This window comes from Variovorax sp. Varisp36, assembly GCF_047304235.1.
GTDB lineage: Bacteria > Pseudomonadota > Gammaproteobacteria > Burkholderiales > Burkholderiaceae_C > Variovorax.
The window spans coordinates 54,615-96,766 of the sequence record NZ_JBGLYU010000019.1 but is presented as its reverse complement, the minus strand read 5'-3'; the positions used below and the strand labels follow the sequence as shown (position 1 = coordinate 96,766).

The 42,152-nt window shown below is 66.5% G+C and carries 41 protein-coding genes and 1 tRNA gene (1 of these 42 only partly in view); 21 read left to right on the top strand and 21 right to left on the bottom strand.

Going from position 1 to position 42,152, the window contains the following annotated elements; translation table 11 throughout:
• Positions 1–100 precede the first annotated feature (100 nt).
• From ACCD11_RS13915 to ACCD11_RS13895, 5 genes are all read right to left on the bottom strand, one after another.
• On the bottom strand, positions 101–1,111 hold the full coding sequence (locus ACCD11_RS13915; RefSeq protein ID WP_413314305.1) for an ABC transporter substrate-binding protein: 1,011 nt from the start codon (positions 1,109–1,111) through the stop codon (positions 101–103).
• 43 nt (positions 1,112–1,154) lie between these two features.
• Complete coding sequence (locus ACCD11_RS13910; RefSeq protein ID WP_007830244.1) at positions 1,155–2,174, bottom strand: LacI family DNA-binding transcriptional regulator; 1,020 nt, start codon at positions 2,172–2,174, stop codon at positions 1,155–1,157.
• Positions 2,175–2,318: 144 nt separating this feature from the next.
• The gene (gene lspA, locus ACCD11_RS13905) at positions 2,319–2,834 is read right to left on the bottom strand and encodes a signal peptidase II (protein WP_007830246.1); all 516 of its coding nucleotides are present in this window, start codon (positions 2,832–2,834) and stop codon (positions 2,319–2,321) included.
• A complete protein-coding gene (gene ileS / locus ACCD11_RS13900) occupies positions 2,834–5,683 on the bottom strand; it encodes an isoleucine--tRNA ligase (RefSeq protein WP_413314304.1) in 2,850 nt (949 codons plus the stop codon). Before ileS ends, lspA begins: the two co-directional genes overlap by 1 nt.
• 132 nt (positions 5,684–5,815) lie before the next feature.
• A complete protein-coding gene (locus ACCD11_RS13895) occupies positions 5,816–6,853 on the bottom strand; it encodes a bifunctional riboflavin kinase/FAD synthetase (protein ID WP_007830250.1) in 1,038 nt (345 codons plus the stop codon).
• A gap of 165 nt (positions 6,854–7,018) precedes the next feature.
• On the opposite strand from ACCD11_RS13895, the gene ACCD11_RS13890 reads away from it, so the two are divergent.
• The 3 genes from ACCD11_RS13890 (at position 7,019) to ACCD11_RS13880 (ending at position 9,649) form a co-directional block, all read left to right on the top strand.
• Positions 7,019–7,579, top strand: a complete 561-nt coding sequence (locus tag ACCD11_RS13890) for an HNH endonuclease (protein WP_007830252.1) — start codon at positions 7,019–7,021, stop codon at positions 7,577–7,579.
• A gap of 131 nt (positions 7,580–7,710) precedes the next feature.
• The gene (locus tag ACCD11_RS13885; RefSeq protein WP_413314303.1) at positions 7,711–8,889 is read left to right on the top strand and encodes a DUF3182 family protein; all 1,179 of its coding nucleotides are present in this window, start codon (positions 7,711–7,713) and stop codon (positions 8,887–8,889) included.
• Positions 8,873–9,649, top strand: a complete 777-nt coding sequence (locus tag ACCD11_RS13880; RefSeq protein WP_007830256.1) for an alpha/beta hydrolase family protein — start codon at positions 8,873–8,875, stop codon at positions 9,647–9,649. Before ACCD11_RS13885 ends, ACCD11_RS13880 begins: the two co-directional genes overlap by 17 nt.
• 34 nt (positions 9,650–9,683) lie before the next feature.
• Here ACCD11_RS13880 and ACCD11_RS13875 read toward each other — a convergent pair whose 3' ends face one another.
• The 5 genes from ACCD11_RS13875 to ACCD11_RS13855 all read right to left on the bottom strand — a co-directional run bounded on the left by ACCD11_RS13875 (position 9,684) and on the right by ACCD11_RS13855 (position 14,924).
• Positions 9,684–10,115, bottom strand: a complete 432-nt coding sequence (locus tag ACCD11_RS13875) for a hypothetical protein (protein ID WP_413314301.1) — start codon at positions 10,113–10,115, stop codon at positions 9,684–9,686.
• Positions 10,116–10,267: 152 nt separating this feature from the next.
• Positions 10,268–11,056: an enoyl-CoA hydratase gene (locus tag ACCD11_RS13870; protein WP_007830261.1), complete on the bottom strand. Its 789-nt coding sequence runs from the start codon at positions 11,054–11,056 to the stop codon at positions 10,268–10,270.
• 13 nt (positions 11,057–11,069) lie between these two features.
• Positions 11,070–12,431 carry an alpha/beta fold hydrolase gene (locus ACCD11_RS13865; protein WP_413314300.1) on the bottom strand — a complete coding sequence of 454 codons (1,362 nt, stop codon included), beginning with the start codon at positions 12,429–12,431 and terminating at the stop codon, positions 11,070–11,072.
• A 183-nt stretch (positions 12,432–12,614) separates the two neighbouring features.
• On the bottom strand, positions 12,615–13,730 hold the full coding sequence (locus ACCD11_RS13860) for an acyl-CoA dehydrogenase family protein (RefSeq protein ID WP_007830269.1): 1,116 nt from the start codon (positions 13,728–13,730) through the stop codon (positions 12,615–12,617).
• Positions 13,731–13,742: 12 nt separating this feature from the next.
• Positions 13,743–14,924 (bottom strand): acyl-CoA dehydrogenase family protein, encoded by a 1,182-nt coding sequence (locus ACCD11_RS13855; protein WP_007830272.1) that lies wholly within the window; start codon positions 14,922–14,924, stop codon positions 13,743–13,745.
• A gap of 131 nt (positions 14,925–15,055) precedes the next feature.
• On the opposite strand from ACCD11_RS13855, the gene purN reads away from it, so the two are divergent.
• Both purN and ACCD11_RS13845 read left to right on the top strand, forming a co-directional pair.
• Complete coding sequence (gene purN / locus ACCD11_RS13850; RefSeq protein WP_007830274.1) at positions 15,056–15,652, top strand: phosphoribosylglycinamide formyltransferase; 597 nt, start codon at positions 15,056–15,058, stop codon at positions 15,650–15,652.
• A 37-nt stretch (positions 15,653–15,689) separates the two neighbouring features.
• Entirely contained in the window at positions 15,690–16,007 is a 318-nt protein-coding gene (locus tag ACCD11_RS13845; RefSeq protein ID WP_007830276.1) for an I78 family peptidase inhibitor, read from the top strand.
• A 69-nt stretch (positions 16,008–16,076) separates the two neighbouring features.
• Here ACCD11_RS13845 and ACCD11_RS13840 read toward each other — a convergent pair whose 3' ends face one another.
• Positions 16,077–16,310, bottom strand: coding sequence for a DUF1653 domain-containing protein (locus ACCD11_RS13840; RefSeq protein WP_413314299.1), 234 nt, complete (start codon positions 16,308–16,310; stop codon positions 16,077–16,079).
• 49 nt (positions 16,311–16,359) lie between these two features.
• On the opposite strand from ACCD11_RS13840, the gene ACCD11_RS13835 reads away from it, so the two are divergent.
• The 3 genes from ACCD11_RS13835 (at position 16,360) to ACCD11_RS13825 (ending at position 20,873) form a co-directional block, all read left to right on the top strand.
• Positions 16,360–18,213 carry a M48 family metallopeptidase gene (locus ACCD11_RS13835; RefSeq protein WP_007830280.1) on the top strand — a complete coding sequence of 618 codons (1,854 nt, stop codon included), beginning with the start codon at positions 16,360–16,362 and terminating at the stop codon, positions 18,211–18,213.
• Positions 18,214–18,254: 41 nt separating this feature from the next.
• Positions 18,255–19,526 carry an RsmB/NOP family class I SAM-dependent RNA methyltransferase gene (locus ACCD11_RS13830; RefSeq protein ID WP_007830283.1) on the top strand — a complete coding sequence of 424 codons (1,272 nt, stop codon included), beginning with the start codon at positions 18,255–18,257 and terminating at the stop codon, positions 19,524–19,526.
• Between the two features lie 132 nt (positions 19,527–19,658).
• The gene (locus ACCD11_RS13825) at positions 19,659–20,873 is read left to right on the top strand and encodes a fatty acid desaturase (RefSeq protein WP_007830285.1); all 1,215 of its coding nucleotides are present in this window, start codon (positions 19,659–19,661) and stop codon (positions 20,871–20,873) included.
• A 176-nt stretch (positions 20,874–21,049) separates the two neighbouring features.
• Here ACCD11_RS13825 and rpmG read toward each other — a convergent pair whose 3' ends face one another.
• The 3 genes from rpmG to trxB form a co-directional block, all read right to left on the bottom strand.
• On the bottom strand, positions 21,050–21,223 hold the full coding sequence (gene rpmG / locus ACCD11_RS13820) for a 50S ribosomal protein L33 (protein ID WP_007830291.1): 174 nt from the start codon (positions 21,221–21,223) through the stop codon (positions 21,050–21,052).
• Between the two features lie 11 nt (positions 21,224–21,234).
• Positions 21,235–21,468, bottom strand: coding sequence for a 50S ribosomal protein L28 (gene rpmB / locus ACCD11_RS13815; protein WP_007830293.1), 234 nt, complete (start codon positions 21,466–21,468; stop codon positions 21,235–21,237).
• A gap of 183 nt (positions 21,469–21,651) precedes the next feature.
• Positions 21,652–22,611, bottom strand: coding sequence for a thioredoxin-disulfide reductase (trxB, locus tag ACCD11_RS13810; RefSeq protein WP_007830294.1), 960 nt, complete (start codon positions 22,609–22,611; stop codon positions 21,652–21,654).
• Positions 22,612–22,791: 180 nt separating this feature from the next.
• Between trxB and ACCD11_RS13805 the strand changes: the two genes are divergently transcribed.
• The 8 genes from ACCD11_RS13805 (at position 22,792) to ACCD11_RS13770 (ending at position 32,080) form a co-directional block, all read left to right on the top strand.
• Positions 22,792–23,466 (top strand): Crp/Fnr family transcriptional regulator, encoded by a 675-nt coding sequence (locus ACCD11_RS13805; protein ID WP_007830295.1) that lies wholly within the window; start codon positions 22,792–22,794, stop codon positions 23,464–23,466.
• 100 nt (positions 23,467–23,566) lie between these two features.
• Positions 23,567–25,999: a DNA translocase FtsK gene (locus tag ACCD11_RS13800; RefSeq protein ID WP_413314297.1), complete on the top strand. Its 2,433-nt coding sequence runs from the start codon at positions 23,567–23,569 to the stop codon at positions 25,997–25,999.
• Positions 26,000–26,161: 162 nt separating this feature from the next.
• A complete protein-coding gene (gene lolA, locus ACCD11_RS13795) occupies positions 26,162–26,794 on the top strand; it encodes an outer membrane lipoprotein chaperone LolA (protein ID WP_007830299.1) in 633 nt (210 codons plus the stop codon).
• Between the two features lie 10 nt (positions 26,795–26,804).
• A complete protein-coding gene (locus ACCD11_RS13790) occupies positions 26,805–28,097 on the top strand; it encodes a replication-associated recombination protein A (protein WP_007830301.1) in 1,293 nt (430 codons plus the stop codon).
• A 262-nt stretch (positions 28,098–28,359) separates the two neighbouring features.
• The gene (locus ACCD11_RS13785) at positions 28,360–29,289 is read left to right on the top strand and encodes a branched-chain amino acid ABC transporter permease (protein WP_007830303.1); all 930 of its coding nucleotides are present in this window, start codon (positions 28,360–28,362) and stop codon (positions 29,287–29,289) included.
• A 10-nt stretch (positions 29,290–29,299) separates the two neighbouring features.
• The gene (locus ACCD11_RS13780; RefSeq protein WP_413314296.1) at positions 29,300–30,508 is read left to right on the top strand and encodes a branched-chain amino acid ABC transporter permease; all 1,209 of its coding nucleotides are present in this window, start codon (positions 29,300–29,302) and stop codon (positions 30,506–30,508) included.
• Between the two features lie 20 nt (positions 30,509–30,528).
• Positions 30,529–31,302: an ABC transporter ATP-binding protein gene (locus ACCD11_RS13775; RefSeq protein ID WP_007830307.1), complete on the top strand. Its 774-nt coding sequence runs from the start codon at positions 30,529–30,531 to the stop codon at positions 31,300–31,302.
• Positions 31,303–31,318: 16 nt separating this feature from the next.
• Positions 31,319–32,080 carry an ABC transporter ATP-binding protein gene (locus tag ACCD11_RS13770; RefSeq protein WP_042672979.1) on the top strand — a complete coding sequence of 254 codons (762 nt, stop codon included), beginning with the start codon at positions 31,319–31,321 and terminating at the stop codon, positions 32,078–32,080.
• A gap of 9 nt (positions 32,081–32,089) precedes the next feature.
• Here the strand turns inward: ACCD11_RS13770 and ACCD11_RS13765 are convergent, their stop codons facing one another.
• Entirely contained in the window at positions 32,090–32,548 is a 459-nt protein-coding gene (locus ACCD11_RS13765; protein WP_007830311.1) for a (2Fe-2S)-binding protein, read from the bottom strand.
• An 11-nt stretch (positions 32,549–32,559) separates the two neighbouring features.
• Positions 32,560–34,755 carry a molybdopterin cofactor-binding domain-containing protein gene (locus ACCD11_RS13760; protein ID WP_413314295.1) on the bottom strand — a complete coding sequence of 732 codons (2,196 nt, stop codon included), beginning with the start codon at positions 34,753–34,755 and terminating at the stop codon, positions 32,560–32,562.
• 155 nt (positions 34,756–34,910) lie between these two features.
• Between ACCD11_RS13760 and ACCD11_RS13755 the strand changes: the two genes are divergently transcribed.
• Entirely contained in the window at positions 34,911–35,687 is a 777-nt protein-coding gene (locus tag ACCD11_RS13755; protein ID WP_413314294.1) for a Crp/Fnr family transcriptional regulator, read from the top strand.
• Here ACCD11_RS13755 and ACCD11_RS13750 read toward each other — a convergent pair.
• Together ACCD11_RS13750 and ACCD11_RS13745 are read right to left on the bottom strand one after the other, a co-directional pair.
• Positions 35,659–36,636 (bottom strand): Bug family tripartite tricarboxylate transporter substrate binding protein, encoded by a 978-nt coding sequence (locus ACCD11_RS13750; RefSeq protein WP_413314292.1) that lies wholly within the window; start codon positions 36,634–36,636, stop codon positions 35,659–35,661. The two genes, ACCD11_RS13755 and ACCD11_RS13750, sit on opposite strands and share 29 nt — an antisense overlap.
• A 17-nt stretch (positions 36,637–36,653) precedes the next feature.
• On the bottom strand, positions 36,654–37,718 hold the full coding sequence (locus ACCD11_RS13745; protein ID WP_042672955.1) for a CDP-6-deoxy-delta-3,4-glucoseen reductase: 1,065 nt from the start codon (positions 37,716–37,718) through the stop codon (positions 36,654–36,656).
• 76 nt (positions 37,719–37,794) lie between these two features.
• Between ACCD11_RS13745 and ACCD11_RS13740 the strand changes: the two genes are divergently transcribed.
• Positions 37,795–38,736, top strand: a complete 942-nt coding sequence (locus ACCD11_RS13740; protein ID WP_413314289.1) for an NAD-dependent epimerase/dehydratase family protein — start codon at positions 37,795–37,797, stop codon at positions 38,734–38,736.
• Positions 38,737–38,861: 125 nt separating this feature from the next.
• Here ACCD11_RS13740 and ACCD11_RS13735 read toward each other — a convergent pair.
• Positions 38,862–38,946: transfer RNA gene (locus tag ACCD11_RS13735), tRNA-Leu, on the bottom strand.
• 42 nt (positions 38,947–38,988) lie between these two features.
• Here ACCD11_RS13735 and cysM point away from each other — a divergent pair.
• From cysM to ACCD11_RS13720, 3 genes are all read left to right on the top strand, one after another.
• Complete coding sequence (gene cysM, locus ACCD11_RS13730; RefSeq protein WP_007830323.1) at positions 38,989–39,891, top strand: cysteine synthase CysM; 903 nt, start codon at positions 38,989–38,991, stop codon at positions 39,889–39,891.
• A 68-nt stretch (positions 39,892–39,959) separates the two neighbouring features.
• Positions 39,960–40,535: an NUDIX domain-containing protein gene (locus ACCD11_RS13725; protein WP_007830325.1), complete on the top strand. Its 576-nt coding sequence runs from the start codon at positions 39,960–39,962 to the stop codon at positions 40,533–40,535.
• Complete coding sequence (locus ACCD11_RS13720) at positions 40,525–40,752, top strand: sulfurtransferase TusA family protein (protein ID WP_056586429.1); 228 nt, start codon at positions 40,525–40,527, stop codon at positions 40,750–40,752. The genes ACCD11_RS13725 and ACCD11_RS13720 overlap by 11 nt, the downstream gene beginning before the upstream one ends.
• A gap of 70 nt (positions 40,753–40,822) precedes the next feature.
• Here ACCD11_RS13720 and galU read toward each other — a convergent pair whose 3' ends face one another.
• Positions 40,823–41,713: a UTP--glucose-1-phosphate uridylyltransferase GalU gene (gene galU / locus ACCD11_RS13715; RefSeq protein WP_007830327.1), complete on the bottom strand. Its 891-nt coding sequence runs from the start codon at positions 41,711–41,713 to the stop codon at positions 40,823–40,825.
• A 102-nt stretch (positions 41,714–41,815) separates the two neighbouring features.
• Positions 41,816–42,152: the 3' portion of a valine--tRNA ligase gene (locus ACCD11_RS13710; RefSeq protein WP_413314288.1), read on the bottom strand. The gene runs 2,543 nt beyond the window's last position; 337 of the gene's 2,880 nt are visible here — the last part of the coding sequence; its start codon lies beyond the right edge, outside the window; it ends in the stop codon at positions 41,816–41,818.

Below are 42,152 nucleotides of genomic sequence, written 5' to 3'. Positions count from 1 at the left end.
GCCTTGCGCAGCGAAATAAAGGAGGAGGCCGCAGGCCGGGGGACATTCGCGGAGCAAGGTACCCCGTCGGCGTGATCGAGCCCCGAACGAGCGCCGAGGCTTAGCGCACTTCCTTCAAATACTCATCAGAGAAGGCCTTCTGCGCGGCAGCCATCCGCCCGTAGTCCACGCTCTTGGCGCGGGCGTATTCGCTCGCCGGCAGGAACTGCGTTTCGATGTCCTTGGGCATGGCGCTCGCGCGCACCGGCCGCAGATAGGCCTTGGCCCAGATCGCCTGGCCTTCGTCGGACAGCGTGAAGTCGAGCACCTTCTTCGCATCGGCCGCGTGCGGGGCCTTGGCGACCAGGCTCATCACGTAGGGCACGGCCAGCGTGCCTTCGCTCGGGATCACGAAGGCGACGTTGGCCTTGTCCTTGTACTTGGCGCGGTAGGCGTTGAAGTCGTAGTCGAGCAGGATCGCGATCTCGCCCGACAGCACGCGCGCGTACGAGGTCTGCTTCGGCACGATGGGCTCGTTCTTCTGCAGCGCCTTGAAGTAGTCGATGGCCGGCTTGAAGTTGTCGAGCGTGCCGCCGCGTGCTTCGTTCACCGCCACCGCGCCGACATAGCCCACGAAGGCCGAGGCCGGGTCGAGGTAGCCGATCAGGCCCTTGTACTCGGGCTTGAGCAGGTCGGCCCACGACTTCGGGATCGGCTTGCCCTTGAGCGCGTCGACGTTGACCATGAAGCCGAGCGTGCCCGAGTGAATGGTGAACCAGTTGCCGGCCGGGTCCTTCAGGCCATCGGGAATGTCTTTCCAGGCGGCGGGCTTGTAGGGCTCGACCACGCCGTCTTTCGCGGCCTGCACCGCGAAGGTCACGCCGAGGTAGGTGACGTCGGCCACGGGGCTGGCCTTCTCTGCGACCAGCTGCGCGAGCGACTGGCCCGAGTTCTTGTTGTCGGCCGGCACGGTGATGCCGGTCTTGGCCTTGATGGCCTTCAGCTGCGTGCCCCAGTCGGCCCATTCGGTCGGGCAGTTGTAGCAAATGGCGGTCTGGGCCATGGCGCTGCCGGCGGCGAGCGCGGCGGCCAGGATGCCGAGGCGAGCCAGGCGGTTGAAGCGAAGTGACATGGTGGGACTCCTTGGATGGATGTGGTCGGAGAACGAGGGAAGGTCAGGGAATCGCGGCGTTGTTGTCCTCGCGCGCCGAAGCGCACGACTCGCCGTCTCGGAAGGCATGGGCAAGCAGCAGGCTCGCGTCGGGCTGCAGCGTCGCGCCCCCGGCGATGGCCGGGATCAGCAGCTCGACGCTGTGGCGGCCGATGTCGCTGTTGGGCTGCGCGATGGTGGTGAGCGCAGGTGTGAGGTCTTCGCCGAGCGCGATGCCGTCGAAGCCGACCACGCTGAGGTCGTCGGGCACCGCCAGGCCGCTCAAGTGCGCGGCGCGGATGCTGCGGATGGCCAGCAGGTCGTTCGAGCAGATCAGCGCGGTGGGGCGGCGGCGCGCCTGCAGCTGGTGCGAGAGCGCATCGACCGCGGTTTCGACGAAAGGCACTTCGATCAGCGCGGGCGCGGCGAGCCCGGCCTCCGCCATGCCCCTGAGGTAGCCGCGATAGCGCTGCTGCGCACGGTCCGACGCGGCGAGCGTGCCGCTGACCATCGCGATGCGGCGATGGCCCAGCAGCACGAGGCGCGCGACGGCATCGGCCACGGCGCCTTCGCTGTCGACCGACACGCAGGGGTGGTCCGCGTGGCGGTTGTAGGCCAGCACATAAGGCACCTCCGCCGCCTGGAGCCGGGGCAGCGCGGCCGATGTCGAAGGATTCGACACCACGAGGATCAGCCCGTCGACATTGCCGGCCAGCAGCAGTTGCACCGCGCGTTCTTCTTCATCGAGCCGGTAGCCGGTGGTGACGGGAATGATCGCGTAGCCGCCCGCGATGGCCGCGCGCGCGATGCCCTGCAGGCACTCGGCGAAGGTCGGGTTGAGCAGTGTGGGGAGCACCACGCCGAGCACACGGCTGCGCTGGGTGCGCAGCGTGCGCGCGCTGGCGTTCGGCACATAGTTGAGCTCCCGCGCCACGCGCTCCACGAGTTCGCGGGTGACGGGCGTCACCTTGCCGGGAAAGTTGAAGGCCCGCGACACGGTGGCCACGGAGACCCCGGCTTTGGCTGCAACGGCTTGGATGCTCATTGTGCGGTGTTCATGTAATCGATTACATTGGACCGCTGCAGTATGACTTTGTTATGACATCGCGAGAAAGCGGGGAGAAACCCTCGGACTTTCGCGAGAGGGCAGACCCAAATAAGAAGGGGCCCGTAGGCCCCTGAGAAAAAGTTACTTGCCCCGGCGAACCCGCCGGATCTCGTCCAGGATCAGGCAGATGGCGCCCAGCGTGATGGCGCTGTCCGCGGCATTGAAAGCAGGAAAGTACCAGTTGCCGGCGTGGAAGCTCAGGAAGTCCACGACATAGCCGTGCATCATCCGATCGACCACGTTGCCGATGGCGCCGCCCAGGATGCAGGCCATCGAAAACGAGAACAGCTTCTGCCCGGCGTGGGACTTCAGCATCCATACGATGAACACCGCGGCGCCCACGCCGATCACTGTGAACAGCCAGCGCTGCCACCCCGAGTGATCCGCCAGGAACGAGAAGGCCGCCCCGGTGTTGTGCGCACGCACGACGTTGAAGAAGCCCGTCACGTACGTTGCGTCACCGAGCTTGTAGTAGCCCAGGATCAGCGTCTTGGTGAACTGGTCGATGATCACGATGATCACCGCCAGCCCGAGCCAGGGCCAGATGCTGCTGCCGCCGCGTGAACGCGATGCCGACATGGAACGTGCCGCCGCCATCAGGCAACGCTCCGCGATTCGCCGGCGCCGAACAGGTTGCTCGTGCAACGGCCGCAGATCGTGGGATGCGCCGGGTCGTGGCCCACGTCGCCGCGGTAGTGCCAGCAGCGCTCGCACTTCTGCGCGGCGCTCGGCGTGACCACCGTCGACAGCGCGTCGCCGGCCGCCAGTTCGATGGCCGAGGCGATGAAGACGAACTTCAGGTCCTCGCCCAGGGTGCCCAGCAGCGCGAAGTCGTCGGCCGGTGCCGTCAGCTGCAGGTTGGCCTGCAGCGACGAGCCGACCTTGCCTTCGGCGCGCACGGCTTCGATGTCCTTGTTCACCGCGTCGCGGATCTCGCGGATGCGCGTCCACTTGGCGAGCAGGGCTTCGTCAGATGCGGGGAACTGGCTGTAGGTCTGCGCGAAGATCGATTCGCCCGGCTTGCCCGTGCCCACGATCTTCCAGGCCTCTTCGGCCGTGAAGCTCAGGAACGGCGCCATCCAGCGCAGCATGGCTTGCGAGATGTGCCACAGCGCGGTTTGTGCGCTGCGGCGCGCCAGCGAACCCGGGGCCGTCGTGTAGAGGCGGTCCTTCAGGATGTCGAGGTAGAAGCCGCCCAGGTCTTCCGAACAGTAGATCTGCAGCTTGGCCACCACCGGGTGGAACTCGTACACCTTGTAGTGCGCGAGGATCTCGGCCTGGAACTGCGAAGCGCGCGCGAGCGCATAGCGGTCGATCTCGAACAGCTGGTCGAGCGGCACCGCATCCTTCTGGATGTCGAAGTCGCTCGTGTTCGCGAGCAGGAAGCGCAGCGTGTTGCGGATGCGGCGGTACGCATCGACCACGCGCGCCAGGATCTTGTCGTCGCCCGCGATGTCGCCCGAGTAGTCGCTCGCGGCCACCCACAGGCGGATGATTTCCGAGCCCAGCTTGTTGCTGATCTCTTGTGGGTCGATGCCGTTCTTGAGCGACTTGCTCATCTTGATGCCCTTGGCATCGACGGTGAAACCGTGCGTCAGCAGGCCCTTGTACGGCGCACGGTCTTCCAGCATGCAGGCGATCAGCAGCGACGAATGGAACCAGCCGCGGTGCTGGTCGTGGCCTTCGAGGTACAGGTCGGCCTCGGGGCCGGTGTCGTGGTGCACCGTGGGGTGCGTGCCGCGCAGCACGTGATAGAAGGTCGAGCCCGAGTCGAACCACACCTCCAGGATGTCGGTGCTCTTGGTGTAGTGCGGCGCGTCTTCGACGCCGAGGATCTCTTCGACCGTCACGCGGCTCCAGGCCTCGATGCCGCCCTTCTCGACGATGTCGGCGGCCTGGTCGAGGATTTCCATGGTGCGCGGATGCAGCTCGCCCGAATCCTTATGCAGGAAGAACGGGATCGGCACGCCCCAGCTGCGCTGTCGGCTGATGCACCAGTCGGGCCGCCCGGCGATCATGTCGTGCAGGCGGGCCTTGCCGTTCTCCGGGTAGAAGCTGGTCTGTTCGATGGCGTCGAGCGCGGTCTGGCGCAGCGTCTTGGGTGCCTTGTCCTTGGTGAACACGCCTTCGCCCTCGTCCATGCGCACGAACCACTGCGCTGCGGCGCGGTAGATCACAGGCGTCTTGTGGCGCCAGCAGTGCGGATAGCTGTGGGTGATGGTCTCGGTGGTCAGCAGGCGGTTGGCATCGCGCAGCGCCGCGATGATGACCGGCACGGCTTTCCAGATGTTCTGCCCGCCGAAGAGCGGGAAGTCGGGGGCGTAGCTGCCGTTGCCCTGGACCGGGTTCAGGATGTCGTCGTACGCCACGCCATGGGCGATGCAGGAGTTGAAGTCATCCACGCCGTAGGCGGGCGAGGAGTGGACCAGGCCGGTGCCGTCGGTGGCGGTGGCGTAGTCGGCCAGGTACACCGGCGACAGGCGTTGGTAGCCGGCGTCCACGTCGTACAGCGGATGCTCGAATTCGAGCCCGCCGAGCGCCTCGCCCTTGACCGTGGCCAGCACCTTGCCGTCGAGCGCATAGCGCGTCATGCACATCTCGACCAGCGAGTTGGCCAGGATCAGCAAGCCGCGCTCGGTGTCGACCAGCGAGTACTCCAGCTCGGGGTTCAGGTTGATCGCCTGGTTGGCCGGGATGGTCCACGCGGTGGTGGTCCAGATCACGGCGAAGATGTCGCCGAGGATGGTGTGGTCGGTGCCGAAGGCCTTGAGCACCTTCTCGCGCTCGTGCGCCTTGAAGGCCACGTCGAGGGTCTGGCTCTTCTTGTCGGCGTACTCGATCTCGAATTCGGCGAGCGAGGAGCCGCAGTCGAAGCACCAGTACACGGGCTTCAGGCCGCGGTACACGAAGCCGCGCTCGATCACGCGCTTGAACGCGCGCAGCTCGCCGGCTTCGTTGGCGAAGTCCATCGTCTTGTAGGGATGATCCCATTCGCCCAGCACGCCCAGGCGCTGGAAGTCGGCCATCTGCTGCGCGATCTGTTCCGTGGCGTAGGCGCGGCTCTTGGCCTGCATCTCGTCGCGGCTGAGGTTGCGGCCGAACTGCTTTTCGATGGCGTTCTCGATCGGCAGGCCGTGGCAGTCCCAGCCGGGCACATAGAGTGCGTCGTAGCCTTCGAGCTGGCGCGCCTTGGTGATCATGTCCTTCAGGATCTTGTTCACCGCATGGCCCATATGGATCTGGCCGTTGGCGTAGGGCGGGCCGTCATGCAGGATGAACTTGGGCGCGCCGTGGCGGGCGTCGCGCAGGCGGTGGTAGCGGCCCTCGTCATTCCATTCCTTCACCCAACCCGGTTCGCGCTTGGGCAGGTCGCCGCGCATCGGGAAGGGGGTGTCGGGCAGGTTCAGCGTGGAACGGTAGTCGGTGGAGGTGGCAGCGTCAGACATGTTGGGGTGCGAAACAGGGGGGCTTCGACAGGCTCGGCCCGAACTGCCCGGAAAAAAAGGAGCGCGTCGGTGCGGAAGGTAAAGCCGTTCACCCTGAGCTTGTCGAAGGGCGGCAGCACGGTGCGTGCAGGGCTAAATTCGATCGCGCGTGGTCTGGCGGTGGGTTTCGGCGTGGGTCGATGCAAAGAACGCACGTGCGTCGCGCCCATCCTTCGCGATGCCCGCAGTGAGGGCCTCGAGGCTGGTGTAGCGCAATTCGTCGTGCAGTTTGTGCAGGAGTTCCACGCGGACGATTTTACCGTAGGCCCCTTCGGCGCCCAGATGCGAGGGCCACTCAAGGCAATGCGTCTCCAGCAGAACCCGACCGGCGTTGACGTCGTTGGCGTCGAGCGAGGGCCGCACGCCGAGGTTGGCCACGCCCGGCAGCGGTTGCTCGGCCAGGCCGTGGACCAGCACCGCGAAGATGCCGCTGGCAGCCGGCTTCCAGTGCTTGAAGCGCAGGTTGAGGGTGCGAAAGCCATCGTCCTTGCCCGGCGAGGAGGCGCCCAGCGCGCGGCCCAGCTTGCGGCCATGGACCACGTGGCCCGAGATGGTGTACGGGCGGCCCAGCAGGGTGTGGGCGTCGGCCATGCGGCCTTCGGCCAGCGCATCGCGCACGGCGGAGCTGGACACCCGCAGGCCATGCACCTCGTAGCTGTTCATGCGCGCGACGTCGAAACCGCGGGCCTCGCCGGCCGCGTCGAGCATGGCGTAGTCGCCGGCCCGCTTGGCACCGAAGCGGAAGTCGTCGCCGACCAGCACGTAGCGCGCGCCCAGGCCGTCGATCAGCACGTTCTGGATGAACGCCTCGGGCGATTGGGACGCCAGCCGGCCGTCGAACGGCAGCACGATGGTCTGGGCCACGCCGCAGGCCGCCAGCTCGGTCAGCTTGTCGCGCAGCGTGCCAATACGCGCCGGCGCCAGGTCGGGTTTCCTGGTGACGGCGGCGAAATAGTCGCGCGGGTGCGGCTCGAAGGTGAGCACGCAGCTCGGCAGCCCGCGGTGGCGGGCCTCGGTCTGCAGCAGCGCCAGCATGGCCTGGTGGCCACGGTGGACGCCGTCGAAATTCCCGATCGTGAGGGCGCAGGCCGGAGCTACGCCCGGGTGCCGGAAGCCGCGAAAAACCTGCATCGGTGAGTATCTTTTTGATAGCGCCTTTCGCCCGTCGAATGGGCGAATCAGGCCGATTTGTCACAAAGCCGGTATATTGTGACGCAGTGCGTGGTCTGGCGTGAGTCGCCGATGCACCCCGAGTCTCTGGTCTCTGCGTGGTTTTCTCGTTTCGAGGAGTCGTGTGTGAAGGTCTTGAAGCTGTCGGCCCAAGGGCTGCCCCAGTCATGGATTTCGCTGGAACAGGCGGTGATCCACTACGCGGCGGACGAAGTTCGCTGGGAAGTGGGCGCGCAGGTGGCGGTGTTCCGCGGCGGCCACAACGCGATCACGGGCGAGCAGTCGCAGATCGCGATCAACAGCATCATCGGCACCAAGGGCGTGCCGCGCATCAATCCCTTCACGCAGCGGCCCGGGCTCACCAACAGCAAGCTGTTCTCGCGCGACCGCAACGTTTGTGCTTACTGTGGCGGGCATTTCCATGAAGACGAACTCACGCGCGAGCACATCATCCCGTTTGCCCAGAGAGGCATCGACACCTGGATGAACGTGGTCACGGCCTGCAAGCCGTGCAACCACCGCAAGAGCAGCCGCACGCCCGAGCAGGCGAACATGCCGCTGCTCTACGCGCCCTACGTGCCCAGCCTCTGGGAAGACTTCATTCTGCGCAACCGCCGCATCCTGGCCGACCAGATGGAATTCCTGATGGCGCACCTGCCACAGAGTTCGCGGCTCCACGACGGCTAGGCCGAGGCGCTTCGCGCCAGACTGCTCCCACGCGCATCCGCTGCGCCCTCCGACCGGGCGCAGCATCGTTTTGCCGATCATGGCGGAACTTCTTCCTCCGTCGAGGAGGGGTGCACATGCGAGGAGGCGCGATGAGCATCGCCGTGAAACCGCTCCCCGGCTCCGGCCCGGAGGTCTCGGATTCGTCCCGTCTGCCGCCAGGCCTTCGCAGCGTCGTGACCTGGGACGTGGACCCGCACGGCTACTGCACCGAGCACGAGCATGCCACGCGCGCCCACTTCGCACGGCGGCTGGCGGCCCTCAAGGGCTGCACTTTCGCGGGCGTCTACGATCCTCAGCAAGCCTACGGCGGCGTGCCCTACTTCGTGCCGAGCGACACCCTGACCGATCCGGCGCTCGTGCGCGCGACGGGCATCACCGGCGTGGACGACCTTTTCGGCGGGGTGGTGCCATACCCCTTCGTCGCCACCAAGGCGCTCACCCATCCGTTGATCGGTGCCGATGCTTCGCGGCCGGCGGGCTGGTCCCTGCGCTTCGCGACCGAGGCCGCGGAGGCGGTACTCCCCGGCTATTCGTGCTTCTCACGCGAAGAGGCGCGCAAGGCGGGGCGCATGCTGCTCGACGGCGGCCTCGCACGGGTCAAGCCGGTGATCGCGACCGGTGGACGTGGGCAGGTCGTCGTGGGAAGCGTCGATGCGCTCGACCGCTGTCTCGATGCCATGGACGAGACCGAGATCACGACCCGAGGCCTCGTGCTCGAGGAGAACCTCGACCGGCCGAGGACGTACAGCGTCGGACAGGTGAGCGTGGAGCACCTTGTCGCCAGCTATTGCGGCGAGCAGCGTTCGACCCGGGACAACGCCGGGCAGGAGGTCTACGGTGGTTCCGACCTCATGCTCGTGCGCGGCGATTTCGACAGGCTGCTCGCCGTCGTGAATCCGGCGCCGCCGCTTCGCCGTGCGATCGAGCAGGCGCGGCACTACCACCGGGCCGTGTCCGGCTGCTACCCGGGCTTCTTCGCCTCGCGGGTGAACTATGACGTGGCGCAGGGCATGGGCAGCCGAGGCGACTGGCGTTCGGGGGTGCTGGAGCAGTCGTGGCGCGTGGGTGGCGCCACGGGCGCGGAGATCGCGGCGCTCGAAGCGTTCCACGCGCATCCGAAGTGCGACCGCGTGCGCGCGTCCTCCTTCGAGGTCTACGGAGCGGCCGCGCCGCCCGCGGATGCCATCGTGGCCTACCACGGCATCGACAGCGAGATCGGGCGGCTTTCGAAATTCACACTGCTGAAGCGACATGCCGACACGCCATAGCCTCATCGACATTGCCGTGGACGGCCAGCACATCCAGGGCACGCTGTTTGCCGCGTCGACCATGGTGCCCGGTGTGCTCCTGGTCCACGGCTGGGATGGAAGCCAGGAGCAATACCTGAAGCGGGCCAATGAAATCGCGGCGCTGGGCTGCGTGTGCCTGACTTTCGATCTGCGAGGGCATGCGCGCCACGCGGCGCAGCGCCTGGAGGTGACCCGCGAAGACAATCTGCGCGATGTGTTGGCTGCGTACGACGTGCTGGTCGGCCATCCGACCGTCGACCCCGGCGCCATCGCCATCGTCGGCAGCAGCTATGGCGGGTATCTCGCTTCGCTGGTAAGTGCCCTGCGGCCGGTGCGCTGGCTCGCGCTGCGTGCGCCGGCGCTCTACCGCGACCGCGAGTGGGACACGCCCAAGGGAAAGCTGAGCCGGTCCGACCTCGTGGCCTACCGCCGCTCGCTCGTGGGACCCGGCGACAACCGGGCACTGGCTGCATGCGCGGCCTTTGCCGGCGACGTCCTCATCGTCGAGTCGGAGGACGACCAGATCGTCCCCCACCCCGTGGTGGAGAACTACCTGGCTGCCTTCAAGCGGGTGAAATCGGTGACCTACCGCGTGCTTTCCGGCGCGGATCACGCGCTGTCCAAACAGGAGTCGCGGCAGGCCTACGGCTCGTTGCTGGTCTCGTGGATCACCGAAATGACGCTCGGAGCCCGGGCGACGGCGACCATCACGAAGCCGGTTGCCAGCAGTTCGGCCTGAGCAGGCGCGCGCCGCCAAGCCGAAAGCCGGCCAGCTACTTTTTCATCGCCTTGACTTCGGCCATGCCCTTGGCCTCGTCGGCCTTGGCCTGCTTCACGCATGCGGACTTCGCATCGCCCTTCTGGTCGTCGCATTTTTCCTTCGCGATGCTGTAGGCCGCTTCCACCTTGGCCTCGGCCACCTTGCGTGCATTGCTGTCGCTGGGCTTCAGCTTCTGGTCGAGTTCAGCCTTGGCGATCTTTTCCTTGCCCTTGGCCTCTTCGATGCAGACGTCCTTGGCGTTGTCCTTCATGGCATCGCATGCCGCCCGGTCGGCCTTGTAGTCGGCGGCGATCTTGTCGCGGCCAGCCTTGAGTTCGGCGATGGCGGGGTCGACGGAGGCCGGCGGTGGCGTGTTCACTTGAGCTTGCGCGGGCAGCATCGCAAGGAATGCGATTGCCGCGCAGATCTGCATGAGCTTTTCCATGATCAATCTCCTTGACGTCGGCATCGGATCTCCAGCAAAAGGCATGGGGGATCCGACACCGAAAATCCATCTTAGGAATCGAGGTCATGGAGGCGGTAGGACGCCTTTCGGTGCGGCCGTAAGCGCATGCCGACGGGCAGTGGACTTTCTTCTCAGCGCTTCCAGTCTGGCGGGCGTTTGTCGATGAAAGCTTGCACGCCTTCGAGTGCGCTCTCGTCCATCATGTTGCAGGCCATGGTCTGGCTGGCATCGGCCAGCGCGGCCTCGATGCCGGTTTCGATCTGTCGGTAGAACAGGGCCTTGCCCAGCGCTAGCGCCTTGCGGGGCTTGGCGACGATGCTGGCCACCAGTGTCTCGACGGCCGCGTCGAGCTCCTCGGGCGGCGCCACGCGGTTGACCAACCCCTTCTCGCGCGCTTCCCGCGCGTCGATGAAATCGCCCGTCACCAGCATCTCGAAGGCTTCCTTGCGGCCGAGGTTGCGCGAAAGCGTGACGCTCGGCGTGGCGCAGAACAGCCCCACGTTCACGCCGCTGACTGCGAAGCGCGCCTCGCTCGACGCCACCGCCAGGTCGCAGACAGCGACGAGCTGGCAGCCCGCCGCCGTGGCGATGCCGTGCACGCGCGCGATCACGGGCACCGGCAGCTTCTGGATCGACAGCATCATCGCGCCGCAGCGTTCGAACAGCTGCCGGTAGTAGCCGAGCGAGGGTGCGGCGCGCATTTCCTTCAGGTCGTGGCCCGCGCAGAAGGCCTTGCCCGCCGCCGCGATGACGACCGCGCGAATGCTGTCGTCTGCCGCGATCTCGCCGAGCGCCTGCTCGAGCGCGCCGAGCATGCCTTCCGACAGCGCGTTGAACGAGGCCGGCCGGTTCAGCGTCAGCGTGGCCACGCCGCGGCTGTCGCGCGCCTGCAGGACGAAGGGCGTGCTCGCGTCGTTCATGGCCGGCCTCGCTTCAGTAGGTCAGTTCGAGCACGGTCGTGTGCTCGCTCGCGGCCGGCCACGTGAGGCCCGTGATGCGCTCGCCGTTGAATTCACCGGTCACCGCGCGCGGGGCGCCACCGCCCTCGATGCGCAGCCGCGAGGTCGAAACGCCCGAGCCCTGGGGTGGCACACCTGTCGGAGGGCTCTTGCCGTCGAAGCGCATGGTGTCGCGCTGTGCGTCGAAGTAGCCGCGCGGCCGCGTGAACACGACGACCGCGCTGGCTCCGTTGTCGGCCGGAATGATGCGTTCCGGCCGCAGGTTCACGACGCTGCTGCTGCGCGGAAAGGGGCTGCGGTAGACGTGCGTGGTGCCGTAGCTCGGCGTGGCCAGGACAAATTCGTAGGCCGCGTCGCCGCGCGCCTTGAAAGGCCCCCAGCGGCCATCGGCGCCGACCGATTTGGTGAAGACGGCCTCGCCGAGCCGCACGCCGGTGGCAGGGTCGACGGCGTACACGGTGACCTTCGCGCCGTTCAGCGGAAGATTTTCCGCGCCGAGCGCACGGCCGTTGAGCACGACATCCGCCTCGGCCGCGACGTCGGTGCTGCGCGGCGCCTGCCCGGTCAGGAACTGCCAGGTCGCCGCGAACGCCGCGGGCGAGAACGAGGTTTCGCGATGATCGACGCGCGGCAGCACCACATTGGTCGCGCCCTTGAGCGCCGGCCCGTCGAAGCCGATGTTCGTCGGCTTGCCGGGCGCGCCGATCCACACGCCATCGGGCTGCGCATACTTGTCGTTGTTGTCCGAGCGCAGGGTCATCCACTTCACGCCCGGCGTGACCTCCTCGCCGTTCGGCCCCTTCGGCGCATTGAGCTGCTGCATGAAGCCGGACAGCCCCGAGAACTCGTTGTTCTCGCGGAAGCCCTTCACCACCCAGATGCCGTGCGCCGGGTTGCCGCCCAGCACCACATGGCTCACCACGGCCGCGCCGCCGCCGTTCTGCACGTAGTTGCGGATGGTGTTGCCGCCGCGCGAGTTGCCGATCAGCACGACCTTGCTGGCGCCGGTGGCCTTCAGCACCTTGTCGACCTCGGCCTTCAGGAACACCGCCGAATCGCCGGTCGAGCTGCGCCCGGCCTGGGCCACGGCGTCGTCGTCGCGCGCAACCGGGTTCGGCTGGTCGACAGCGAAGAGCCGCTCGCGCGGCCAGCCGTTCGACTCGAAACGCCAGATCGTCGTCTGCCAGAGCGCGGCCGAGTCGCCGTTGCCGTGCATGAACACGATGGGCGGGCGCTCGGTGTAGGAAGGCGTCGGAGAGGTGGCGCAGGCGGTCAGCATGGCGGCAGTGGTTCCGGTGGCGGCCATGGCGACCAGAAGAGAGCGGCGAGTCTGCATGTTTCGTTCCTGGGGTCCGGGAGTGAGGGGCCAAGTGAAAAACGCCCGCCGGCGCGAAGCGGGCGGGCGTTGGATGCTAGCGGAACACCGCGGAACCGGCTTTGCCGGGCCGCAGGGTGTTGCCCCCGGTAGGGGGTTGGCGCAGCGACACGAAGTGCGCGCAGCCTGGGGGCGAGCCTGGTCCTAGGCGAAGACGCCGGCGGTGTCCTGCATGCGGGCCGACACTTCGCCCAGGTGGTGCAGCGTGTCGCCGAAGGTCATTTCCATCTGCGTGAGCTTGCGGAAATAGTGGCTGCCGATGTATTCGTCGGTCACGCCGATGCCGCCGTGCAGTTGCACCGAGTTCGCGGCCACGAAGCGCATCGACACGCCGAGCTGGTACTTGGCGCGTGCCAGCGCCTGGCGGCGTTCGTCCGCCGGGGCGTTGAGCTTGAGCGTCGCGTAGTAGCTCATCGAGCGCGCGAGCTCGAGCTGCATCTTCATGTCGGCGACGCGGTGGCGCAGCGCCTGGAAGGTCGAGATGGCCACGCCGAACTGCTTGCGCTGGTTCATGTAGTCGACGGTGACGGCCATGGTCTTGTCCATCACGCCGACGGCTTCGGCACAGGTGGCGGCAATGCCGACGTCCACCGCGTATTCGAGCGCGGCCAGGCCATCGAGCGTGACCAGCGTCGCATCGGCCTTGTCGAACACCACTTCGGCCGCGCGGCCGCCGTCCTGCGTGCCGTAGCCGCGGGCCTCGACGCCGCTGGCACTGCGCTCGACCAGGAAGAGGGCGATCTTGCCGCCGACCTTGGCGGGCACCAGGAAGGCGTCGGCTTCGTCGCCCACCGGCACCACGCTCTTGGCGCCGGTCAGCGCATAGCCGTCGCCCGACTTGGCGGCCGTGGCCTCGCACACGTCGAGGCGCCAGCGTGCCTTGCGCTCCTGGTACGCCAGCACCACGATGGCCTGGCCGCCGGCGATGCGCGGCAGCCAGCTGTCCTTGGTGTCTGCGCCGGCATAGCCGCTGAGCACCGCACCGGCGATCAGCGTCTGCGCAAAGGGCTCCAGCACGATGCCGCGGCCCAGTTCTTCCATGACGACCATGCCTGCCACGGGGCCCATGCCCAGTCCGCCGTCGTCCTCGCTGATGTACAGGCCGCCCAGGCCAAGCTCGGCCAGCTCGTCCCAGGCCTCGCGCGAGAAGCCGCCCTTGGCCTCGATGCCGCGGCGGCGCTCGAAGTCGTAGCCCTTGTCGACCCACTTGCGAACGGCGTCGCGCAGTTGTTCCTGGTCGTCGGTGAAGTTGAAATCCATGTTCTTGTCTCCTCAGCCCAGAACCGTCTGCGCGACGATGTTGCGTTGCACTTCGTTCGAGCCACCGTAGATGGTGGTCTTGCGCATGTTGAAGAAGGTGGACGTCAGCGGCGCGAGCGCCGGGTTGCCGCCCGGGAAGTTGCCCTGCCAGCCGGCTTCCATCGCCTCGCGGATCAGCGGCAGCGAATACGGGCCGCCGGCCAGCATCATCAGTTCGCTGTAGCGCTGCTGGATCTCGCTGCCGCGGATCTTGAGCAGGCCCGCGACGTCGAGCGAGTTCTTGCCCGAAGTGGCGGCCGACAGCACGCGCAGCACCATCATCTCGAGCGCGACGATGTCGACCTCGAGCTTGGCGATCTCGTCGCGGAAGCGCTGGTCGTCGTAGACGCCTTCGCTCTTCGCGATGCGCTTGAGGCGCTCGAGTTCGCGCTTGGCGCGATTCACGTCGGCGATGTTGGTGCGTTCGTGCGAGAGCAGGTGCTTGGCGTAGGTCCAGCCCTTGTTCTCCTCGCCGATCAGGTTCTCGGCGGGCACTTCGACGTTGTCGAAGAACACCTCGTTCACTTCATGGCCGCCGTCGAGCAGCTTGATGGGGCGCACGGTCACGCCGGGCGACTTCATGTCGAGCAGCAGGAAGCTGATGCCCGTTTGCGGCTTGCCTTCGTTGCTGGTGCGCACGAGGTTGAACATCCAGTCGCCGTGCTGGCCGAGCGTGGTCCAGGTCTTCTGTCCGTTGACGATGTACTTGTCGCCCTTGCGTTCGGCCTTGGTCTTCACGGACGCGAGGTCGGAGCCCGAACCTGGTTCGCTGTAGCCCTGGCTCCACCAGACTTCGCCGCTGGCGATGCCGGGGAGAAAGCGCTTCTGCTGCTCGGCATTGCCGAAGGCCATGATCACGGGCGCCACCATCACCGGGCCGAACGGGATGATGCGCGGCGCGCCGGCCAGCGCGGTTTCTTCCTCGAACAGGTGGCGCTGCACGGCGGTCCAGCCCGGGCCGCCGAATTCCTTCGGCCAGCCGTAGCCCAGCCAGCCCTTCTTGCCGAGGATCCTGGCCCAGCCTTGCAGATCGTCGCGGGTCAGCTCGAGCGCGTTGTGCACCTTGTGCGAAATCTCTTGGGGAAGGTTCTCTTTGACCCAGGCGCGAACCTCTTCGCGGAACTTCTGTTCTTCGGGTGTGAAGCTCAAATCCATGCGTGCCTCGCTGTGTTGATCGGTTCACCGCAGACGCGGTGTGTCTCCGGAACCGTGAGTTTTAGCACGGTCGTGCTGTGAAACGGTGTCCGCGCCGCGACAAGCGTGGGCACAGATAATCCCGCCTTCCCATGAAGAACATCGTGATCCTGATCTCCGGCGGCGGCTCCAACATGGCAGCCATCGTGCGCGCCGCCGAGCGCGACCGCTGGGCCGAGCGCTTCGGCGCACGCATCGCCGCCGTGGTGAGCAACAAGGCCGAGGCCGGCGGACTGGCAATCGCCAAGGCGCACGGCATCGACACCGCAGTCATCCCGCACAAGGACTTCGCCACCCGCGAAGCCTTCGACGCAGCGCTGGCGACGGCGGTCGACGGCTACGCGCCGGCCCTGGTGGTGCTGGCGGGGTTCATGCGCATCCTGACGCCGGGCTTCGTCGAACGCTACGCCGGCCGGCTGGTGAACATCCATCCCTCGCTGCTGCCGGCGTTCCCGGGACTCCATACGCACCAGCGCGCCATCGAGGCGGGCTGCAAGGTGGCGGGCGTGACGGTCCATCAGGTGACCACCGAGCTTGACCACGGACCGATCCTGGCCCAGGCCGTCGTGCCCGTGCTGCCCGACGACACGGCGGTCACCCTGGCCGGGCGGGTGCTGGCGCAGGAGCATCTGTTGTATCCGTGTGCTATTGCCGGGTGGCTGGCAGATACATCGAGTCACAATCGGTAAAGTTGTTTATATTCGCGGGTTTTCGGGAGCTTAGAAAGTGAAAACCCAATCGTTGCTGCTGGCCGTTGCCAGCGCCGCCCTGATGGCGGCCTGTGCCGCTCCGGCGCCCGCGCCCGCCCCGGCACCTGCTGCGCCGCCGCCTGAACCGGTCTACCAGTGCAACGCCGATGGCGCCCGCTTTGCCGTGGGCCAGCCGCTGACGCCCCAGCTCGAAGCCGCCGCCCGCGTGCGTGCAGCCGCCGGCACGGTGCGCGTGCTGAAGCCCGGCGACGCGGCCACGACAGAACTCAATGGCGGTCGGCTCAATCTCGACGTCGACGCCCGCAGCCGCGTGACGGACGTCCGCTGCGGTTGATGGAACCGGAATTGCTACGAAAAATGTAGCAGTTCATTCAGGCAAGGCGGGCATGCACTGCCTGCCTGGCTAGATCGGGGTGAACCTTCGCCGGGGCGTACCGTCGATCTCGACGGTTTCGCCGAACATGGCGGCCGGCCGGACCCAGAGGCCATGGGCGCCGTACAGGGCGCGATACAGCGTCATCGGCTCCAGCGTCTCGCTGTGGCGCACGGTGCCGATCACTTCGTATTCGCCACCCTTGTAGTGGCGGTAGCGGCCGGGGGGCGTTTCGATCAGGGGCGGGAGGTCTTCGTCGTTCAACGGGGCTTCTTTCTTCAAAACTGTCGGGGCTTGATTTGACGGGAGTCGGATGGATCGCGCTGATTTTGTTCACCTGGTTCGACTGAGCGAGCACGCCAGCGCGGACGACGGTGCGCGCTATCGACGCAGCGTCGCGGCCTTTGCCGCGCTCGGCTACCTGTGGGTACTGGGCTGTCTCGGGCTTTCGGTGGGCATCATTGTCTGGGTGGTTTCCTCGATCGGGGGAGCGCGCTCCAATTTCACGCGGGGCTGGCTGCTGCTGTTCGCCCTGGGGCTGCTGTGGGCCACGCTGCGCGCGCTCTGGGTGCGCTTCGACGAGCCCGAGGGCGTGGAAATCCGCAGGGCCGACGCGCCGGCACTCTTCGAGGCGCTGGACCGCATCCGCGGCAAGATCAAGGGGCCGCCGGTCCACCACGTCTATCTCGATGACGAATTCAATGCCAGCATCCGGCAGGTGCCGCGCTTCGGGCTGTTCGGCGGCGCCGTCAACTCGCTGAGCATCGGCCTGCCGCTGATGATGATGCTCGACCGGCGGCGGCTGCTGTCGGTGCTGGCGCACGAATACGGCCATCTGCGCGGCAACCACGGCAAGCTGAGCGCCTGGATCTACCGCACCCGCCTGTCGTGGCTCAAGCTCGATGCCGACCTGCAGCGCAACGAGGGCGTGATGGCGCTGTTTTCGCAGGCCTTCTTCCGCTGGTACTTCCCACGCTTCGCGGCCAAGACCTTCGCGCTGGCTCGCCAGGACGAGTACGAAGCCGACCGCATCTCGGGCCGGCTGCTGGGCGCTTCCGTGGCGGCGGCTGCACTGACCGAGATCGCGATCAAGGGCAACTGGTACGCCAACGAGTTCTGGCCCTGGCATTGGGCCCGCGCCGAGCATGAGCCGCAGCCTCCGGGCCCGTTCGAGGCCCTGCGCAAGCGCGTGCATACGCCGCCCGGCGAAGACTTCGCCCGCCAGGCGCTGCGCGAGGCGATGCGCCGCGTCAGCGACCTCGAAGACACCCACCCCGTCTTGCGGGATCGCCTGGAGGCGCTCGACCAGAAGGCGGTCATGCCCGAGTGGTCGATGCGCCCGGCACTCGAGCTGTTGGCCGACGAAAAGCAATGGATCGAGCATTTCGACCAACAATGGCGCCGCGCCCACGCCTCCGACTGGAAGCAGCACCATGCACACCGGTCGCGCATCCGCGAGCGCATCACCGTGCTGGCCGCGCGTGGCGAGCGCAACACGCCCGACGAGATGGTCGAGTGGGCCGATTCCGAGCGGCGGCTCGATCCCGCCGCCCCCGTGCGCGTGCGCTACGAGAGCGCCCTGCAGATCGCGCCGGAGCATCCCGGCGCCCTGCGCGGGCTGGCCCAGATGCTGCCGGCGAGCGATCGCGAAGCGCGCCTTGCCGTGCTCGAACGGCTGCACGGCTCCGGCGCCGCCAGCCGCTGGTGGGCGGCCAGGAGCGCCGTGGCCTCGCTCGAAGATCCCGACGCGGGGCCGCACGATGAAGAGGCGCTGAAGCTGTGGCGCGGCCGTCTCAAGGAGGCGGAAGAGGCCGAGACGCGTGCTTGGGAAGAGATCACCGGCACGCCGGTCTTCAGCCAGATCTCGCGGCACGACCTGAACGATTTCGAGCTGGGCGAGCTGCGGGCCGACCTGGTGCGCTGCCTGCCTGCTTCGCGGGCCTGGCTGGTGCGCAAGAACCTGCACGAATTCCCGTGGCGCCGGGCCTATATCGTGTTCGTCGAGCTACCGGGGCTCGACGACGAAGACCGCTGGAACCTGTGCCGCCAGCTGGAGCAGACCCTCACGCTGCCTGGCGCCGCGCTGGTGCTGTGGGCTGGCCATTCGCCCAAGCTGGAAGACGTCGAGCGGGAGGCCTTCGGAGCCGTCTGGATGCGCGGCGCATAGCCCTTCGGACTGGACGGGGCGGCGGCTGAGACAATCGGGGGATGCACCCCAAAGCCCTGTTGGAGGCCACCGCCGATCTGGTCGGCCTTGTCCTGAAATTCGATCACCCGGCCGACCAGGTCGTTTCGCGGTTCTTCCGCGACCATCGCGAGTTCGGCCCGCGCGAGCGCGCGACGCTTGCCGAAACCGTCTACACCGTGCTTCGCAAGAAGCTGCTGTTCGATCACCTCTCGCCCTCGGGCAGTGGCTCGAAGGAGCGCCGCATGGCGATCCTGGGCTTTCATGGCCCGCGCGATTTTCTGAAGAGCGCGCTCAACGACACCGAAAAGCGCTGGCTCGACAACTGCGACGCCGTCAAGCCGGACGACCTGCTGGAACGCCATCGCCACAACCTGCCCGAGTGGTTGGTGGCGCCGCTCAAGGCGCAGCTGGGCGACGGCTTCTGGCCGCTGGTCGAAGCACTGCAGCAGCCCGCACCGCTCGATCTGCGCGTCAATGCGCTGACCGACAAGCGCGCGGATGTGAAGGCGGAGCTTGCGAAGGCTGCTATCAAATCGGAAGCGACCCCGTTCTCGCCCTGGGGCCTGCGCATCGACGGCAAGCCGGCACTGACCAAGCTGGACGCCTTTGCCCGTGGCGCCATCGAGGTTCAGGACGAAGGCTCCCAGCTGCTGGCGCTGCTGCTGGATGCCAAGCGCGGCGAGATGGTGGTCGATTTTTGCGCCGGTGCCGGCGGCAAGACGCTGGCCATCGGCGCGACGATGCGCAACACCGGCCGGCTGTATGCCTTCGACACCTCGGCGCACCGCCTCGACGCGCTCAAGCCGCGGCTGGCGCGCAGCAAGCTCTCGAACGTCCATCCGGCCGCGATCGCGCACGAGCGCGACGACCGAATCAAGCGCCTGGCGGGCAAGATCGACCGCGTGCTGGTCGACGCGCCCTGTTCGGGGCTGGGCACGCTGCGGCGCAATCCTGACCTGAAATGGCGCCAGTCGCTCAAATCGGTCGAGGAACTGACGGTCAAGCAGACGGCAATCCTGCAAAGCGCGGCGCGGCTCGTGAAATCGGGCGGCCGTCTGGTTTATGCCACGTGCAGCGTGCTGCCGGAGGAAAACGAGGCGATTGCGGAGGCCTTCGGCGCCGCCAACCCCGATTTCGTGCCCGTGGATGCGGCGGAGTTGCTGCAGGGCCTGAAAGTCGAGGGCTCCGAGGCGCTGTGCGCCGGCGGGGAGGGCGGCCGCCGCTACCTGCGGCTGTGGCCGCACCGTCATTCGACCGACGGTTTCTTCGCCGCGGCGTGGAACCGGAAATAGAGGCGGAACTCCAAACTAGGGTTAATCTGCGCTTTTCTTGAAGGTTTAAAGGCTTTGCTTTAGGCCTGCCGCCTTAAAATCGCGGGCTATCTAAAGGCTGCACCTTCGTGTGGCCATGGAGTACCTGACTCAATGTTGCTTCCTGACTCGGCCGTCCTGAATGCGGCTATCCAATGGCTCGGACACGGCCTGTGGGACCTCGCATGGTGGCAAGTCGTGCTGTACACGCTTGTCACCACGCACATCACGATTGCCGCGGTCACGATCTTCCTGCACCGCACGCAGACGCACCGGGCCATGGATCTGGGCCCGATTCCATCGCATTTCTTCCGCTTCTGGCTGTGGCTCGGCACCGGCATGGTGACGAAGGAATGGGTCGCCATCCACCGCAAGCACCACGCCAAGTGCGAAACCGTCGACGACCCGCACAGCCCGCAGGTCAAGGGCATCGACGAAGTGCTCTGGCGCGGCGCCGAGCTGTATCGCGCCGAGTCGAAGAACAAGGAAACGATGGAGCGCTACGGCCACGGCACGCCCGATGACTGGATCGAGCGCAACCTGTATACGCGCTACAGCTGGCAGGGTGTGGGCTTGATGCTCGTGATCAACCTGGCGCTGTTCGGCACGCTTGGCATGGCCGTGTGGGCCGTGCAGATGCTCTGGATCCCCATCACCGCCGCCGGCGTCATCAATGGCATCGGCCACTACTGGGGCTATCGCAACTTCGAGGCGCCGGACGCCAGCCGCAACATCATGCCCTGGGGCCTGATCATCGGTGGCGAAGAGCTGCACAACAACCATCACACCTATCCGACCTCGGCCAAGTTCTCGGTCAAGAAGTACGAGTTCGACATCGGCTGGATCTACATCCAGGTGTTCCAGAAGCTCGGCTGGGCCAAGGTCAAGAAGGTGCCGCCGAAGATGCTGATGGGTGATATCCAGCCCGTGGCCAACGAGAAGACGCTCGAGGCCGTCATCGCCAACCGCTATGAAGTCATGGCTGGCTATGCGCGCGAAATGCGCCGTGCCACCAGCCAGGAGCTGGACGCGCTGAAGACCAAGGGGGCCGACCTGTCGGTGCTCAAGGCTGCCAAGCGCTGGCTGCACCGCGACGACGACAAGGTGCCTGCCGCGGCCCGTTCGCATGTGGTGCAGGCCCGCGCCGCCCACCCCGTGCTCGACAAGATGGCCACGATGCGCGAAGAGTTGCGCCAGCTGTGGCTGAACACCTCCCAGTCGCGCGAGCAGCTGGCAGCCGATCTGGCAGCTTGGTGCCACCGGGCGGAAGCCAGCGGCATTGCCGGCCTGCGCGACTTCTCGACCCGCCTGCGCGCTGCACGCGCCTGACGCGAGCCACGCGCCAATCAAAAGGCCGGCTTGATTGCCGGCTTTTTTACGCCTGTCGTTTCTTGCGGCATGCTCCGCATTTCCGATGAGGGGAGGGCGAGAGCGAAAACTGCAGGCAACAAAAAACCCGCTGGGTAAGCAGCGGGTTTTTTGTTTGGGAGAACCAGAGGGCCGAATTACTTCAGCTTGATTTCCTTGTATTCGACGTGCTTGCGCGCCTTCGGGTCGAACTTCATGATCGACATCTTTTCAGGCATCGTCTTCTTGTTCTTGCTGGTCGTGTAGAAGTGGCCGGTACCCGCGGTGGATTCCAGCTTGATCTTTTCGCGTCCGCCTTTGCTCGTTGCCATGTTTCAGCTCCTTAAGCTTGGCCGCGTGCGCGCAGGTCTGCGAGCACGGCGTCGATACCGTTCTTGTCGATCAGGCGCAGTGCAGCGCTCGAAACGCGCAGGCGAACCCAGCGGTTTTCAGTCTCGACCCAGAAACGGCGGTATTGCAGGTTCGGCAGGAACCGGCGCTTGGTTTTGTTGTTGGCGTGGGAAACGTTGTTTCCGACCATCGGGCCTTTGCCCGTTACGTCGCATACGCGTGCCATGTGGACACTCTTTCTTGAACAGCTGGCACCGGCGCAATCGTGGCGATTGCAGGTGTTTTGCAGCTTGACCTCGCCAGAAAACGGGTGGCGGTACCCCGGCTTTGCCTGTATGCCAGGAATCCCCATGAGAGGGCCCTGTTTCGGCAAAGCCTTGGATTATAGCCCTTTTGGGGCCCGCACCGGTTACAGCGTGCCGTCCTGCTCCAGGAATCGCTGAGCGTCGAGTGCCGCCATGCAGCCGGTGCCCGCGCTCGTGATGGCCTGGCGGTACACGTTGTCCTGCACGTCGCCGGCGGCAAAGACGCCCGGAATGCTGGTCATCGTGGCGAAGCCCTGCAGGCCCGAGCGGGTCAGGATGTAGTTGTCCTTCATCTCCAGCTGGCCCTGGAAGATGTCGGTGTTGGGATGGTGCCCGATGGCAATGAAGCAGCCCTTGAGGTCGATCTGCTCGGTGGCTCCGCTCTGTGTGTTCTTGATCCGGATGCCCGTCACGCCCGAGTCGTCGCCGAGCACCTGGTCGAGTTCGTTGTGCAGCTTCAGCACGATCTTGCCTTCGGCGACCTTCTCGTTGAGCTTGTCGATAAGGATGGGTTCGGCGCGGAACTTGTCGCGGCGATGCACCAGCGTCACCTTGTTCGCGATGTTGGCGAGGTAGAGCGCTTCTTCGACAGCGGTGTTGCCGCCTCCGATCACGCAGACCTCCTGCTCGCGGTAGAAGAAGCCGTCGCAGGTCGCGCAGGCGGAGACGCCGCGGCCCATGAACTTCTGTTCGGAATCGATGCCCAGGTACTTCGCGGAAGCACCCGTGGCGATGATCAGCGAGTCGCAGGTGTAGGTGCCGCTGTCGCCGGTGAGGGTGAAGGGGCGCTTGCCCAGGTCGACCTTGTTGATGTGGTCGAAAACGATCTGCGTCTTGAAGCGCTCGGCGTGCTCCAGGAAGCGCTGCATCAGGTCGGGGCCTTGCACGCCGTGGACGTCGGCCGGCCAGTTGTCGACCTCGGTGGTGGTCATCAATTGCCCGCCCTGGGCGATGCCGGTGATGAGCAGGGGCTGAAGGTTTGCGCGGGCTGCGTAGACGGCTGCGGTATAGCCGGCCGGGCCGGAGCCGAGAATCAAAACCTTGGCGTGTCGAGGAGCGGACATGAGTAGAAAACCTAAGATATACGCTGCTTCAGCGTGTACATTTTCAGGGTGGTAGCGATATATATGGAGTATCACTGCCCGGTTCAACACCGGGTAAACGGTGTTTTCAATGCGCGCGATTGTAGTAATCCATCGGCTTGCTCTTCGGACTGCTCTGCGCGCTGTATCAGGGATTGATAAATGTCGATGCTTTCCAACCTCGAATTGCTTCGGCGCGTTCCGCTGTTCGCGTCGCTGACGGCCACGCAGTCCGCCAGCATCGCGGACGCGATCATCAAGAAGCGCTTCAAGCGCGCGGAGGTCGTGGTGGAGCAGGGCAAGAAGTCCGATGCGCTCTACATCATCCTGACCGGCCGCGCACGCGTCACCAGCGCCGACAGCCGCGGGCGCGAGGTCATCCTCGCCACGCTGCACCCCGGCGACTACCTGGGCGAGATGAGTCTCATCGACGACGAGCCGCACTCGGCCACGGTGCGCACCGAAATCCAGTGCGACGTGCTCATGCTGGGACGCGACGCTTTCGCGCGCTGCCTGCCCGAGAACTCCTCGATGGCCTACAACATCATGCGTGGCCTGGTGCAGCGCCTGCGCCATGCCGACCGCAAGATCGAGTCGCTGGCGCTGATGGACGTCTACGGCCGCGTGGCCCGCTCGCTGCTCGAGTTCGCCGTCGAGGACGGCGCAGGCAATCTCAAGGTGCGCGACAAGATTTCCCGCCAGGACCTGGCCAAGATGGTGGGCGCTTCACGCGAAATGGTCAGCCGTGTGATGAAGGACCTCGAAGAGCGAGGTTTCGTGCAAACCCTGGATGACGGGTCGATGATCGTCAAGGAACGGCTCCTGTCGTTGGCTTGAACCTCCAGGGCCGGGTCCGCCGCTGCCGGCGGTCCTGGCCTTTTGTTGTAGTGTTCGTGCTTCCGGCCCCCGCTTTTCCGGGCCGGGCGCCGTGTTTTTCATGACCTATTCGCTCAATACGCTTCAATCTTCTTCCGCCGCCGAGGGGCAACCCGTGCGCATGCGCGCCATGCGCTTCGCCCATGAGATCACGCTGATCGCAGGATTCGCGGCGCTGTTGTTCTGGCTGCTCGCGATGCTGAGCTTCACGCCTTCGGACGCCGCCTGGTCGACCTCGGGCACAGGGGGAGAAATCAAGAACTGGGGCGGCCGCATCGGCGCCTGGCTGGCCGATGGCAGCTATTACCTTGCCGGCTATTCCGTGTGGTGGTGCCTTTTCGCCGGACTGCGCGCATGGCTCTCTTCGCTGGCCAACTGGCTGCGCGGCGGCGAGCCTGCATCCGCCGAGCAACCGGCGCCGCGTGGGCGCTTCAATCGCAGCCGTCTTGCCTTCTGGTTTGGCCTCGTCCTGCTGCTGTGCGCAAGCACCATGCTCGAATGGTCGCGCCTGTACCGGCTCGAGGCGCATCTGCCGGGTTCCGGCGGCGGCGCGCTGGGCTATCTCGTGGGGCCGGCCAGCGTGCGCTGGATGGGCTTCACTGGATCGGCGCTGGTGGCCATCGCCGGCGGCGTGATCGGCTCGGCGCTGGTGTTCCGTTTCTCCTGGAGCCTGATCGCCGAGCGCATCGGCGCGCGTGCCTACTCGCTGTTCGAGTCGCGTCGCGAGAAACGCGAAATGGCAGCCGACATCGCCATGGGCAAGCAGGCCGCCCGCGAGCGTGCCGAGGCCGACGAACCAGCGTTCACGCGCGACGGCGCGGCCAGGGCGGAGCCCTCGCTGGTTTCGTCGTCAGGTGGCGCCTTCGACGACGAGGACGAAATCCATATCGAGCCGCGCCCCAAGCGCCGCCCGCCATCGCCGCCGGTGCAGATCGAGCCCGCGATGACCGAAGTGCCCAGGAGCGACCGCGTCGTCAAGGAGCGCCAGAAACCGCTCTTCAAGGAACTGCCCGACAGCAAGCTGCCGCAGGTCGACCTGCTCGACGCTGCGCAGGCGCGCCAGGAAACAGTGTCGGCCGACACGCTCGAGATGACCTCGCGCATGATCGAGAAGAAGCTCAAGGACTTCGGCGTCGAGGTGCGCGTGGTGCTCGCTTCGCCCGGTCCCGTCATCACGCGCTACGAGATCGAGCCCGCCACGGGCGTCAAGGGCTCGCAGATCCTGGGTCTTGCCAAGGACCTCGCACGCTCGCTCTCGCTGGTGTCGATCCGCGTGGTCGAGACGATCCCGGGCAAGAACTACATGGCGCTCGAGCTGCCGAACGCCAAGCGCCAGTCGATCAAGCTCAGCGAAATCCTGGGCTCGCAGATCTACAACGAAGGCAAGTCGATGCTCACCATGGGCCTCGGCAAGGACATCATCGGCAACCCGGTGGTGGCCGACCTCGCGAAGATGCCGCACGTGCTGGTGGCCGGTACCACCGGTTCGGGCAAGTCGGTGGGCATCAACGCGATGATCCTGTCGCTGCTCTACAAGGCCGAGGCACGCGACGTCCGCCTGCTGATGATCGACCCGAAGATGCTCGAAATGTCGGTCTACGAAGGTATCCCGCACCTGCTGGCGCCCGTGGTCACCGACATGCGCCAGGCGGCGCACGGCCTGAACTGGTGCGTGGCCGAGATGGAGCGCCGCTACAAGCTCATGAGCAAGCTCGGCGTGCGCAACCTGGCCGGCTACAACACCAAGATCGACGAAGCCAAGGCGCGCGAGGAGTTCATCTACAACCCCTTCAGCCTCACGCCGGACGATCCGGAGCCGCTGCGGCGCGAACCGCACATCGTCGTGGTCATCGACGAGCTGGCCGACCTGATGATGGTGGTCGGCAAGAAGATCGAAGAGCTGATCGCCCGTCTCGCGCAGAAGGCGCGTGCCGCCGGCATCCACCTCATTCTTGCCACCCAGCGCCCGAGCGTCGACGTGATCACCGGCCTCATCAAGGCCAACATCCCGACCCGCATTGCGTTCCAGGTGTCGAGCAAGATCGACAGCCGCACCATCCTCGACCAGATGGGAGCCGAGGCGCTGCTGGGCATGGGCGACATGCTCTACATGCCCAGCGGTACGGGCCTGCCGATCCGCGTCCACGGCGCCTTCGTCAGCGACGAGGAAGTGCACCGCGTGGTGGCCTACCTCAAGAGCCAGGGCGAGCCCGACTACATCGAGGGCGTGCTCGAAGGCGGCACGGTCGATGGCGACGGTGAAGGCGACCTGCTGGGCAGTGGCGACGGCGAGAAAGACCCGATGTACGACCAGGCGGTCGAAGTCGTGCTCAAGAACCGCAAGGCCAGCATCTCGCTGGTGCAGCGCCACCTGAAGATCGGCTACAACCGCGCCGCGCGCCTCGTCGAGGACATGGAAAAGGCCGGCCTGGTCAGTGCGATGAGTGGCAGCGGCCAGCGCGAAATTCTGGTGCCCGCGCGCGCGGCAGAGTAATTCGCCGCGCTGTGGTTCTCAAGATTCAGGTTACGTGCTGAAAGGCAATTTGCAAAAACGCCCATCGGCATTGCAAATCTTCATGAAGCCCTGCTGCTGCCGCAATTCGCGGCGGTTAGGGTCGATGCCAATGCCACAGCTTTTCCAAGCGAGGAATCCAAATTGAAATTGCGTCATTGGCTGTTGATCGGCCTCCTGAGTTCCGCCAACGCCTGGGCCGGCGGGCTCGAAAGCCTTGAAACCTTCGTCAGGACGGTCAAGTCCGGCCGCGCCGATTTCACCCAGACCGTGACCGCCCCGGCGCGCGAAGGGCAACCGGGCCGCACCAAGACCTCGAGCGGCACCTTCGAATTCCAGCGCCCCGGCAAATTCAAGTTCGACTACCAGAAGCCCTTTGCGCAGGTCATCGTGGCCGACGGCAAGACGCTGTGGCTCTACGACGCCGACCTGAACCAGGTCACGCAGCGCGCGCAGGCGCAGGCGCTGGGCTCCACGCCGGCGGCGCTGATCGCCGCGGCGCCCGACCTGAAGGCCCTGCAGGCCGATTTCACTCTCGAGGCCGCGCCGGAGCGCGATGGCCTGCAATGGGTCAAGGCCACGCCGAAAAACAAGGACGGCCAGCTGCAGAGCGTTCAGGTCGGCTTTCAGGGCGAGGCGCTGGCAGCGCTCGAAATCCTCGACAGCTTTGGCCAGCGCTCGGTGCTCAAGTTCGGCAAGGTCGAGGTGAATCCTTCGCTGCCGGCGAGCGTGTTCGACTTCAAGCCGCCGGCCGGCGCAGACGTCGTCAAGCAATAAACCCACAGGCTTGGCCACCACCGCCCACCAACCCCTTGCCGAGCGCCTGCGTCCCAGGACGCTGGGCGAGGTCATCGGCCAGCAGCACCTGCTCGGCCCGGGCATGCCGCTGCGAATCGCGTTCGAATCGGGCCAGCCGCATTCCTGCATCCTCTGGGGGCCGCCGGGCACCGGCAAGACCACCATCGCGCGGCTCATGGCCGATGCGTTCGACGCGCAGTTCCTGAGCATCAGCGCGGTGCTCGGCGGCGTGAAGGACATCCGCGAAGCGGTAGAGCGGGCCACTGCCGCGCGCGACGGACTGGAGCAGCAGCGCACCATCGTCTTCGTGGACGAGGTGCACCGCTTCAATAAGAGCCAGCAGGACGCCTTCCTGCCGCATGTGGAGTCGGGCCTCTTCACCTTCATCGGCGCGACCACCGAGAACCCTTCGTTCGAGGTCAACTCGGCGTTGCTTTCGCGCGCCGCCGTGTATGTGCTGCAGTCGCTCGGCGAAGACGACCTCAAGCAGATCGTGGCGCGCGCGCAGGCCATCCAGGCCGTGCCCGCCATCGACGCCGCGGCGGTCGATCGCCTCGTGGCCTATGCCGACGGCGATGCGCGCCGGCTGCTCAACACCCTCGAAACACTCGCGGTCGCGGCCCGCGCCGAAAAGCTCGACCACATCACCGACGAGTGGCTGCTGCGGGTGCTCGGCGAGCGCATGCGGCGCTACGACAAGGGCGGCGAACAGTTCTACGACACCATCAGCGCACTGCACAAATCCGTGCGCGGCAGCGACCCCGACGCCGCGCTCTACTGGTTCGTGCGCATGCTCGACGGCGGCGCCGATCCGCGCTACATGGCGCGCCGGCTGGTGCGCATGGCCAGCGAAGACATCGGCCTGGCCGATCCGCGCGCGCTGCGCCTGGCGCTCGATGCGGCAGAGGTCTATGAGCGGCTGGGTACCCCCGAGGGCGAACTGGCGCTGGCCGAGTGCGTGGTCTATCTCGCCATCGCTCCCAAGTCGAACGCCGTCTACAAGGCCTACAACGCGGTGCGCGCCCTCGTGAAGACGGACAGCACGCGACCCGTGCCCATGCACCTGCGAAATGCGCCCACCAAGCTCATGAAAGAGCTCGACTACGGCAAGGGCTACCGCTATGCGCACGACGAGGAGGGCGGTTTCGCCGCCGGCGAGCGCTACCTTCCGCAGGGGCTGGAAGGCCAGGTCTTCTACGAGCCCGTCGAGCGTGGACTCGAGATTCGCATCGCGGAAAAGCTGCGCGATCTGCGCCGCCGGAACGCCGAAGGCAACGGCTGATACTTGCTTGCAGCACGCTTGCAGCACGCTTGCAGCACGCTTGCAAAGCGTGCATGGCCCCACGCGCATACAGCATGACGTGAGCGGGTAAACCCCGGTCGCCGCGCACCAAATCGACGCTGGTGCATGACTACAATCCCGCCCACAAATCCGCCGGCGACACATGTTGGCTGGTTTTTTGCTTGTCAACCCAGGGGCGCCAAACCGGTGCCCGGCGGGTGAATGGCACCCCGCAACGGTGCAACACATAGGAAATCGCGTTATGGACATTTTGCTGCAGCAGATCATCAACGGTCTGGTACTGGGCAGCATGTATGCCTTGATAGCCTTGGGCTACACCATGGTGTACGGCATCATCAATCTGATCAACTTCGCGCACGGAGAAGTGCTGATGGTGGGGGCGCTGACGAGCTGGACCATCATCGGGCTCATGAAGGACGGTATGCCCAACACACCGGGCTGGCTGATCCTCCTCATCGCGTTGATCATTGCCTGCGTCGTCGCGGCAACCCTCAACTTCGTGATCGAGAAGGTGGCCTACCGGCCACTGCGCAACAGTCCCAAGCTCGCGCCGCTGATCACGGCCATCGGCATGTCGATCCTGCTGCAGACGCTGGCAATGATCATCTGGAAGCCGACCAACAAGGCCTATCCCAATCTCCTGCCCACCGATCCCATCCATGTGGGCGGCGCGGTGATCTCGCCGACGCAGGTCATGATCCTCAGCGTCACGGCGTTCTCGCTCGTGGTGCTGATGTGGCTGGTCAATTACACCAAGCTCGGCCGCGCGATGCGCGCCACCGCGGAGAACCCGCGTGTGGCGGCACTCATGGGCATCCGGCCCGACATGGTGATCTCGGCCACCTTCATCATCGGTGCCGTGCTCGCAGCCATTGCCGGTGTGATGTACGCGTCGAACTACGGCATCGCGCAGCACGCGATGGGCTTCCTGCCCGGCCTCAAGGCCTTCACTGCGGCCGTGTTCGGCGGCATCGGCAACCTCGCCGGTGCGGTGGTCGGCGGCATCCTGCTGGGCCTCATCGAAGCCATCGGCTCGGGCTACATCGGGACGCTGACGGGCGGCGTGCTCGGCAGCAACTACAGCGACATCTTCGCGTTCATCGTGCTGATCGTCATGCTCACGCTGCGTCCGTCCGGCCTGCTCGGCGAACGCGTGGCGGACCGTGCCTGAGGAACGAGCCATGAAAAACAGCAAGAACCTCGCCTTCTACATCATCGGCATCGTCGCCGTGCTCGCACTGCCCCTGCTGCTGCAGATGCAGGGCAACGCCTGGGTGCGCATCGCCGACATCGCATTGCTCTACGTGATGCTGGCACTGGGCCTGAACATCGTGGTCGGCTATGCCGGCCTGCTCGACCTGGGCTACGTGGCCTTCTTCGCGATCGGGGCCTACCTGTACGCGCTGATGGGCTCGTCGCACCTGAGCGAGACCTTCCCGTGGTTCGCACAGATGTTCCCGAACGGGCTGCACACCTCGCTGCTGATCGTGATTCCGCTGGCCCTTGCGGTGGCCGGTTGCCTGGGCGTGCTGCTCGGCGCCCCCACGCTCAAGCTGCGCGGCGACTACCTCGCCATCGTCACGCTCGGCTTCGGCGAAATCATCCGCGTGTTCCTGAACAACCTCGACCAGCCAGTGAACATCACCAACGGTCCGAAGGGCATCACCGCCATCGACTCCATCAAGTTCTGGGGCCTCGACCTCGGCAAGGCATGGAAGTTCGACGGCTTTTCGATCTCCTCGGTCTCGCTGTACTACTACCTGTTCCTGGCGCTGGTGATCGCCACGATCATCATTTCACACCGCCTGCAGACTTCGCGCGTCGGCCGTGCCTGGATGGCCATCCGCGAAGACGAGATCGCGGCCAAGGCAATGGGCATCAACACCCGCAACATGAAGCTGCTGGCCTTCGGCATGGGCGCCAGCTTCGGCGGCGTGTCGGGCGCGATGTTCGCGGCCTTCCAGGGCTTCGTGTCGCCCGAGTCCTTCAGCCTGATGGAGTCGGTGATGATCGTCGCGATGGTGGTGCTCGGCGGCATCGGGCACCTGCCCGGCGTCGTCCTCGGTGCCGTGCTGCTGGCCGCACTGCCCGAAGTGCTGCGCTATGTCGCCGGTCCGCTGCAGTCGCTGACCGACGGCCGCCTCGACGCCTCCATCCTGCGCCAGCTGTTCATCGCGCTGGCCATGATCGTCATCATGCTGGTGCGTCCGCGCGGCCTCTGGCCCTCGCCGGAACACGGCAAGACGCTGACCAGGAAGGGCGCAGTGCCCGTCGACCCGGCCCACGCGGCCGTGGCCCCCGGATCGCTGCAAACGCATGCGCCGGGCGTCGATACGCCCGCCGACGAATTGCCGGGTGCGGCTTCGCGTCCCATGTCGATCAATCCCTGAACGCCGAAGGAAAAATCAACATGACGACAGACACCATCCTCGACGTCCGCGGCATTTCCAAACGCTTCGGCGGGCTGCAGGCCCTCTCCGACGTGGGCATCACCATCAAGCGCGGCCAGGTCTACGGCCTGATCGGCCCGAACGGCGCTGGCAAGACCACCTTCTTCAACGTGATCACCGGGCTGTACACGCCCGACAGCGGCACCTTCGAGCTGGCCGGCAAGCCCTACCAGCCGACGGCCGTGCACGAAGTGGCCAAGGCAGGCATTGCGCGCACCTTCCAGAACATCCGCCTCTTCGCCGAAATGACGGCGCTGGAGAACGTGATGGTCGGGCGCCACATCCGCACGCACTCGGGCGTGCTCGGCGCGATGTTCCGCACCGGCGGCTTCAAGGCCGAGGAAAAGGCCATTGCCGACCGCGCGCATGAACTGCTCGACTACGTCGGCATCGGCAAATTTGCCGACTACAAGGCGCGCACGCTGTCGTACGGCGACCAGCGCCGCCTGGAGATCGCCCGCGCACTGGCCACCGACCCGCAGCTCATTGCGCTCGACGAGCCGGCCGCCGGCATGAACTCCACCGAGAAGGTCGCGCTGCGCGAGCTGATCGACCGCATTCGCCGCGACAACCGCACCATCCTGATCATCGAACACGACGTCAAGCTCATCATGGGCCTGTGCGACCGCGTCACCGTGCTGGACTACGGCAAGCAGATTGCCGAAGGCACCCCGGTGGACGTGCAGAAGAACGAGAAGGTGATCGAGGCCTACCTCGGCACCGGAGGCCACTGACATGAGCACCGCAATCATGAGCGAACAAGAAACCTCGTCCACCGCCGCGCAAGCCAAGGCGGCCGGCAAGACGCTGCTGAAGGTCACCGGCCTGAGGGTAGGCTACGGCGGCATCCAGGCCGTGAAGGGCGTGGACTTCGAAGTGCGCGAAGGCGAACTGGTGTCGCTGATCGGCTCCAACGGCGCCGGCAAGACCACCACCATGAAGGCCATCACCGGCACGCTGCCGGCCGGAGCCGGCAACATCGAATTCCTGGGCCGCAGCATCAAGGGCCGCGGTGCGTGGGACCTGGTGGAAGAGGGCCTCGTGATGGTGCCCGAAGGCCGTGGCGTGTTCACGCGCATGACCATCACCGAGAACCTGCAGATCGGCGCCTACATCCGCAAGGACAAGGCCGCCATCGCGAGCGACATGGAGCGCGTGTTCGTCACCTTCCCGCGCCTGCGCGAGCGCAAGGACCAGCTGGCCGGCACGATGTCGGGCGGCGAGCAGCAGATGCTGGCCATGGGCCGCGCGCTGATGGCTCGCCCCAAGGTGCTGCTGCTCGACGAGCCGACGATGGGCCTGTCGCCGATCATGTGCGACAAGATCTTCGAGGTGGTGCAGACCGTGGCCTCGCAGGGCGTGACCATCCTGCTGGTCGAGCAGAACGCCAACCGCGCGCTGCAGCTGGCCGACCGCGGCTACGTGATGGAGTCAGGCCTGATCACCATGAACGGTGAAGCCAAGGCCCTGCTGAGCGACCCGCGCGTGCGGGCCGCCTACCTGGGCGAATAAGCAAGCCTCCTACCCCATTGCCGCCGCCGCAGCCTTGATGGCCTCGCGGATGCGGCCGTAGGTGCCGCAGCGGCACACGTTCTCGATGGCGTCGATGTCGGCGTCCGTCGGGTTGCGCGTGCGGCGCAGCAGGTCCACCGCCGCCATGATCTGCCCCGGCTGACAGAAGCCGCATTGAGGCACGTCGAGGTTCATCCAGGCCTGCTGCACCGGGTGCAGCGTGTTGCCGTTGGCCAGGCCCTCGATGGTCGTCACCTGGCGGCCGCGCACGTCGGACACGCGCACCGAGCAGGTCGTCACGGCCTTGCCGTCGACGTGGCAGGTGCAGGCCTTGCACACGTTGATGCCGCAGCCGTACTTCGGGCCGGTGATGCCGAGCTTGTCACGCAGCACCCACAGCAGCGCCAGGTCGTCGGGCGCCTCGACGTCCACGTTCTGGCCGTTCACCTTGAAAGATTGCACAGGCATGGCGGGTCTCCTCAGGCGGGGATCGGAACGTTGACGGGCGTGGGCAGCTTGCCCGGCGGGATCGGCGTGAAGTCGACCGGAAAGCTCAGCGGGAAGCTGCGCGGCTTGATGCCGGTGGCGCGCGCGTAGGCATTGGCGATGGCGCCCGAGCTCGCCGACAGGCCGACCTCGCCCAGCCCGCCGATGGCCTCGCCGTTGGCCGGCAGGATGATGACCTTCACGTCCTTCGGGTAGTGCTTCATGCGCGAGAAGTGGTACTGCGAGTAGCTGCCTTCCAGCGGCAGGCCGTTCTGGATGTGCAGCCCCGCCGACAGCACCAGCGCGATCGATTCGCACAGGCCGCCCTGGAGCTGCGCCTCGATGCCCGAGGGGTTGATCGGCGTGCCGACGTCGATCGCGATCGTGGCGCGCACCACCTTCGCGGCAGACGGCACCCGCGCGTCGATCTCGACGATGCAAGCTGTGAACGACTTCGACTCCTGGTGCACGCCCACGCCCTGCGCAAAGCCCGCCGGCATCGCCTTACCCCACTGCGCCGCCTCCGCCACGGCCTTGAGCACCGCGCGGGCGCGCGGCAGGCGCAGGTACTCGAGCCGGAAGGCGACCGGGTCCTTGCCCGCGGCGCGGGCCATCTCGTCGACCAGGATCTCTTCCACCAGCCGTGCGGGCTGGATGTGCACCGAGCGGTACGAGCAGGTGTTCATGTCCATCGGCACCGGCGTCAGCAGCTTGGTCGTGACGCCGAAGTTGTAGGGCGAGGTCACCATGGTCTTGAACATCACCTGCTCGATCGCGAAGTTGCCCACCGTCTGCGGGAAGGCATTGGGCAGTGCGATGGCGGCGGCCTCGAGCATGTTGCCGAAGCCGTGGCGCGTGTCCAGTCGCACGCTGGCGATGCGCTGCTCGAAGGCGATGACCTGGCCCAGCAGCATCGTGGCGCGTGCCTTCTGGTAGATCGGCGGGCGGATGCGCGTGTGGCGCATGTCGTCGGTGCGGTGGTACATCAGGCGGCAGGGGCGCCCCAGCGCCTTCGCCACCTGGATCGCCTGCAGCACCGGGTCCCAGAACAGGCGCCGCCCGAACGAGCCGCCCGAGGGCACCACGTGCACGACAACCTTGTTTAGCGGCAGGCCCAGCTCGGCGGCCACTGCCTGCTGGGTGACGATGGGGCTCTGCAGCCCGGCCCAGATTTCGGCACGATCCGCTCGCACGTCCGCAATCGCACATTCGACTTCCATCGGGCAGTGCGCGGCCGGCGCGAACTCGAACTCGGCCTCGACCGTCAGCGCGCCCAGCGGCGGCAGCGCAAAAGGCAGCAGCGACGACTTCAGCTTGCTCATGATGGTGGCGTTCGACTCGCCGTCGAGCGGGCCGGCGCCCCAGGTCACGTCGAGCGCGTTCACCGCGGCCCAGGCCTGGCCGAAGGTCTCGGCCATCACCGCCACGCCCGGCGGCGTCGGCGTGATGCCGTTGGTGGCGGGAATCGGCACCACGCCGATCACGCCCGGCATGCCCATCACCGTGTTCAGGTTGTTGATGCCGACGAACTTGCCGTTGATGGTCGGCGGGCGCCGCACCATCGTCGGCTTGGCGCCGGGCACCGCCTGGTCGAGCGTGAACTTCTTGCGGCCGGTGACGATGTCGAGTGCGTCGAGCCGCGTCACGCGCTGGCCGACCACCGAGGGCGTGGAGCCCGAGAGCAGGCCGCCGAGGCCGCCCAGCGTCGGCATGCCGGCATGCATCGAACGCACGCTCGACGAGCCGCCGGTGAGCTGGTTCCAGATCAGCTCGGGGCTCGCGTCGGCCGATGTGACCTCGATCGCGCTCAGCGGCAGGCGCAGCTTGTCGGCCAGCATCATCGCGCTGGCCGTGGCGATGCCCTGGCCCACTTCGAGGCGCGGCAGCGCCAGGCGCACGCGGCCGTCGCCGGTGTTCGTCACCTTCACCAGCGGCATGGTCGGCAGGGACGTCAGCGTGACCGCGTCGCCGATGTCGATCAGGTCGGTGGTGTCGGGCGGGGTCATGGGCAGCAGTGCGGCCACCGCGGAGGCGGGCGCCGTGAGGGCACCGAGCCCAGCGATGCCAGCCGCCGCCGATGCCAGCGGTGCGGCCGTGGCGTAGCCCAGCACGTCGCGCCGGCGCAGGCCGTGCGCATCCCCGCCGTCCGGTCCGCGCGCGGGGCGCGGGTCCTTGTTCGAACGCTTCATCGTTGTCTCCTTGTTGTTTGGCGAACGCGGATGACTGTGGCACCATCGCCGCGCCGAAGATGTCGTTGCAACGACATTTCTTACGGTCCCCGCCGACCGGCGCCTGCGACGGATCGGCCGATGCGATGTCACGAGGGACGACAGCAGGAGGCGCGATGTCGAACGCGTTGGAGAACATGCTTCGCGAGAGCTTGTGGGCGCGCGCGCTCACGGACGACGAACTCGACCACGTCGTCCAGGAGTCGCACGAGCGCGTGGTGCCGGCCGGCGGCTTCGTCGTGCGGCGCGGCGAGCCGGCCGATCATTGGATCGGCGTGATGGATGGCCTGCTGAAGATGTCGGTGTCGCTGCCCGACGGGCGCGTCTCAACCTTCACCGGCGTGACCGCTGGAGGCTGGAGCGGCGAAGGCTCGTTGCTCACCCCCGGATGCTGGCGCTACGACGGCGTGGCGCTGCGGCCCACGCGCGTGGCTTGCGTGCCGCGGCGCAGCTTCGAGCGGCTGATGTCCACCAGCATCGACTTCAATCGGTTTCTGTTGTTACACATCAATGCGCGACTGAGCCTGTTCATCGGCCTCATGGAATTCGATCGGCTGCTCGGCCCCGACGCGCGCGTGGCGCGCTGCCTGGCCAGCCTGTTCGACCCCATCCTCTATCCGCGTGCCACCCGCTTCGTGCGGCTGAGCCAGGACGAGATCGGCCTCTTGTCGGCGGTGTCGCGCCAGCGTGCCAACCGCGCGCTGCATGCGCTACAGCGCGACGGCCTGTTGCGCATCGAACATGGCGGCGTGGAAGTGCTCGACCTCGCAGGCCTGCGCACGTACCAGAGCGGGGCGGCCGAAGCGGCGGCGGCCGTGGCTGCGGCCACCGACACGCAGGCCGCAGCGCCCCTGGACGACCTCGTCAGTCCACCTTCGCCCCGGTGGCCTTGACCACCTTCTCGTACTTGGCGAGTTCGCTCTTCATGAAGCTGCCGAACTGCTCGGGCGAGTTGCCGACCGGCTCGGCCAGCATCGAGGCGAAACGGGTCTTCGTTTCCGGCGCATTCAGCGCGGCGACGAAGGCCTGATTCAGCTTCACGACCACGTCGTGCGGCGTGCCGGCCGGCGCCACCAGGCCCCACCACGTGTCGATCGAGAAGCCCTTGAGCGTGTCGGCGATCGGCGGCACGTCGGGCAGCGCGTTGCTGCGCTGCAGGGTCGTCACCGCAATGGCCTTCAGCTTGCCCGAACGGATGTTCGGCGCCGCCGTGGCGAGGTTGTCGAAGTTGAAGTCGACCTGCCCCGAGATCAGCGCCAGCTGCGCCGGGTTGCCGCCGTTGTACGGGATGTGCAGCGCGAAGATGCCCGCTTCCTTCTTGAACAGCTCGCCCGCGAGATGGCCGGCGCTGCCGTTGCCGCCGCTGCCATAGTTGAGCTTGGCCGGGTTGGCCTTGGCATAGCGGATCAGGTCGGCCACGCTGTTGATGTTCAGGCGCTTGGCCGTGTCGGCATTCATCACCAGCACGTTGGGCACGCGGACCATCTGCGTGATCGGTGCGAAGTCGGTTGCGGCGTTGAACGGGATCTTGCTGTAGAGCCACGGGTTCACCGCGTTGGTGGCGGTGGCCGCGATGCCGATCGTCAGGCCGTCGGCGGGCGCCTTCGCCACGATGTCGGCGCCGATGTTGCCGCCGGCGCCGGGCTTGTTGTCGATGATGACCGGGCCGAGCGTGTCCTTGACGCGCTCGGCCAGGATGCGAGCAGTGTTGTCGATCGGGCCGCCTGCCGCGTAGGGCACGACGAGGCGGATCGGGCGCTGTTGCTGCGCCATCGCCTGGGTGGTGCCCAGCAGGGCCGCGACGCCGGCGAGCAGGGTGAGGAGGAAGTGTCTCGTCTTCATTGTCTTTTTGGGGTGTCTCAGGGAAGGGCCTTGTCGGCCTCTGTGGTGAATGCGTCGGCAAAAAATTCTTCTTCGGGCAGGCCCGCCAGCGCTACGTAATCGCGCTTGGCCGAGTCGACCACGATGGGCGCACCGCAGGCATAGACCTGGTAGCCCGACAGATCGGCGAAGTCTTCCAGCACGGCCTGATGGACGAAGCCGGTGCGGCCGGTCCAGTTGTCTTCGGGCGTGGCATTGGAAATGACGGGCACGTAGCGCAGGCTCGGCATCTGCGCCGTCTGCTCGCGCACCCAGGCGTCCATGTACAGGTCTTCGGGCCGCCGGCCGCCCCAGTAGAGCGTGGCGGGCCGCTCGATGCCCTTGAATTTCATGTGCTCGAGCAGCGCCTTGATCGGCGCGAAGCCCGTCCCCGAGGCCAGCAGGATCATCGGCTTGCCGGAATCCTCGCGCAGGAAGAAGCTGCCGAAGGGGCCTTCGATGCGCAGGATTTCCTTTTCCTTCATCGTGCCGAACACATGGTCGGTGAACTTGCCGCCGGGCAGGTGCCGCAGGTGCAGTTCGATGCCCGTGCCGGGCTGGCCCAGCGTGTGCGGCGCATTGGCCATCGAGTAGCTGCGGCGCGCACCGTCGCGCAGGATGAACTCCACGTACTGGCCGGCGTAGAACTGCAGCGGCTCGCCGGCCGGCAACTGCAGGCGCACCATCATCACGTCGTGCGACAGGCGCGTGAGGCCTTGCACCCGTACCGGCATCTTGCGGATCGGCAGGGCGCCGGCCTCCGTGACCTGGCGCGATTCCAGCACCACATCGCTCCGGGCGTGCGCACAGCAGGTCAGCACGTAGCCGGCGAGCTGTTCCTCGGCGCTCAGGGCCTTGCTCTGGTGGGGGCCCAGCGTGACCTCTCCCGACAGCTTCTTGCACTTGCAGGAGCCGCAGGCGCCGTCCTTGCAGCCGTAGGGAAGGCCGATGCCCTGCCGGATGCCCGCCGCGAGGATGGTCTCGTCGCCGTGAACCATGAAATGGCGTCCACTGGGTTCGACGTGGATGGAAAAGCCCGCTTCATGCGGTGCTGTAGCAGTCATCGGTATTCTTCGAGGTGAACTCTTCGCGGGCCGTACGAAGCCCTGTGAGCAACTGAATTGGGACAGGAACAGGATTTTGCCTTCAATCAATAGCCCCTCCGGCGCTCTGCCAGCGCGGTTCCGGCGCGAGCGCCTGCTGATCGTCGGATGCGGCGACGTCGGCCAGCGCGTGGCGCGCGATCTGCGCGGCCGCATGCAACTGGTGGCACTCACTTCGTCGGCCGACCGCGTGGGCGCCCTGCGCGCTGCCGGCATCCGACCGCTGGCGGGCAATCTGGACGACGCGGCCACCCTGCACCGGCTGGCGGGCATCGCCACGCGGGTGTTGCACCTGGCGCCGCCCGCCCGCGATGGCGGTGCCGCCTGGTGGCGCGACCAGCGCACCACCGAGCTGGCGCGGGCATTGCGCCTGCGGTCGCTGCCTTCGGCTTTCGTCTACGGTTCGACCAGCGGCGTGTACGGCGATTGCGGCGGCGCCCGCGTCGACGAAACCCGCGGCGTGCGCCCCGACACGCCGCGCTCCCACCGCCGCGTGGATGCCGAACGCGCCGTGCGCTGGCTGGGCCGCAGCGCGGGCGTGCGCGCCAGCATCCTGCGCATTCCGGGCATCTACGCCCCTGACCGCGAAAACGGCACCCCGCGCGGCCGTCTGCAGCGCGGCACGCCGGTGCTGCGGCGCGAGGACGATGTCTACACCAGCCACATCCACGCCGACGACCTCGCGCGCGCCTGTATCGCCGCGTTGTTTCGAGGCAAGCCGCAGCGCATCGTGCATGTCGCGGACGACACCGAGCTGCGCATGGGCGATTACGTCGATCTGGCTGCCGACCTCTACGGCATGCCGCGCCCGCCGCGCGTGGCGCGCGGCGACGCCGAGCGGCAGCTGCCGCTGCAATTGCTGAGTTTCATGGGGGAATCGCGCCGGCTGGACAACACGCGGCTGAAGCGCGAACTGCGGGTGCGGCTGGCGCATCCGACGGTGCATACGGGGCTGCGCGAGCAGACCGAGCCGAGATAAAGGGGGGGAAGGGGCCCATTCCAGGGACACCGTGGAACCGGCTTCGCCGGGCCACCAGTGTCGCCCCCGGAAGGGGGTTGGCGCAGCGACACGAAGTGCGCGAAGCCTGGGGAAGAGCAAAAGTGTGGTGCCCGGGGCCGGAATCGAACCGGCACACCTTTCGGTGGGGGATTTTGAGTCCCCTGCGTCTACCAATTTCACCACCCGGGCAGGGTTCTGAACGAAGCCCAAAATTATGGCACAGTGGCTGCCATGAATTATCCGACGATCGAAGACGCCATCGGCAAGACCCCCCTGGTCGCCTTGCAGCGCATCCACGCCGCAGAAAACGCCAAGCGCGGCAACGTGATTCTCGGCAAGCTCGAGGGCAACAATCCCGCAGGTTCGGTCAAGGACCGGCCGGCCCTTTCGATGATCAAGCGCGCAGAGGAGCGCGGCGAGATCAAGCCCGGCGACACCCTGATCGAAGCCACCTCCGGCAACACCGGCATCGCCCTGGCCATGGCCGCTGCCATCAAGGGCTATCGCATGGTGCTGATCATGCCGGAGGACCTCTCGATCGAACGAGCCCAGACCATGAAGGCCTTCGGCGCCGAGCTCGTGCTCACGCCCAAGAGCGGCGGCATGGAATACGCCCGCGATCTCGCCGAACAGATGGTGGCGCAGGGCAAGGGCCGGGTGCTCGACCAGTTCGCCAACCCCGACAACCCGCGCATCCACTACGAGACCACGGGCCCCGAGATCTGGGCCGACACCAAGGGCAAGATCACGCACTTCGTGAGCGCCATGGGCACCACCGGCACCATCACCGGCGTGTCGCGCTTCCTCAAGGAGAAGAACCCGGCAGTGCGCATCATCGGCGCACAGCCGGCCGAAGGTTCGCGCATTCCCGGCATCCGCAAGTGGCCTGCCGAGTACATGCCGAAGATCTACGACCCGAGCTGCGTCGATGAAGAAATCAGCGTGAGCCAGGACGACGCCGAAGAGATGTGCCGGCGCCTTGCGCGCGAAGAGGGCATCTTCGGCGGCATCTCGGCGGCCGGTGCGCTGTGGGCCGCGCTCCAGGTGGCGAAGACGGTGGAGAACGCCACCATCGTGTTCGTCGTATGCGATCGCGGCGACCGCTATCTCTCCACCGGCGTCTTCCCCGCATAAGCGGCAGGCAACCGCCGCAGCGCGCCATCCAGGTGCGTTCGTGGCCGGAAAGAAAAGAAAGAGACTTCATGCCCCACCCCAAGTTCTGCCAAGTCTGTGCCACGCCCCTCGAGTGGATCGCGCTGATGGAAGACGGCGGCCCCAAGGAGCGACTGCGCTGTCCCAACTGCGGCCACACGCACTGGAACAACCCGACCCCGGTGCTCGCGGCCATCGTCGAATACCGCGGCCAGGTGCTGCTGGCGCGCAATGCGGCCTGGCCCGGCAAGATGTTTGCGCTGATCACCGGCTTCATGGAGGCCGGCGAGACGCCGGAGGAGGGCATTGCGCGCGAGGTGAAGGAAGAAACCAACCTCGACATCAGCGCCGCGAAGATCGTCGGCGCCTACGACTTCCAGCGCATGAACCAGATCATCATTGCGTACCACGTGGTGGCCGATGGCGAGGTGAAGCTTTCGCCCGAGCTGGTGGATTACCGCCTCTATGACCTGCCCGACCTCAAGTGCTGGCCCGCTGGCACCGGCTACGCGCTGGCCGACTGGCTGCGCACGCGCGGCCATGAGCCCGTGTTTTTCACCGCGGCCGAGAACGAAGAGCGCCGCCGCGGCCTGAACCTGCCGCCGGAGCCGGGCAATGCAAGTTGATCGCGAGCTCGACACGCGCGGGCTGAACTGCCCGCTGCCGATCCTCAAGGCGAAGAAGTCGCTCAACGAGATGGCGAGCGGGCAGCTGCTGAAGGTGGTGTCGACCGATCCAGGATCGATCCGCGACTTTCAGGCCTTCGCACGCCAGACGGGCAACGAGCTGATGGCACAGGAAACCGTGGGCGGCGACTTCATCCACGTGCTGAAGCGGCGCTGACAAAAAGAAAAGAAAAGGGCCGCGTCAGCGGCCCTTCCTTCGTTCACGATGGAGCCCGAAGAAGAAGCGGCTACAGCTTCAGGCTCTTGAGGTATTCGCGAAACTCCGCGCCCACCTCGGGGTGGGCCAGCGCCAGTTCCACCGACGCCTGCAGAAAGCCTTCCTTGCTGCCGCAGTCGTAGCGGATGCCCTTGTACGAATAGGCGTAGACCGATTCCTTCTTCATCAGCGCGGCGATGCCGTCGGTCAACTGGATCTCGCCGCCCGCGCCCTTGGGCTGGTTGCGGATCTCGTCGAACACGCCCGGCGTGAGGATGTAGCGGCCGGCCACGCCCAGGCGCGAGGGCGCGTCTTCGGGCTTGGGCTTCTCGACCATGCGGTTGACCTTCACCAGGCCTTCCTCGATCACGTCGCCGGCCACGATGCCGTAGCGCTTGACGTGCGCCAGCGGCACTTCCTGCACCGCAAGCAGCGAGCCGCCGAGGCGGCTGAAAACCGCGGTCATCTGCGCCAGCACGGGCTGGCCGCCCTCGGGGCCGACCATCAGGTCGTCCGCCAGCAGCACGGCGAAGGGTTCGTTGCCCACAAGGTGCTCGGCACACAGCACCGCATGGCCCAGGCCCAGCATGCGCGGCTGGCGCACGTACGAGCATGTCATGTCGTCGGGCGACACCGAGCGCGCGATGTTGAGCAGCGCATCCTTGCCGCTGGCTTCGAGCTGGCTCTCGAGTTCGTAGGCGGTGTCGTAGTGATCTTCGATCGCACGCTTGTTGCGCCCGGTCACAAAAATCATGTCGCGGATGCCCGCGGCGTAGGCTTCCTCGACGGCGTACTGGATCAGCGGCTTGTCGACCACGGGCAGCATTTCCTTCGGCTGTGCCTTGGTGGCTGGCAGGAAGCGAGTACCAAAGCCTGCAACGGGGAATACGGCCTTGCGAATGCGGGTCGAGGAAGTGGACATGGGCAGTACAGCGTCTTTCTTCAAAGGGGGGTGCGGGATGATGTGACGGCGCGGCGCGAAACCGTTCTCAACATCCTAAACGCCTTCCCGGCCCCTCGTGTGTCAGCCAAGACGCACAAGCTGATCGCGCAAACGCTCCAGCATGGCCGTGAAGTCAGCCAGGCGTTTGCGTTCCTGCTCGATCACCGCTGGCGGCGCCTTCGCAACGAAGGCTTCGTTGCCGAGCTTGCCGTTTACCTTCGCGATCTCGCCTTCGATGCGCGCGATTTCCTTGCCGATGCGAAGCTTCTCGGCCGCCTTGTCGATCTCCATGTGCAGGCACAGGCGCGCAGCGCCGACCACCGCCACGGGCGCCGCCTCGGCCGCGGCCGACCACGAAGCCTCGTCGTCGAAGACCTTCACTTCCTTGAGCTTTGCCAGCGCCTGGAGCACCGGCGCC

Bases quoted from the DNA above. Each gene is read 5' to 3' on its own strand.
- ACCD11_RS13775 (WP_007830307.1), top strand. From the start codon at position 30,529: ATGACGACAGACACCATCCTCGACGTCCGCGGCATTTCCAAACGCTTC.
- ACCD11_RS13835 (WP_007830280.1), top strand. From the start codon at position 16,360: ATGGATCGCGCTGATTTTGTTCACCTGGTTCGACTGAGCGAGCACGCC.
- ACCD11_RS13765 (WP_007830311.1), bottom strand. From the start codon at position 32,548: ATGCCTGTGCAATCTTTCAAGGTGAACGGCCAGAACGTGGACGTCGAG.
- ACCD11_RS13800 (WP_413314297.1), top strand. From the start codon at position 23,567: ATGACCTATTCGCTCAATACGCTTCAATCTTCTTCCGCCGCCGAGGGG.
- ACCD11_RS13855 (WP_007830272.1), bottom strand. From the start codon at position 14,924: ATGGATTTGAGCTTCACACCCGAAGAACAGAAGTTCCGCGAAGAGGTT.
- ACCD11_RS13885 (WP_413314303.1), top strand. From the start codon at position 7,711: ATGAGCATCGCCGTGAAACCGCTCCCCGGCTCCGGCCCGGAGGTCTCG.
- rpmB (WP_007830293.1), bottom strand. From the start codon at position 21,468: ATGGCACGCGTATGCGACGTAACGGGCAAAGGCCCGATGGTCGGAAAC.
- ACCD11_RS13895 (WP_007830250.1), bottom strand. From the start codon at position 6,853: ATGCAGGTTTTTCGCGGCTTCCGGCACCCGGGCGTAGCTCCGGCCTGC.
- ACCD11_RS13825 (WP_007830285.1), top strand. From the start codon at position 19,659: ATGTTGCTTCCTGACTCGGCCGTCCTGAATGCGGCTATCCAATGGCTC.
- cysM (WP_007830323.1), top strand. From the start codon at position 38,989: ATGAATTATCCGACGATCGAAGACGCCATCGGCAAGACCCCCCTGGTC.
- ACCD11_RS13760 (WP_413314295.1), bottom strand. From the start codon at position 34,755: ATGAAGCGTTCGAACAAGGACCCGCGCCCCGCGCGCGGACCGGACGGC.
- ACCD11_RS13860 (WP_007830269.1), bottom strand. From the start codon at position 13,730: ATGGATTTCAACTTCACCGACGACCAGGAACAACTGCGCGACGCCGTT.
- ACCD11_RS13915 (WP_413314305.1), bottom strand. From the start codon at position 1,111: ATGTCACTTCGCTTCAACCGCCTGGCTCGCCTCGGCATCCTGGCCGCC.
- trxB (WP_007830294.1), bottom strand. From the start codon at position 22,611: ATGTCCGCTCCTCGACACGCCAAGGTTTTGATTCTCGGCTCCGGCCCG.
- ACCD11_RS13770 (WP_042672979.1), top strand. From the start codon at position 31,319: ATGAGCGAACAAGAAACCTCGTCCACCGCCGCGCAAGCCAAGGCGGCC.
- ACCD11_RS13785 (WP_007830303.1), top strand. From the start codon at position 28,360: ATGGACATTTTGCTGCAGCAGATCATCAACGGTCTGGTACTGGGCAGC.
- ACCD11_RS13880 (WP_007830256.1), top strand. From the start codon at position 8,873: ATGCCGACACGCCATAGCCTCATCGACATTGCCGTGGACGGCCAGCAC.
- ACCD11_RS13910 (WP_007830244.1), bottom strand. From the start codon at position 2,174: ATGAGCATCCAAGCCGTTGCAGCCAAAGCCGGGGTCTCCGTGGCCACC.
- rpmG (WP_007830291.1), bottom strand. From the start codon at position 21,223: ATGGCAACGAGCAAAGGCGGACGCGAAAAGATCAAGCTGGAATCCACC.
- ileS (WP_413314304.1), bottom strand. From the start codon at position 5,683: ATGTCTGACGCTGCCACCTCCACCGACTACCGTTCCACGCTGAACCTG.
- ACCD11_RS13750 (WP_413314292.1), bottom strand. From the start codon at position 36,636: ATGAAGACGAGACACTTCCTCCTCACCCTGCTCGCCGGCGTCGCGGCC.
- purN (WP_007830274.1), top strand. From the start codon at position 15,056: ATGAAGAACATCGTGATCCTGATCTCCGGCGGCGGCTCCAACATGGCA.
- ACCD11_RS13780 (WP_413314296.1), top strand. From the start codon at position 29,300: ATGAAAAACAGCAAGAACCTCGCCTTCTACATCATCGGCATCGTCGCC.
- galU (WP_007830327.1), bottom strand. From the start codon at position 41,713: ATGTCCACTTCCTCGACCCGCATTCGCAAGGCCGTATTCCCCGTTGCA.
- ACCD11_RS13805 (WP_007830295.1), top strand. From the start codon at position 22,792: ATGTCGATGCTTTCCAACCTCGAATTGCTTCGGCGCGTTCCGCTGTTC.
- ACCD11_RS13745 (WP_042672955.1), bottom strand. From the start codon at position 37,718: ATGACTGCTACAGCACCGCATGAAGCGGGCTTTTCCATCCACGTCGAA.
- ACCD11_RS13875 (WP_413314301.1), bottom strand. From the start codon at position 10,115: ATGGAAAAGCTCATGCAGATCTGCGCGGCAATCGCATTCCTTGCGATG.
- ACCD11_RS13720 (WP_056586429.1), top strand. From the start codon at position 40,525: ATGCAAGTTGATCGCGAGCTCGACACGCGCGGGCTGAACTGCCCGCTG.
- ACCD11_RS13830 (WP_007830283.1), top strand. From the start codon at position 18,255: ATGCACCCCAAAGCCCTGTTGGAGGCCACCGCCGATCTGGTCGGCCTT.
- ACCD11_RS13870 (WP_007830261.1), bottom strand. From the start codon at position 11,056: ATGAACGACGCGAGCACGCCCTTCGTCCTGCAGGCGCGCGACAGCCGC.
- lspA (WP_007830246.1), bottom strand. From the start codon at position 2,834: ATGGCGGCGGCACGTTCCATGTCGGCATCGCGTTCACGCGGCGGCAGC.
- ACCD11_RS13725 (WP_007830325.1), top strand. From the start codon at position 39,960: ATGCCCCACCCCAAGTTCTGCCAAGTCTGTGCCACGCCCCTCGAGTGG.
- ACCD11_RS13755 (WP_413314294.1), top strand. From the start codon at position 34,911: ATGTCGAACGCGTTGGAGAACATGCTTCGCGAGAGCTTGTGGGCGCGC.
- ACCD11_RS13865 (WP_413314300.1), bottom strand. From the start codon at position 12,431: ATGCAGACTCGCCGCTCTCTTCTGGTCGCCATGGCCGCCACCGGAACC.